We start from the raw sequence: 47691 nt of genomic DNA, 5'->3' as shown, positions 1-47691 counted from the left end.
CCCGAGCCATCCCACCATACGATCTTGATACGGTCTGCTCGTTTCGCCCGGAAGACATAAAGAGCTCCGTTGAACGGTTATGTGGCGCGCCACATAACCCTTCTTATGTGTCGGGCGAGATTATGTGGCGGATCCGTTCCTGCGCCGGCCGAGGCCCGTCTAATCTGGAATTCTCCGCCACATAATACTTAGATGCTGTTCAGCAGTTGCAGCACGGCGTCATTTGGTCGGAAGCGGACGCCAAGATCGCCGGCGACTCCAGCCTTCTCGAGACCTTTACGCATCATCTCGACATCGGCGGCGGCATAGCGATGGGTTGTAGCGACCTGTGCGTGCCCGAGCCAGGCCTGGATCGTCAGAAGGTCAACGCCCGACTGGAGGAGCTTCATGGCCAGTGAGTGTCGGAAGATGTGAGGCGATATAGGCTTTTGGGCCAAGGCCGGCCTGATGGTCACGGCCTGGGCCACAGCTCGCCGCACGATGTGGGTTGCTCCGAAGCGCGTCAAGCGCTCGTTGCGGGCGCCGACGAATATAGGTCGCGGCTCGTGGTTTGCGAGTGCGTGTTCGGCCAACAAGGCTGTCAGTGCTCTCGCCAGATCCTGAGGAATGGGGATGACGCGGTCTCTGCGCCCTTTGCCGCGCAGCAGTACTTGCGGGTGCGGCCGTTCCAACTGAAGGTCGTTTGCGTTTACGCCGGTAGCTTCGGAGACACGCGCGCCGGTCCGTGCCAGGAACAGTAGAAACGTACGGTCACGCCGACCGCGGGGCGTCCTTGGATTGGGGGCCTCAATGAGGGCGTCCACTTCGGCCTTGATGAGGTGATGCGTCACCTCGATGTGCGCCCGTTTTATGGGAATCGTCAGCACGCGTTGGGCGACACCGAAGGACGCCGGATCGGCGGCTGCGACATGGTGGAAGAACGATCGGATCGCCGCTAGGCGGGCGTTGCGCGTGGCGATGGTGTTGTTCCGCTTCTCCTCGAGTTCGTCGAGAAAGGCGAGTATGAGGTCTCGATCGAGCTCCTCGAGCATCAACGCCGCCGGCTTCTTCCGCAACCGTGTGGCGGCAAAGAGGATGAGCATGCGCAAGGCGTCGCGATAGCTGGCTATGGTCGCGGGAGTGGCGTTGCGTTGTCTAGTCAAGCGCCGGCGAAAATAGGACTCCAAGAGCGGCGCCAGGAGTAAGTGTTCACTCATGCTGCGCCTCCATCGCGGAAGGCGCGCTCCGCCGCCATGGCAAGAAGATCTACCGAGCCAGTGAGGTAGTAGGCTGTGTCACTGTAGTTGGTGTGGCCGAGATAGGTGGCGAGCACCGGGAGTAGCGCTTGGACGTTGGCGCGTTGTTGATGCCAAAGGCTCATGCGGGTCACGGCAAACCGGTGCCTAAGATCGTGCGGCCGCAACGGCTTGCCGTCATCAAGGCCGGCGAGCTTGCGGACCTGAGCAAATCCGCTTTGCAAGCCAGTCGCCGAGAGTCGGTTGCCACGAGAGCTGAGGAAGAAGGCCTGGTCCTTGGGATTGGGAAAGGCGGCATCGCGCTCACAGGCATAGCGGCGAAGCGCTGTTTGGGTTGTCGTGTGAACTGGAACGAGACGGTCCTTGCGGAACTTCGTCTTCCGAATGAAGGCCCATCTTTTCCGCGTCTAGTAGCGGTGCTAGCTCGCGCTCGAGGTCTCGGCCAGCAATCGAGTAATAGGCCTGAAGCGTGCTGAAGCGCTCCAACTGTAGACGGGAAGAAACACCCAACGCTGTTGCAATTCGCCAAGCCTGCCAGTTAGACACGCCGATGTAACGAACCTTGCCCTGCCGAACCAAGTCGTCGAGCGCCCGCAAGGTTTCCTCGACCGGAGTTAAGGTATCGGTCGCGTGGATCTGATACAGATCGATATGGTCTGTCTGAAGACGTTTCAAACTCGCCTCGACAGCATCCAGAATATGTCCCCGCGAGGCCCCGACGTCGTTTGGACCTCGTCCTATTCGGCTGTAGACTTTCGTTGCCAGTACAATCTCATTTCTCGCTATACCGAGATTTTTAAATGACTGGCCGAGCGTGCGTTCGCTCGCACCGGCAGAATAGACGTCGGCGGTGTCGAAGAAGTTTATACCAGCATCCAAACTGGCTTTAACCAATGAATCAGCCCCTGGCTGGCCCACGTCACCGATATGCTCGTAGATGCCCGAGCCGTCGCTGAACGTCATAGTCCCGAGGCAAAGCTGCGAAACCAGAAGTCCGGTGTTACCAAGTGTCTTATACTTCATCTAAGTCGCTCCTACATATGCAAACCATCGCACGATCCGAATAATTCGGTTCGCCGTCGCTTGCTGATGATAAATTGGTGCTTATCGCCCCTCACAGGGCGGCGGACTCGGCAAAATAAAGGGCCTGCTGATGCAGCCCCGAACTAATCGTCCGGCGGGCCAAAAATCTGGTTGATGTGCAAGGAGTCGGTAAACTCTTGGCCTTTGGCAACCTTCCCGTCTCGGAAATGAATTAGAAAATGATAGATGTTGCGATAGTGGCGGCCATCATTCATTGGCATATCGCCGGTTGCGACGACGGCAAGACGATCACCCTCGCCTGTGAATTCATGATATGTCAGCTTTAGTGGCCCACTAGCGTCGTCAAGAAGTCGGGGAAGCTTTAGGAGGTAGTCCTCCTTTTCATGTGTGCCCGAAAACTTGTTACCAGGCATGATCCACCATGTCATGTCGTCGGTGCTAAGGTTGGACAACGTCTCGATATCGCAGCGCCCAAGCGCATCCAGGAATGCGATCGCAATTTCCTTTTTTTGCTCTTTGCTCATGGAACTGTTCCTCAAAAGGCGACGATTTATTTTGCGGCTAGACTGATGTTTTCCGATCAACAAAAAAACAGAAAAAAACGGCAAACCGCTTTTCATTTTTGGAAAATAACGGGATCGATTTGCCGGTTGGTCCTCCAAGCTTTCTACGGGCCTCGTCGTTGTAAGCTTGGTTGGTTTCAACAAATAGTGACGGACTAACGCCTACATCACGCGTATCTGCCGGAAACATTTTCCAGTAATTTCCTCGATTGCGTCCTCCGGCCGAAGCATCACCTCAACACATCAGGCAAAATTTTATTAAATTAGTTTTCAAAGTAATACGTTATTCGGCAAGCAAGACAAACCGACCTGCAACGAAGGAGGCGAGGCCAAATCTGCAGTTGCAAATCTGTCTGGGGATTGCAGGAATGGTGGTGTTTCATAATCTACTCCTTTGCAAGATTGCCAGTCGAAGAATAACGCTGAAATACCATCGGCATGCTTGCCGTTCCGCGCCTATTTGTCTTTGCTGTGAGGACGGCAGCGCGTCATTTTCTGGTCATCTGTTTGCCGTCGGCTCCTTCGCGAAGAGTTCCGCACCGTTCCACAACACGTAAACAGTGAAGTGGGGAGAGGCCCCGCTAAACTAGTTCGGAGGCAATGTTTCGTTGCGGGGCTTTTTACAGTCGCCGATGTCGTTGGCCTTCGAGTGGGCGCCGTTTTACGAATGAGCGTTAGTGGGTACTAAAGCTTGCACGGCTTTTGGTCCCGTCACCAATCACCACGATGAATGCATCAATGCGCATTCAGCGGATGTAGAATTTTTTTTAGTTATGTTTCATCTCGAAAGCTGTATCAACGAAGTTGTCGCTGAACTTCGGGAGCTTGATGGAGAGTATTGTTGAATAAAACATGGTTCATCAGCGGCGCCTCTTCAGGCTTAGGGTTCGAGATGGCGGAACAACTGCTAGGCAATGGACACAGGGTCATCGCGACAACACGACGATACAATTCGCTTACCGGCCTGCAGCGGAAGTATGGCTCGAAGCTCGATATCGTTCTTTTGGATTTGCTGGAACCCCAGAGTATAACTCCGGCCGTGAGGGGCGCCTTTAGACGACATGGCAAGGTGGACATCCTTGTCAGCAACGCCGAATACGCTCTATCTAGCCCTGCGGAAAACCTAACCGATGTGCAGATCGAGCAACAGATTGCAACCAACCTGACCGGCTCGGTCCACCTTATTCGTGCAGCGCTGCAGCCGTTCCGCCACCAAGGAGGTGGGCGCATCGTGCAAGTTTCCTCTGCACGCGGACACGGTTTCCGTTCCGGCTTCAGCCTTTACCATGCTACGAAGCGGGGAATAGAGGCTTTCGTTGAATCAGTGTCCGAGGAGGTCGCTCCATTTGCAATCGATTTCATAATTGCTGAGCTCGGCGACTTGAACACGCGCATTAATGCCAATCCGGTGCGGCAAGAACCACGCGATGCTTATCAAGACACATTTTCTCTTAACTCTGCCGAGTACGCTTGCCCTGAAAGTTCGATTGATAGTGACGTAATAAAAACTGCTTCTGCGATCATCTCGGCCGCACAAAGCTCAAGACCGCCGTTGCGGTTGACACTGGCAAGCTCTACCGATCAGGCCATGCCCGCAAGGCTTCCCTCGCTTGTGTGAACTGTAATTAAAAAACAGAGATGGGCACATCGCCTCATATGATTGAAGACAGAGTCCTTGGGGCCTCCTGATGGGCGATAGCGTCGCCCTATCAAATTTTGGTTTTGATTGCGAAATTCTGGCAGCAACGGCAGAACGCCGATCTTGCCCGGCACCGTGGGGTTATCCGATATGTGCCAACCCGCCTGGTCCCTGGAAAGGATGGCGTGCGCGTTTTGAGCGAGATGGTGGGCGATCTCGACCAGATGCCGTGTTACCGCGGAGCACCACACAGCATGCGAAGCGTTTGACGGCTGCTTAAGACATGGTGCTCATGCCAAGACTACTGCACCAGATCGACGGCCTCCATTGCACCAGGCCACCGAGATAGGGAACGGAACCTTTCTCGACCGCGCGGGCGAGCGCCCTGTGTTGTTTGTCGTTCTGCAGAAGCTCACGTCGCTTTTCCTTCCGGGTCTTTTTCCGGATCGTGCTGATTGGAAGGCGAGAGCAATCGCGGAGGATCTGCAAGCCGATCCCACCAAGTGATGCGGCATGCCTTGGAGAGTCGCCTTCTCAGACCTCCCGTAGCCACAGCAAACGAAGGGACCAATCCCCATGGTCATGACGAGATGGAGAGCCGGTAACATGGCTTAATCTCGTTCCGCCATGTTTAAATCATGTTACTCTGAAACGGAGCCCATGAGCCAATTTCATCGGCGCGTGGCATTAGAAGCTGTTTGCTTTGGTCCAGCCCCGCATTCAGTGAGTTTTCGAGATTGCTGCCCCCAAGATGCCGGGTTCGTGGGAGGAGAGATCTCCGTCCCTCAGCTACATCTTGGCCCCTCCAACGGGATTACAATCGGAACCGCTCAAATTCGTGCAAGGCAGCAGACATTTCCGCTTGTCCTTAATACTGATTGAAAAAAGCGTCTTCAAGCTCGTTGCTATGTTAAAGTAACCTCTCTATCGACGGAGGAAGGAGCGACTGGAGTAGATTTTGGCCGTCTAAGCATTAGAAACTCTTGCACGAAGTGATCAAAAACCGCCCTTATCCGTGGGACTTTTGCGAGGCTTTCGTGCGTAACGACCCACACCGTGATATTGTGCACGTCGAGGTCGGGTAGCAACCTGACGAGAGCCGGATCGGCATCACCGAACGAGGTCTGCAAGACACCAATGCCAACGCCCTTTCTTACCGCCGCAGCCTGCGCTGGATGACTATCGGTCTTAACTACAAAATTGCTCAAGCTGGAACTCAGGCCTAGCGACGCCGCGATTGCCCAGTCATTTCTGTTGCGATCAGGCCCGACAAGGTCGTGATGAAGAAGGTCCTGAAGATTGTCGGGGGTTCCTCGTCGCCTTACGTAATCGGAGGATGCGAAAAGACCTAACGGTATGGAGGCCACCTTGCGCGCGACCAGAACATTCTGAATCGGTGTGACTGTTCTGATCGCCAGGTCAACTTCTTTGGTCAGCAAGTCTGCGGTGAAATCGCTCAGCACCACCTCAATTCTGATTTGTGGATATTCTGCCCTCATTCGGGCCAGCATTTGGGGGATCAATTCGATCCCCATGATCTCCGGAACGCTTATGCGCACCAGCCCTGATACAGAATCGCCCGCGGCAGCTTCCCTGAGGAAACAACGCGAAGCGTCCTCCATCTCCTTCACAGGACCACCCAACCTATTGGCCATCTCCGTGGCAATCAAGCCATTGGTCGATCTGATGAACAACACTGTTCCGAGCGCACGCTCCAGTGCCTCGATACGCGATCTGACCGTCGGATGAGAAACCGCCAGCCGCCGCGCCGCCCCTGAAAAACTTCCCGCCTCAAGCACTGCTAAAAAATATCTTTGGTCGTCCCAAGAAATTTTATTGTCCATTCGTAATCCTTGGCCCGCTGGAGTGCATAACTCGTACTGGTTGTCTTCTCAGAGTTTATGACCTTCTCGACAAGCAGAATCCGAAGCATTCACAATCTATTGTGATATGGCAAGCCGCAAAGCAGTCGCTCGGGAAGGGATACCCGGGAGATTAAGATCGGTCTTGCAGGAATAATTGTTTCTACAGGGACAGGATCGGAGGCGATCGAACGGCATTACGGGACCCAGTTGTGATGAAATTGATGCGTGTGAGGTGTTTCGGTTGATCCGCTTTAATTTGTGCGGTTCCTTTCAGATCTAGAGGTGACTACGCTGGTTTTTTGCCTTGTATCGCATAGATCATTCAATACCGGTCTTTCCAGCCAGCGCTGGTTGTAGGCAGTGCTCTAGTTAATCGGAGTTGGTCAAACATCGAGCAAATTTTGCACGACTTTCAAAAATGGGGTTCACTGTTCTGTCAGCAATTTATCGGTGAGTACCGGCACTACCCAGTCCATAAATGCACGTGCTCGGCTGGAAACGTGGCGATTATGAGGGTGCAGAATATAAACAGGCGATGGCACGGGTCGGTAATCTTGCAGAACCTCGACAATAGAGCCCGCGGACAACTCATCAGCCAAGCGGTATTTCGGAACTTGAATAAGCCCCAGTCCCATAATCCCTAGGACAACCATGCTCTCTGCAGCATTGACTGTGACGTTGATTGGTGCGTTTATTATTTTAACACCCGAACTGCACGAGAATTCGAGGGGGATGATCGCTCTTGTCTTCGTTGACATGAATGCGATCATTTGGTGCCCCTCAAGGTCTTCTGGGCTCGACGGCACTCCTCTTTTTTCAAGGTACGCGGGACTGGCAAACGTTCCTTCCGTAAGCGTGCCCAATCTACGACAAATGAGGCCATTTTCCTCGGGCTGCCCAACGCGGATGACGCAATCGATACCTTCTGTTACAAGATCAACAAACCGATCGCTTTCGCCGACGTGGAGCTGGATACCCGGATAAAGATTTAAAAAGACAGGAATCTCCGGTAGTAAAAAATGCCGCGCAAATGTTCCGTGAACGTTGATACGTAACGGACCGCCAGGTACCGAAGCTGTTACAGCTTGGTCAGCCGCATCCATGTCGGCAAGAATTGTTCGACATCGTGCATAATATTCCTCCCCCTCCGCCGTGGGAAAAACCTGTCGCGTTGTTCTTGCCAGCAGACGAATTCCCAGATGACGTTCGAGCCGCTGCACAATCTCGGACGCTCTCGACCTTGGTATTGCCAGATCTTGTGCCGCCAGCGCAAAGCTACGCCTTTCCACCACGCGAACAAACGTTCTTATCGCGTCCAATTTGTCCATTGGTCGTGTTCTCCAGATTGTGAATTACGATTTTGACGGACAGACCGCGGCCGTCGCTCGAGGTTATAAGTAGTACGAATAGTACGGATAGCAACTCTTTACCCAGGCAACGCGACCAACGCTGAAGCTGCGCATTCTAGGCCGTTACATGTCATTGTGGGTCAGTCCTACGCAGAAACAGTATTCCTTAAGGTCAGATAGTGATCAACCGAACAGGGGCGGACAACCTTGCTCGGCGATAGATTGGGCTGTGATGAAACAGACGCGAACTTACCGCACTGGTTAATTTATCCGAACTAGCCCGACCGAGAATAAAGATGCCCTGAAAGGTAGACGGGATGCTGGAGAAAATTCTAACGTCGCTGAGACGAAATCGGAACCAAAATAGTATCTACTTAAAGGGTAGAGGGCGCCCCCACATCGAAGGGCGGGTCACCGGAGAAGGAAGACTAACGTTAGGCGAGACGTGGAAGGGTCTGTTGGCCGAACCGACGGAGCTTATCATAAAGCGTGACGGCCACCTTGATATTCAGGGCGATTTTACTGTACATTCCGGGTGCACAGTTGGCATCCAAAAAGACGCGAAACTGACGTTGGGCAGTGGCTTCATCAACCGCAAGGGTTGGATCTCGTGTGGCTGCGAGATAACGATCGGGCATCAGGTATTCATTTCCGATCAAGCCATAATTCGCGACTGGGATGGCCACACGATCGTTGGTCGGCCTAACAAGGCGCCAATCAGAATCGGTGATCGTGTCTGGATAGGTATGCGCGCGATAATTCTGAAGGGAGTAACAATTGGAGATGGCGCTGTAATCGCTGCAGGCGCTGTAGTGACGAAGGATGTTCCTCCAAATTCGGTGGTCGCCGGCAACCCTGCTGCGATAATAAAAGACAATGTGACTTGGCTTCCTTAAGAGCTTTGTCTGAGATTGGCGTCGCCCTCTCATGTCCTGGAGCGCGTACGCCGCTGGGGTAGATTTCTCTGCGCCTGAAAATCGCTAGAGCCGATTGCAGGACGCGAAAAAGCATATTTGTAATCATATCGAGGTGAAGTCTTGCTTTTTGACGGCAGAATTATCGCTGGTATTACCGTATTTGTCGCTGTGGCAAGAACAGGCAGTTTCATACGGGCCGCCGAGCAACTGGGTCTCTCGCGTTCCGGAATTGGCAAAGCCATTGGAAGACTTGAAGAACGGACCGGTATGCGGTTGTTCGATCGCAACGGCAGAGCGATCAAACTGACCGACCAAGGGCGGACGTTTCTCGAAGAGACGTCGCCTATGCTAGAGGCACTGGGTAGGATTGCCACGCCCTCAACGCCCGAAAACCTTAAGGGACGGCTTCGAATTTCGACCGATGGTGCCCTGGGCCCATACCTGCTCGTGCCACTGCTGCCCCAATTTCTCTCAATGCATCCACAGGTAAAGGTTGACCTGATTGTCCGCGATCACGTCGATAACCTTCTTTCAGAGGGAATTGATGCCGCAATCAGGTTTGGGCAGCCGAATTCCAACGGACTCGACAAAAAACTGCTATTTCGCAGCCGCGTTTTGACGTGCGCGAGCACTAACTATCTCAATGTCATGGGAGCTCCGACCAGCCCCAGGGACATGCTCAACAACCATCGCTGCATCCGTATGAGTGATGCCGCCACGGGCAAACCATACTCTTGGAACATGGTAAATTCGGCAGGTGAGGAAGAAATCATCTCTCCCGAGTGTGGGCTCACCCTTAATGATGCACCTTCGTTGGTCGCAGCTGCAACAAATGACTATGGAATAGTTCGTCTGCTTGATCTGGTGGCTGAAGAGCAACTGCGAACCGGCGCTCTGGTTGAAGTATTGCCAGAGTGGAATAACTATTACTGGCCTGCTTTTGTTTACACTGCTGCCGATAATTTCAAATCGCCGACGATTGAGGCCCTTAAAAGCTTCGTTGTTGGTCATTTGACCAAGTCCGCGGCGTTTGCGCCAGCTCAGTTTTCTCAGCCAGAGCTCGAAAGCTAAGCCGCCGCTACACGACAATTTCCGATGTAGTCTGGCCAACCGCGTTCATCCCAATCCAGTCCCAATTGGTGCTGGGACGTGCCCGTCCCGCAGTCTTTGGTGTTTTCACATCGAGGGGCCATATCGTCGCTCTACATGTCCTCTCGCGTGTGTGTGGCTGTCAGGGCGTAGAAACGGTGCTGCATTTTGCCACCTGTCGCGGATACTGTGTCCGCGATGCCCGAAATACCTCATCAAATCATCAATTGCCCGGGTCGATGTAACCGTGGATTAAGGTCAGATCAGCACTGCTGACGGATAGTTGACTCACACTGAGACCGGAGCACAAAGAATAGAACTTGCTACCCTATGTCTGTCGCTAGCGAACTGCACGCGTCGTTCGCCGTAGTGACCCAGAGTGTCTAGAACGCAGCAAATCTCTCCTTTTAGTCTCTCTTAAGAGGACAACTCGGAACGGAGGAGAATGAAAAACGCGTGTTAATTTTGCGCCTATGTTCAACAGAAGGCGCGTCGATGACCCTTAAAAGTCTAGTGAGGCGATCAAGTTTTCGTACCAGGTCACATCTGCGTAGGCAAAGATCACAAGAGCTCGCCCGTCCAATCAACGAATATTCATCGCTCGCTCCGGCGACCCTATTCTGTCAGACCGACAGTCTGGAGGAAAAGTCGCATCTCCTTAACCCCGGCGACTGGTCAAGACATCAGGCCGTGGAGCCCTTTCACATTGACGCCGAGCGCGCCATGTCGCGCACATTAAATCGGGCACTGGCATCCGAGAGCAGTCTGCCTTTTCCCGACATAGAGCATTTTCCCCAAAGCCTGGCCAAGGTCAGGATTGTCTTACATCGCTCAGGCATTGCGTTGATTGAGGTTCAGCATCTGGAATTAAGATCTTCAGTCGCACTCCTCCTCGCGCAAATCGTCTCTGAGGCACTCGGCGTTTTCGTTCCCAACATCAAGGTTGTCACTAAGGAAACTGGTCGTCAGCAGCCCTGTAGGAGCACGTTGGATGAAGTGGGTGAATACGCCCGTCGTGCAACTTTGCTTGCTTGTGAGGATATCACGTCGAAGCTATTGTCCCTGGCGGGGCGCAGAATAAACGCTAATCCCAACGAGCCCCTTGAGGTTCTCTCTCAGTCGAATATTGATGTCGTCGAAGGCGTGGGAGTTTGGCTTGCAGGCCCGGAAGCAAACAGCAATATGGAGCCTTTTCTGTAACCTTTGTGAAAGCGGAGTGAATTTCCCCAGACGGAGGTGCCATGGGGGGCGTTACGACTGCTTTGGAACAGAGATGCTCTCTCTTGGTTGAGCGGCTGCAGCGATATTTGACGCCTTTCGCGGGTCCGCGCCGATGGCAGGCGCGTTACCAGGTGAACGCCCATATATCAGCCTGCATTTAGTGCTCGACCGTGTCAAAGAGCATTCGGGTATCAAGCGCGGCCCCTGCCAGTCTATCAGTTCACCTTGTGCTTGCGCGGGAGGAAACGTCAGCCAAAACTGATATAGAAAGGGTGTTGAAATCACGACAGGGGCCAAACATACCAATCGGTGCCCTGATGCGCGAAATAGCCCCCTGGCTGTGTCCAGCCCCGACGAGTTTTTCCACTCTGCGGCTGTGTGTACGACTGCTGCCTAGGGCACCAATATAGAACGCCGGTGAACTCAGCGCAGCTTGTAAAATTTGCTCCTCACCGTCGAGATCGTGATGCATCAGCACAACCGCGGTCCATTCATCAAGAGTGGCTTGTTCAAACTGTAAACAATTGCTGCGTCCAGATAAAACAATAACTTCGTACCCGACTGATAGCGCAAGGCGACGAAGAGCTTCCGTCTCTCCATGCTGGCCGGATATGATCAAGCGCGTTGGTGGATGGTAAGATGTGATAAAGCTTTGGTCCTTCCACCCGGACCGAGGAACAGGTTCTACGATCTTTAGTTCCTCGCTTTCGGGCAAATATGCCGACGCGACGGCTTGTCTCTCTGTTAGTTTGTGCAAGATCGTGGGAAGGATTCTTCCATTTCGCAAAACGTGGATAGCTACGGTAATACTACCCCCGCATGGGAGCCTCAGGTCAAAAAAACCAGACCCCTCTCCGATTTTTATAATCCTGTCCCGGCCTTCTGCCATTGCGGCAAGGGCCTCTGCTGCTACGGCAGCTTCGATGCACCCTCCTGACAGATAGCCGCAAAATCGCCCATCTTGCGCGATCGCCATCTGAGCTGCAAGGGCCCGCGCCGCGCCTCCGTTTATCTCTATAAGAGAGGCGATCGCGCAACCTCCATTGTTAAAGGCAGCCACCGCAAACGAAAGGATTTCACGAGGGTCATCCAATGCATGTGCCCGGCTAGGGGTAGAAGCGGTTCTTGAAACACTTTCCAGCAAAAGCAGCTCGTCCCTGTTCGCAATCGGTTTGGCGGTATTGGAAATGCGAGCGCAGCGGCATTGTTAGGCTGCACTCGTGCAGAAAGAAAACGATAAACCGGATGCTGCAAAAGGTCCAAAGGTTTGGCTTGTAGATATTCTTACAGGCGAGTGACGCCAAACTGGAGACCCTCTTTTTCTGCGGCAACGCCATAGCAACTGAAAGAAACAATATAGCAATTGGTAAGTGCATTTTTTAAGTGAATTGTGTTGTACCCTGCAGTTAAGCGAATTAATCAAATTAAAAGCGTGACGCGTAGATCAAAATTTCGATCTCCTGACGAGCCTGCACTTGGCGAAAATGCGAGGCTTGTCGCCGCGATTTTAATTATTTGGACCAGCATGAATTGAGGTCGTTTTGCTGGCGGCCGCCCCGTAACTTCCTAAGTCGGACAATCGTTTTTTTATTTCAAGGACGAGGATATTACTCCCATCTCGTTTGAGGATAGTGTCAATAAAACACGTCTTATTCGAAAGGCGAAATCGTCAACATCTCGAAAGCAAAAAAATTAACGAGATCGCAGATCCGAGCGACCGCTCCTTTAAACCCAAAACCAGCACTGAAATAATCTTACAGCTCCTAGAGTCAGGCTGACGTTCTAATACCGATCCGGTCGAGTAGACTGGTGCGGCGAGTATGCACAAGATGGCACCGCATCCCTTGGTAGCCCTATCCGCCCCGATCCCGGTATTTGAGAGGGTAGGGCACTTTGTCGAGCTGACGGGGCATGGCTTCCCTTCAGGTGAGCGCTGCACGGGAGTTATCGACCAAGCAGAATGTTTTGCCATACAGATTACGGTGCTTTGAACAGGAGATTAAAGTGAGTGATACTGATGATCAGGACTTTCAGTTCACCAGACGACAATTCCATCAAGCTGCAGCGACGGGCGCAATCGCAACGTGGATGACGTTCGCACATCTACCTGGCGCTGCTTCGGCGCAAACCTCTCCATCACCAACCAGCAATGTAACATTAACCGTCAACGGCGACATCCATCATCTCCAAATTGATGCGAGGACAACTCTCCTTGACGCACTGCGAGAACATCTTTCTCTCACTGGCACAAAGAAGGGATGTGACCACGGGCAATGTGGCGCCTGCACCGCCATTGTAGATGGACGCCGCATCAATACCTGCCTCACACTCGCAGTTATGCACAGCGAGAGTGACATCGTTACTATTGAGGGTCTCGCATCCTCGGAAGGCTTGCATCCCATGCAGGCCGCTTTTGTTGAACACGACGCGTTTCAGTGTGGCTATTGCACGTCGGGGCAAATCCTGTCGGCAGTCGGCGTACTCCAAGAACTGAAAGACGACTATCCGAGCGCCGTTACACCCGACTTAACATCGGTGCCGCAAAGCAGCGCCTTAGAAGTCCGAGAACGCATGAGCGGAAATATCTGTCGATGCGCTGCCTACCCCAACATCGTCGCGGCCATCCTTGAAGTGGAGGGGCGACGCGCATGAGGGAGTTTACCTACCACAGACCTGCGACGATTGCGGATGCAATTGCTTTGCTGAACGCCGAGCCTCATGCAAAGCTCGTCGGCGGGGGCACAAATCTTCTCGATTTAATGAAGCTTGAAATTGAAACGCCATCTCATTTGATAGATGTCAACCACATTGGTTTGAACAGCGTAGAGCCAACTGCAAATGGAAGCCTTTCAATCGGAGCCACGGTCCGCAACGCCGATCTGGCCGCTCATCGTGTAATACGAGCCGACTACGGCGTCTTAGCTCGAGCACTTTTATCGGGCGCGTCAGGCCAGTTGCGTAACCGTGCAACGACAGCCGGAAACCTGATGCAGCGTACGCGATGTCCTTATTTTTACGGATCCGGTCGGGCGTGCAATAAGCGAGATCCTGGTTCAGGTTGTGATGCGATTGAGGGTTTGTCGGTCAATCACGCCATCCTGGGGACAAGTTCGTCATGCATTGCAACTCACCCCTCGGATATGGCTGTCGCTTTAAGAGCGCTCGACGCGACGATCGTAGTCGCTGGCAGTCAAGGCGTTCGCAGAATTGCGATTTCTGACTTTCACAAGCTCCCTGAGGACAAACCGCAGGCCGAAACGGCTTTGGAGAAAGGAGAGATAATATCTCATGTAGAACTGCCTCCTCCTGTCACAGGCATTCACATCTATCGCAAGGTAAGAGAACGGGCGAGCTACGCTTTCGCGACCGTTTCGGTTGCGTTGGTTGCTCAGGTAGACGGTGAGCGGGTTAAAATCGAAAGGCTTGCTTTTGGAGGGTTGGCTGCCAAGCCGTGGCGGATCGAGGCTGCCGAAAGGCGTCTATTCGATTTGCCGGAGAACGTAGCCCGAGATGCGGCTTCGATCATCCTTGAGGGTGCCACGCCCACCAAGCACAATCACTACAAGCTCGAATTGGCGCAACGCGCGCTGCAAGCTGCATTGATCGACGCTCGGGAGCAGAAACAATGAGCCGTTTGGATACGACAAGCACAAATACGCGCATCGTTGGGCAACCTGTCAGTCGGCTCGATGGGCCACAGAAAGTGACGGGTGCGGCAACCTACGCCTACGAACATTCCACACAGGGGAAGGCATTGGTGGGCGTCTTCTCTACCTCAACGATCGGATTTGGAGAAATCGTAAAAATAGATACATCTCGTGCCATGGCTCTGCCGGGCGTTCGTATGATAATTACGCATGAAAACGCCATCGGGCAGGGGAAGTTGGATCCGTCCAATCCCAACTTCACCACGCGCTCCAGGCCTATTCTTACAGGCACGAAAATTAATCACCACGGCCAGCCCATCGCTTTGGCCGTTGCAGAGACTTTCGAGCAGGCGCAGGCTGCGGCCAATGCGATTACCGTTGAATACCGTGTCGATGCAGGGACCTTCAGTTTTTCAGAAGGCAATGAAGTCACCGAAGAGGAAATGGCTGCCGCGGGCTTTGAGGGAACGACCACCGTGGGGGATTTCGAGACAGGATTTTCCAAATCTGATGTCACAATAGATGCAACCTTCGAGACGCCAATGCAGCTTTCACAGCCGATGGAGCCGCACGCAACGCTTGCATGGTGGGAGGGCAAAACCCTCAATCTCGTCACAAGTCACCAGACGCTGTCAAATATTCAGGCCTCTCTCGAGACCTCACTTGGTTTGAAGAAGGACAATATTGTCATTTCGGCCCCTTTTGTAGGCGGTGGGTTTGGTTCAAAGCTTGCAGTTCATGCGGACCTCATGGGAGCCGCGGTGGCTTCGAAAATGACCGCTAGCCCCGTGAAGGTAGTTTTGACGCGGCGGCAAATGTTTGGTCTGACCGGCGTTCGTCCATGGCAACGGCAGCGTGTCCGTTTAGGTGCGCGCCCCGACGGTCATCTCGTCGCGATCGGCCATGAAGCTCTGATTTACTCAAATCGAAATGATCCTTTCGTGGAGCAAACCGCGACCGTCACCCGCTCCCTTTATGGAGCGCCGAACCGATTAACACGTCATCTCGCAACACATTTGGATTTGCCTAATGGAGAAGCGGTTCGCGCGCCGGGTGAAATGACGGGCTTGCTGGCAGTTGAGGTCGCAATGGATGAGTTGGCTGAACGACTTGACATTGATCCGGTCGAACTGCGGCTTCGAAATGACACGGAGAAAGATCCCGAGACGGGTGTGCCTCTGACTGGACGCCGTCTCAGCCAGTGTCTGCAGGTGGGTGCAGACCGCTTTGGTTGGTCGGAACGCGCAGCAAAGCCACGCGCGAAACGGGAAGGCCAGTGGCTAATCGGAATGGGAGTAGCATCCGCTATCAGATTTCACTTCCAGGGACCCGCTGAGGTTGAAGTGGAAATCAAGCAATCAGGTCGTATCGAGGTTCGATCCGATCTTACAGATATCGGGACAGGTAGCTATACCATCCTCGCGCAGATTGCAGCCGAACTACTTGGTCTGGAAGTAGGCGATATTGACGTATCTCTTGCACATTCCAGCCTTCCCCCAGGCGGTGGATCTGGTGGTTCGTGGGGTGCGCCAAACACGGCTGTGGCTCTGCACCAAGCGTGTTTGCGACTAGTAGAGCAAACCGGAATTTCTCCGGGGCCGGATTTTGTAAAACGCGCCTTGGCAGCTAATCCCAAGGGGGCCGTGGCCAAGGGCGAGATCCAGTCCGCGGCAAATACACCAGACTGGGACAAAAAGTCGAGGCACACTTACGGCGCTCATTTCGTGGAAGTCGGTATCCACGAGCTAACCGGTGAGATCAGGTTGCGCAGGATGCTTGGCGTATTTTCTGCGGGGCGAATACTCAACCCTAAAACGGCCAGGTCACAGCTGCTAGGCGGGATGATATGGGGTGTCTCGGCTGCTATACGTGAGGTCGCAGAAGTAGATCATCGCTACGGAAACATCGTGAATGGCGACTTAGCCGAATACCTCGTACCCGTCCATGCCGACATTCCAGATGTGGATGTTGTTCTCATTGGTGAGCCGGATCTTGATGCCAATCCTGTGGGCGTCAAGGGTGTTGGGGAGTTGGGAAACTGCGGTTCGTCTGCCGCACTTGCCAACGCGATTTATAATGCGTGCGGGATTCGGCTTCGGAAGTTTCCAATCAGTCTCTCCACCCTTGTGCCGGCGTTGGCAGCGTCTTGATGGGCGGCATGACGAGCGACTGTACATCAGAGTTTTGGTTGTCCGACGTCTGAACACGGATTTAACAGCGCGCTCGGCTGACCATTGTCTGCAGTCGACGTTTCGCGGCTCGCGGTTAGGAAAGATGGCTCAAGCTATGCAAAGTGCTGAACGACGTTTTGATCCGGAGAGTTTGCGATCGGCATCATCGCAGCCTTGCACTCTTGTTCGTTCAAGCCGGGCCCTGGATTGGACCGATCTGCTTTTGGATATTCAACGGGGATCGGGAGACTCTGGCAGATTCGAAACGCACAGAACCGGGGACGTGAGCCTTGTTGTCAAGATGAGTGGCAACTCGTTTGTGAGTGTCCTGAAGGATGGGCGTTGGGAGCGCGCATATTATGAATCCGGCAGTGCAGGATTGACGTCTCAACATCAGTCCCATCGTCTCCGGTTTCAGGTCCAGCGAGGCGATTTGTTCGCTGAGACGGCTCATCTTTATCTTTCCAGCACTCTACTAGAAGAGGTAGCGGAAGACTATCGACGCATCGGAGCAGGGGAATTTGCCAGAGAAATGAACGCTCTGGTATTTTCGGACGCGACAGTCTTTCAAACCGTCCTTGCACTGAACAGAGGGCTTGCAGCTGGTGTACCTAACCTGTACGCGGAGCAAGCAGCAAGCTTTTTGGTTACCCATCTGCTCTCCCGTCATGCGGGTTGGTGGGACGCCGCATCAGACGGTCGGGCAAGCAACCAACTCAAAGACCGACGGCTAAAAAGAGCTATCGAGTTCATGTCCGCGTCTTTGGCATCAAGTTTGACCCTTCAGGAGATTGCGGCGGAGGCCGGCATGAGCAAGCATCACTTCTTGCGGGAGTTTTCTTCGGTCGTGGGCCTGACGCCGTTCAGGTATCTGCAGAAAGTAAGACTTGAACTGGCTTCGAGATTGCTGCGAACGTCGGATCTTCCGGTAGGGGAGGTCGGTGTCCAGTGTGGGTATCCCAGGGCTAGCCAGTTTTCCACGGTGTTTACCAGATATTACGGCCTGAACCCGGCAACATATCGCGCTGCCGAGCAACTCGATAAGCAAGCCCCCAAGGGATATGCGGAAGGAGGCCGTGATCGATTGAGATAATTTCCATTCGTTGCGAAGTTCTTTCGATACGTTGCTAAAGGTACTTTCAGAAGCTGGCTAGGCTGTTGATCCGCGTTGCCCTGTCGGTGCTTAACCGACATTGTCCAAAACTCGCCAGCCATGCATGTCTAGCCACGTTGGCGGGTTTTAAAATGCGGCCGGCAAGTCACAGTCTTTAACGGTTGGTGACGGGGAGGGTCTTTTGCTTTCGGAACAAAACAGATCAAGGTCAAGCGTAGGGACAGCAAATGTCAGAGAGCGAATTTGATGGAATATCAGAGAGACCTGAGTACGGCCTGACTCGCCGCGAAGTAATGATGGCAAGTATGGGGCTCGGAGTGGCAGAAATCGCACTGGGAGCTTCGCCCGTGCAGGCTCAAGCCGAGCTAGGTGCAATCCCAGAAGCGACTTTTTCCCAGCTTGTTCCGGTCTCGTTGAAAATAAACCGCAAGGACACGAAGGCGGTAATTGACCCGCGAACCTCCTTGCTTGATTTTCTTCGCGAGCAGCAACACTTGTTCGGGACAAAAAAGGGATGCGATCACGGTCAATGTGGCGCCTGCACCGTCCATCTCGACGGGGCTCGTGTAGCGTCCTGTCTGACGCCGGTTGCTCAATGTGACGGACGTTTTGTCGAAACGGTCGAAGGACTTGCAACTGAAGGTGAATTGCATGTCATGCAACGGGCTTTCATAGATTTTGATGCAATGCAATGCGGATATTGCACACCAGGACAAATAATGGCCGCTATAGCCTGTGTGCGCGAAGGTCATGCGAACTCCAAACACGAGATTCGCGAGTTCATGAGTGGCAACCTCTGTCGGTGCGGCGCCTATGAAAATATTGTCGACGCAATTGAATTTGCCAGCACGAAGATGGGGGGCTAAACATGCATCCTTTCTCATATTTTCGGGCCCGAAACTTGCCCGATGTCCATGCGGCTTTGAGGCAAGAGGGAACCCGCGTTCTGGCGGGAGGTACGACACTATACGATCTGATGAAGCTCGACATCGAAAAGCCCGAACGCGTGGTCGATATTAGCCATCTAGTGCCGGAGCCCGTGCGGATCGAAAACGATGTTTTGATCGTGGACTCGCTTATGAAGATGAGTGAAGCAGCTGACAGCAGGATTTTGAGTTTACACGCCCCAGCTGTCCGGGAAGCTCTTCTTATGGCAGCTTCACAGCAACTCCGTAACATGGCCAGCTTAGGCGGCAACATTCTTCAACGAACTCGGTGCAGCTATTTTCGGCACAGCGCATATCCCTGCAACAAAAAAGTGCCGGGATCCGGTTGTGCCGCTCTGGAAGGACTTAATAGAAATCACGCTTTGTTTGGAGGGTCGGAAAGCTGCATCGCCGTTTATCCGGGAGATTTCGCGGTTGCATTGATGGCCTTTGACGCGAGGATCGAGGTTGTCGGAAACGGAGGCGCCAGACAAGTCCTGCTTTCTGATGTCCACCGCGAACCAGGCGACGCCCCTCACCTGGAAACCAACCTGCAGCCTGACGAACTTATCAAGTCCGTCCATATACCTCTTTCAGAAAGCGCCCGCGCCTCCACTTACCTTAAAATTCGCGATCGTGAATCATACGCCTTTGCAGTTGTATCGGCAGCCGTGGGCGTGGAACTGGAGGGTAATCTCGTGAAAGATGTTCGGATTGCGCTTGGGGGCGTCGCGACAAGGCCTTGGAGGGCAATCATGGCGGAACAATCACTTATTGGCCGCAGTCTCGACGGAGACACGGCTCTTGCGGCCGGTCGAACAGCATTCGCCGGTGCGGCCACGACGGCTCACAACGCATTTAAGACTGAGCTAGGAGCAAGGGTTGTAGCTGACGCGCTCGTTGCGGCAAAAACAAGGGTGTAGGACATGGACGAACAGTTTCCGAATATTGCCCGAGTTGATGCTGTTGCTAAGGTCACCGGCGCACCCATTTACACGGCTGACAGAACCGCTGAGTTACTCCGTCATGCTGTGTTCTTAACGAGCAGCATCGCCAAGGGCAAGGTTTCCAATATCGACGTTTCAGCCGCACGCGCGTCGGAAGGCGTACGGCTGGTTATTACGTTCGAGGACAAAGTCGGCCTGAAAACGCCCGGTTTTCTACTCGGGGGAGGGTATGCCTTTCAGAGCCTAATTCCATTGCAGGACAATTCAGTCCACCATTATGGTCAACCCATCGCCTTGATAGTGGCCGATACTCTGGAGCAGGCTGTTCACGCCCGCGCTCTTATAACCGTGAACTATCTGAAAGAAAACTTCGCATCGACGATAGACAGTAAAACGGCAACGGTGATTGCTCAGTCAGAATCACCGCTTCCCCAAGAACTCTTTGCCGATACTGTTTTTGGTGATGCCGAAGCTGCACTAGCGACTGCAGCTGAAGTGCTTGATCTTAGCTATTACAGTCCCCCGCAGCACCAGAACCCTATGGAACTGGTTGCCACAGTAGCGATGTGGCAAGGCGAAGACCTTACCATCTATGAAGGGACGCAAAATTCCGGCGCGATCAAGTTCGGCGTCGCCCAGAGCCTGGGCATTTCGCCCGATCGTGTTACAGTGGTCTCGCCTCACGCGGGTGGAGGGTTTGGGCAGAAAAACTCCATGCAAATTCAGACCGCATTGGTGTCCTGGGCAGCCCGAGAACTTCAGACACCGATCAAAATGGTGGTTCCGAGAGAACAGCTTTTCGCTAATGCGAGTTTTCGCCCCGAATCGCGGCACCGGGTCAGGATTGGTGCCGACGAAAAAGGTACTATTACCTCGGTGCTCTATGACGTTGATGCTCAAAGCTCGCGTCATGACATTTTCCCGTTGGACTACACGAGCGCAGCGGCGCGTCTTTATGGCATACCCAACTTCAAGGGGTTCCAGCGTATTTTCCAGACTGATGTGCAGACTCCGGGTTACATGCGAGCACCCTATGAGCATTTTGCGTCCTTTGTCATGGACACGGCAGTGGATGAGATGGCGGAACGGTTCGGACGTGACCCGGTCGAATATCGAATGTCGATGAATATCGACACGGACCCGATTTCGGCACTGCCTTTGTCTTCCAGATTCCTCAACGAATGTCTTTCGCTAGGATCGCAACGTTTCGATTGGAGATCCAGAAATCCTAAGCCTCAATCTATGCGTGCCGAAAATGGTGATCTTGTAGGCCTGGGCGTCGGCTGTGGTTGTTATAAGGCCGCTACTGCCGCCTCCGTCGCGACTTTGAGTCTAAAGAGAGACGGTACGGTGTCAGTTTCCGTCGGTGTGCACGAAATGGGTCAAGGTATCCGTACCGCGCTTGCAAACGCCGTCGCACGGAAGCTGAATATCGGAATTGACAGGATCGAAGCAGTTATCGGTGATACACGTGGCGCACCGCAGCACCTGACTGCGGGATCTTGGGGAACGGCCACCGCAGTCCCGGCTGTAGAGGCTGCCGCTGAAAAGCTACTTGACGATTTGGGACCTGATCCGTTGTCAGCGCTCATCGAAACCGGTTCAGACAGCTATGATGTCCGGGTTGAAAGACTTGCTCCGGGTCAGCCACAAAAGCTTGCTCAAGCCATTTACACCGGCAGGCCCGCACCATGGGGCCCGATTTACGGTGAGTTCGTGACGTACAGTTACATAGCGCACTTTGTCGAGGTCCGCGTTGAGCCCTCTACTATGCGTATACGAGTTCCCCGCGTTGTCAGCGTGGCCGACTGCGGCCAGGTGGTAAGTCCTCGCACGGCTGAAAGTCAAGTGAAGGGCGGCGTGGTGTGGGGGATCGGTGCAGCACTGCGCGAGGCGAGTGAGGTCGACGCGAGATTTGGCGGGTTTCTCAATGCTGATATCGCTGAATATTTGGTGCCGGTGAACGCGGACATCGGTCAAACCCATGTAGAGTTTGTCAATCGACCCGACCCGAAATTGAACGATGCCGGAATAAAGGGGCTGGGCGAAGTTGTCATGACTGGTGTTGCAGCTGCAATCACCAATGCCGTCTGGCATGCCACTGGTCGCCGTCTGCGCAAATTGCCCATAAGGATCGAAGACTTGCTTTAGTTTGAAAGGTGACTTTACGTCGACCGGCGCCGAATGCTGATCTAGCGCAGCGTCGGGCTGGTTTCTCTGCTTGAGCACTGGCTTCAAGCATCATTTTAAGTCCCTTTTCGGTCCTTTCTTTCACACGAAACAATACTGCGTGAGGCAAAAAAGAGAAATCACGCGGTCCTTCTAGGTCAGAGGCGTCCCGGCGCCTCTGGGCCAATCACCCTTGACGATTGAACAACAGCGTTGGAGGGGGCCGAAAAATGTAATCAGGAGAATTCATGACCACCGGTGCTAAACGCCTGTTGGATGTACTGTCGAACGCAGGCATACGTTTTATTTTTGGGAATCCCGGAACGACCGAAATGCCGATCATGCACGCTCTTCGTCATTTCCCGGAAATTCAATATGTTCTGGGGCTGCAGGAGACTGCGGTTGTGGCGATGGCGGATGGTTACGCAAAAGCATCTGGCAGGGCATCTTTCGTCAATCTGCATACTGCAGGCGGCCTCGGTCACGCAATGGGCGCCTTGCTTCATTCTCGAATAGCCAAAACCCCGATGCTGGTTACGGTGGGGCAGCAAGACACCAGACATAGTCACACCGATCCGCTCTTATACGGTGATGCGGTCACAATGGCGGCTTCGACAGTGAAATGGGCCCGTGAAGTTCAACACCCCCACCAAGTTGTGCCTATGGTTCGAAGGGCCCTGGAGGCGGCAGAGACGCCACCATTAGGGCCGACATTTCTTTCGCTGCCAATCAATGTGCTGACTGCGGAGACAACACTTGAAAGCGCTGAAAAATCCAAAATCGACCGAAACTTCTTAGCCTCAGGACTGGGAGAACTTGCTTCAGCTCTTGCTGAGGTGCCACCCGACAAACTTGCAGTCATCGTGAGTGATGAGGTTGCTGCCAGCGACGCTGGGTCTGCCTTCGTCGAGGTTGCAGACATTCTCGGCGCAAGGGTCTACGGACCGTCCTGGCCAAGCGAAGTGTCTTTTCCTGTCTCGCATCCTCTGTGGAATGGACACCTTCCCACCACCGCAGAGGGGATCAGAGCTACTCTGTCCGGTGTGCATGCCGTTTTCATCGTGGGCGACAACCCGTTCATATCCTACCTTTATAGCGAAGGGCCGGCCCTTCCCCATGAGTGCCGTCTTTATCAACTTACTGGCGATGGCAACGAAGCGGGACGAACATATGCCACTCAACTTGCGTGTATCGGCAGCCTGAAACCGTCCCTGGCATCGTTAAAAGAGTTACTGTTGACATCGCCGAAACGCAACGACGTAGCCAAACTCCGACACGTCGCGCTCATCGAGCAAAAGCTGCGCCACAACGCGCTGGAGGAAACGGTTCAAGAACAGTTCAGCGACGTTCCAATTCCCCCTTTCGTGGCTGCAGCAGAAGTTGCGGCATCGCTTTCGCATAACGTCATAGTGGTTGATGAGGCCCCAGCAACGATGGTTCATATGCGGTCATTTCTTGAGCGGGTGTCGATTAACCGCTACTTCTTTATGCGAAGCGCGATCCTGGGCTGGGGTCTGCCTGCAGCGGTAGGTGTCGCTCTAGCTTCGCCGTCAACACCGGTCGTTGCTCTCATAGGAGACGGCTCTGCCCTATACGCGCCCCAGGCACTTTGGACTGCGGCACGCTTCAAACTCCCGGTAACATTCGTGATAATGAACAACTCGGAGTATAACATTTTGAAACGATACTCGGTATCTCAGGGATATGAAGTCGGGGGGAACTCGACCATTCCAGGAATGGAGCTCGAAAATCCCTTTATAGATTACCAGGCGCTGGCCATGGCTTTTGGCGTGCCTTCACGTCGCGTGACCCACGCCGACGAAGTCCAGCCGGCGATAAAAACAGCTATGCAATCCGGACTGCCAAACCTCATCGAAATTGTTATTCGTGCTTCCTAAGTGCCTCGCACAAAAAACCAAGGACCATACAATGACCCTGAATGGAAACGAACCTTCCCGGTCTCGCGATATCATTGTCGTAGGCGCTGGCATAGCCGGATTGGCGCTAACAAGGCAGCTTGTTTCTAGAAATTTCGATGTCGTTACGCTGGAGCGTCGAAACGAAATTGTTGATGCCGGCCTCGCGATCAATCTGCCAGGGAATGCAATCGCTGCCCTGAACGAGTTGGGACTGCAAGAGCAGGTGGCAGCTGCAGGAACGCCGGTCTTAAAGAGACAATATCGCACTGACACCGATCGTCTTCTCTTCGAAATTGATGAAGAACGATTTTGGGGACGTGAAAACCTGCCCCGCTGCCTGAGGAGATCAGAGCTTGCAACCATTTTGCTTGAGGGAATCCCTCACGATACGATCAAGCGCAGAGCCGATGTGGCGTCTATTTTTTCTGGAGATGATCATGTCGAGGTGAAAACCTCCGACGGTGAACTTCTCAGGGCGAGGTATCTGATTGGAGCCGACGGCGTGTTTTCAACGGTCCGAGAGATGACGCTGTCGGCGAGGACAACGTCTCGCTCGCTACTGGCACAGTCAAGTTGGCGGTTTATCGCTAAAAACCCGGGCGTGGACTGCTGGACTATCTGGATGGGTCGACAAGCGATGGTGCTACTTATACCTGTTGGGCGTGATGACGTGTATTGTTGGGCAACGGTTACTGACGATCGGGAAGAGCCAATAAGCATCAACTCGCTTGTGCAGCGAACAGAAAAATTTCCTTTGGCGCCGAGGCGCGTGCTTGAGGAAGCCTTGTCTGATCCTGCCCGCATCCACCTTTCTCCGATTGATGAGATTGATCTGCCTCGTTGGGGCCGAGGGCGCACGGTATTGATTGGAGATGCTGCCCACGCTACGGCGCCGGTCTGGGCACAAGGCGCCGCCTTGGCGTTGGAAGACAGCCTTGTGCTGTCGGACCTTTTGGTGAAGAACGAGGATGGAAGTGACCTGGCTGAGCACTTCACCCAACTCAGGCGCTCGCGTGTTCGTCATGTTAAGGAGATGACTGATCGAACGGCAAAGGTCTCTCATCTGCCCGTGGCATTGCGCAACCTGCTCTTTCCTCTCCTTGGGCCGTTAAGCTACAAAAATACCTATGGTCCGCTAAAGAGGTCTTTTCGATGAGCAGTCAATTTATTCATCGAAGCCGGCAGCCGGAATACTATTCGAGGACTGATGGACCGGTGCCGGGTTTGCCATCCCACTTGCCAGACAATGACATACAGGAAGTGTGAGAGGGTCCAGCTGCCATCAATCGCCGTTGTTTCTGGCGACGTGCGATGGCAAGCACTGCCAAGTCAGGCGGCATCAACGAAATTCACGAGCGAGCATTTATTTTGTGGCTGCCCGCAAAAGGGCACTTCAGTAAGAGCTCAGGCTAGCCCGAGATTGACAGCTGCCTTTCTTGTTGCGCTGCGCCGTCGCTCCAACATTTCGGCTGACCTTTGTCTCACAGCTGCGGAAAGCTCAGGCGACGCTGTCGCAAGCGAACCCGCAGTAAAGGGTGGCTTCGGATCATACTCCAGCGAAAGCTGGATCATTTCTGCGACCTCGTCGCCATGAAGGCCTGCCACAACAGTAAGAGCGAAGTCGATGCCTGATGTAACGCCGGCTCCGGTCACACGGTTTCGATCCCAAACGACGCGTTCTTGTCTTGGCTCAGCGCCCAATTGCGAAAGCTGATCCAACGATGTCCAGTGACACGTTGCTTGATAGCCGCGCAGTAGGCCGGCAGCGCCCAGCACAAGAGAACCTGTGCATACAGAGGTCACCAGCCGCGCATCTTCGGCGACATGGCGCAGAAAACCCAAAGTGTCTTCGTCCTCCATCAAGTCAATTTGCCCCGGTCCCCCTGGTACACATATAACGTCCAGTCTAGGGCAGGTCTCGAATGTTACATTCGGCAGCAGCGATAAATTCGCATCGGAAGTAACGGGCTGCAAATCCTTTGATATCAGATAAACGTGTGTGTCTGGTGCACGTGCAAAGACCTCAAACGGCCCTGTCAGGTCCAGTTGAGTTAACTGCGGGAACAGCAAAAAGCCTATTGCATTCGATACCATCACAGCCTGCAGATTTGGAGTAGGGTTGAAGTTTTGAAAATGCCAGGGGCAGGCGCAGCGCCTAATGCAGCATCGGCGCCTGCCGGAACCGAGAATTACTCCGCCGCTTTTTTTATAATGTCAGCAACTGCTTGCGGATGAGATGCCATAACGACGTGGGAGGCACCAGAAATTACGACGGTTTTCTTTGACTTCGCACGATCAGCCATAAATTTCATACTTTCCGGGGGGATGTTTTTGTCGCCACCACCGTAAATGAACCACGATGGAATCGTCTTCCAAGCAGTGGTTTCAGCGGTCTCATCAAGCGCTCCCTTCGCCACCGGGCGTTGGGTCGCAGCCATGAGCGCAGCCGTATCTGCGGGTACGTCGTGCGCAAACTGCTGGTGGAATTTCTCCTGATCGATGTATAGGTCTGGACCGCCGTTAGGAATGTTGACCGGTTGCGCAAGCGCGCTCGCCAAGGTACTTCCAGGGAACTTACCCGACAGCGACACTGCGGATTCGCTGCTGTCAGGTGCGAACGCCGAGACATAGACGAGCGACTTCACATTTTGTTTGCCCAGTGCAGCAGCAGAAATAACAGATCCGCCATAAGAATGACCGACGAGCACAACGGGTGCCTGGATGCTGCTAACAATCGATGCTACATATTCTGCGTCTGACTTCACACTCCGAAGAGGATTTGCGACTGCTACGGTTCGGTAACCGTCCTTTTCCAACAGGCGTATGACGCCGTTCCAGCTTGATCCGTCAGCAAACGCACCGTGGACGAGGACGATTGTGGGCTTGTCAGCACTGGCAGCGAATACAGGGGTTGCAAACGCCATTGCTGCGATGAGACTTCCGAAGACAAAGCTATACATCTATTTATCCTTACTGTTGTTTTAGGTTGATGGCGAAGGGTAGATATATTAGTCGCTCGACGCCGACCCGAGCCTGCGTCGCCGGGAAAAATGCACCATAAACATCATAGCCTTAGCGGCTTCGAATGATCTTCGTGATATTTAAAGGTGCCCGCACTCGAACAGGATACCGATAGACCGCTACTGCCTTGAAGCCTCGGTGATCAGAACGTTCAATGCCTTGCGCGCGAGGGGTAATTTGAAGAGGTTATCACGAGTTGGACTTGCTCCCTCAAATGCGGCATCTATTATTCGGTCCGCCGCTTTCGAGCTGTCCATGTTTCCGGCTTCTGCAGCTTCAACACGCCACGGTTTAGGAGCCATTCCGCCAAACGCGACCCTTATTGTTCGAAGCGCGGGACCATCGAAATCAGCGACCAGCGCAATCGATACGTTTGCAAACGCATAGGATGCCCTGTCTCTTAATTTCAAATAGCGCTGCGCTCCATCGACTGGTGGAGGAAGCGTAACGGCCGTGATGAGTTCACCCGGAGTTAGGGATGTTTCGATGTGCGGTGTCTGTCCGGGCAGGGCATGAAGTTGCGAGATGGGAATGCGTCTTCTGGTGCCGTTCGTCTGTATCGTCTCCACAATGGCGTCCAAAGCCCGGAGCGCAACGGCCATATCGGAGGGATGGGTCGCAATGCAGGAGGCACTACCTCCGATGACGGCTAGATTACGGGAAAGCCCGTCGATCGCGGCACAACCGGAGCCCGGATTCCTCTTGTTGCAGGAGAGGTCACCTGAATAGAAATAGGGGCACCTCGTTCGCTGAAGCAAATTGCCGCCAACGGTCGCCTTGTTCCGAAGTTGACCAGACGCTCCAGATACCAAGGCGCGCGCAAGCACGGGATAGTCGCGAAGCACGCGTTCGTGACCTGCCACATCGGTGTTACGCACCATCGCTCCGATGCGAATACCCCCGTCATCAAGCTCTTCAATTGCGTCAAGTCCGATGCGGTTGACGTCGATTAAATGGGCGGGCAGTTCGATATGCAGCTTCATGAGGTCAACGAGATTTGTTCCTCCTGCCAGATACCTCGCGCCCGGGGTCCGTGAGAACGCCGCAACCGCCTCCGCAGGGGTTGATACTCGCTCGTAAGTGAAACGCTTCATGGTTTCGTCTCCATAACTTCGCGAATTGCTGCGACAATGTTGGGATAGGCTGCGCAGCGACAGAGATTTCCGCTCATGCGTTCGCGAATTTCGGCATCGGTTTTTTCGATTGCGTGAAGGTCCTCGCTGACATGACTTGGTACGTTGCGATCGATTTCGTCCAACATACCTACGGCAGAGCAAATCTGGCCAGGCGTGCAGTAGCCGCACTGTAGTCCATCGTGTTTCACAAAGGCGGCCTGCATCGGGTGCAACGATCCAAGTGTGCCCAAACCCTCGATCGTCGTGATGTCGTCTCCTTCATGCGTCACAGCAAGGGACAAGCAACTATTGATCCTGCGGCCCATGATAAGGACAGTGCACGCGCCGCACTGCCCCTGATCGCAACCTTTCTTGGTGCCGGTAAGGTGAAGATTGTTTCGCAACGCGTCCAGCAAAGTTACCCGGGGATCGATCTCAATCGTGTGTCTTTCTCCGTTCACAACGAAGCTCACCGCCACCAGATCTTCTTGCGCCTCGCAAAGAGTGTCCATGTTGCCCTCACTTGCTTGGGCGAACTATCGAAGAAGCGTCTTCGCCGACGACAGTGGCCCACTCCCGGATTCGCCAGCTGCGGACCAGTCCATTATTGATATAAGGATCGTTCTCGACGAACTTCTTTACGACCTCATCACTATCGCCTTTAAAGAGAATAACTCCGGTATCCAGCGGGTCGGTGAGGGCGCCAGCCAACAAGAGCTCTCCCCGGTCTGATGCCGCCCAGGCTTTTGTGAGATGCTCGTCTCTAAACTCCGGCCTTCTCTTTTCATAGGTTTCTGAAAACTCCAAAAACAGGATGTAATGTTTCATGGCATTCATTCCTTTTGACTGAGACTATCGAATTGAATTGGAAGGGATCTGGGCCGTTCGCCGCATGCATCGTAGATTGCGTTCGCAACCGCTGCAGCGACGCCGACTATGCCGATTTCGCCGGCGCTCTTGGCACCAAGTATTCCAAGATTTGCGTCGGGCGTGCCGACGAAGTGTACATCGATGTCGGGAACGTCCGCATTCACAGGGACCAGATACTCGCCCAGATCGGTATTGATGTAGCGCGCATAGCGATGATCAATATGTGTGCCTTCCCACAGCGCTTGACCTAGCCCCATGGTCACGGCACCTAATATTTGCGACCGTGCCGTCACAGGGCTTAGAACCCTGCCCACGTCTACAGCGCTGACGAACCGACGAACACGGATGGTCTCATAGGCGGGATCTATGGCAACCTCGCAAAAGTGGGCCACATTGCTTTCCACGCTATATTGTGGATTTCCCTCCGGGGCCCACTCACCGAGACCTTCAACCTGATCTAGCTCGGTCCGCAACAGAAGGTCGATCGCCTGGACTTTCGTTGATTGATTGTCTGCATTCACGTGATTACGCAGTTTTGACTCAAGATCGCGGCAGGCTCGCAAAATGGCCTCGCCAACACTTGCGACAATACGTGAGCCGCCGGCCTGGGGAGCGAACGGCAAATCCGTACTACCAAAAACAAGCTCTACATTGGACGCCGGAATACCGAGCAACTCACCGACAATGCGCGGCATAACCGTTGGATTACCCGTCCCGATCTCCGAGATTCCAGCTGAAACGATTGCTCGTCCCGATCGATGAAGCGAGATTTTTGCGGTGGATTTCGACGCATATCGAGGATAGCTGCCCGACGCCATGCCGTGACCGATCAATAGTCTGCCTTCTGTGCCACCGCGACGACGGCCTCCACTTCGCCAGCCAAATCGCTCTGCGCCGACGCGGTAGCATTCTTTTAGCGAAGTGCTCGACCATGGCCTTCCGGAATCGGGATCGTGTTCGGCAAAATTGCGCAAACGAAGCTCAATCGGATCCATTTCGAGTTTGCAGGCCAGCTCGTCCATTGCACTTTCCAGAGCGAACGAACCGGTACTTTTCCCCGGCGCGCGCATCGAGGTTCCCGCGGGGAAATTGAGATGGGCAAGGCGGGTTTTGACGGACACATTCTCACACGCATATCGGGTACGCGTTCTGCCGATGCAGCCTTCTACGTATTCGTCAACTATGCCGGTCTGGACGATAGCCTCGTGCTTGATAGCGTGTAAGATACCCCTTTGATCAGCACCTAAAGAAACGTGCTGGATAAGTTCCGGGCGGTGACCGGTTCCTGTAAACATCTGGGGTCTGGTCAGGACTATTTTGACAGGCCGATTTACCAGGCGCGCTGCCAAAGCGGCAATATAGCCATGTGGCCAGACCTGCAACTTGCACCCGAATGCGCCACCCACGAATTGCGAGATGACCTGAACATCCTTCTTTTCCATCGCGAAAGCGGATGCAAGTGCCGCTGCAATGATGTGCGGGCCCTGGTTGGTGTCTTGTATGAGAAGTTTTTTGTTGTCCTGCCAGAACGCAATCGTTGCAGCAGCTTCGATGGGGTTGTGGTGGGCCGCCATCGACTTGTATGTAGCCGTGACTTGCACTGGTGCCGATGCAAAGGCCGAGGTTGCGTCTCCTCGCTCAGAACTGGCCGGCTCTCCACCGGGAATTTCACCGGTCACAGGCTCTTGAGCAATCAACTCGTTGTCAGAAAGACCGACTGACGCTGTGGCGGTTTCATAGTCGATCAGCAACGCATGGGCCGCCGCAGTCGCGTTTTCTAGCGTGTCGGCGACCACTGCGGCAACCGGCTGTCCAGAGTATCGGATACGGGTATCGGCAAATGTCAAACTTGCGCCATGATCGGGCCTGCGAAGGATTTCTTCTGGGGAAACTGGCCATTCAGGCAGGGGCAGCCCTCGCAGTTCGGAGCAATTCTCGTGGGAAACGACACCCAGGAAACCTGGAGATCGTCTTGCCGCTTCCGCATTTATTGAGGCGACTCGTCCGCAAGCGATCGGACTTGTGACGAGGACGGCATGAGCGAGGTTATCCCAAGCATGGTCAGCTGTGTATCTGGCGTTGCCCGTCACTTTTAGCGGCGCATCGGCGCGATGGTCTCCTTTTGCGTTTGGATAGGCAGTCGCAACGGTACTCGTTGACTGCAGCGAATTTTCCAGGAGTAGGCTCTGTGTCATATCGTGCTTCATGTGCGCGCTGACCCTTTGAGTAGATAGGAAAGGTTTTCGTCCGACTTGCGGCTCACTTTGATCATCGTAAAAGTGCGTCCGTTGTTTTCGAAGCTGAAAATGCGCTGCTGGCAGGCCCGTTCCGCGCAAATTTGTCGTCGCAATGGCGACATTACGTGTCGATGTTCGCTTAGGCCGACGACGCCCTCGACCGTCGCAGCAAACCACGCATCGGTCCAAGGGCCGAGTTTCCCCGGTTTTACGACGCCATGTCGCGCCAACATTCATTGCATAACAGATGGTCGCCGATCCGAGGCGGCAGGTATCGAAACAGGCATCGCCGCGCTTGAACAGTAAAATCCGTCTCCACATTTGCAAAAGCGAAACGCCCCCACGAACCCGACTGTGTTTCGTTGAGACCAATCTGTGTCGAGGCCCAACTCGAAGGCAAAAAATAGCCCGGCAGTAATTGCTCTTGCTGCGGCGACCAAAAACCAGATTGCGAAAGGCTGCCGCCTCGCTTTTCTCACTCGGTTTTTCGGCGCTCCTTCACTCGAGCAGCAAGGCGAGCATTCCACACTCCGAGAGTTTCCCTGAGGAACTTGCTTTGCTCTCCTGATGCCTCTGGGAATGTCCACTGTTCGATGGACTCTGCATTTCGCAGCATTGTGCCGTTTCTGATGGAAGCTAACTCCCAAACGTGGACCGCACCCCCTGAACCGTTCCAGATCAACCGATGCGGCGGCTCCACAACGACCAGTCGCGACACTATCTTCTGACCTTGGGGTTCCCAATATAGCGTCGTGCCCGGAGCCAAAGGTCCGTCTAATCGAGCACTGACGAACTCTGGCAGCCACTCGGTCCACTTTGGGACATCTGTGAGTATTGCCCAAACCGCCTTCGGTTCCGCGTCGATCCACAATTCTGTATCCGCGACGATGGCTGCGTGGTCGTTGATGGTGGTCCGTACACTGTCAGTTGCACTCGCAATCTCACCAGAAGACAGCACCAGTGAAATAGCTAGGATCGCTCGATCGAAAAACATGACGTTCCGCTTCCTGTTTTTGCTACCGTCGGAAAGATTGCAGGAGGTACGCCCGTGTGTGAATAATCAATGAGCTGACATCGGCTGTACGCTTTTCTTAGAGCGGACATTCCTGGAACGATTGTTCCCGTGCAAAAGGTCAAAGGTCCTTCAAGCCGGCGTGACCCTGTGCTGCCATGTCGCCGAGGCGGGCAGGGGGGAACTCAACAACTTACCGATCCGAATGAGTGCCACAAGACTTGGCCTTTGCGAAACCTGGCGGCTTAGCATTGGATGGCCAGTTCCGTGCAGTGATAGAGAGTATCGCGCGCCTGCGATTTTCCCTCAGGTGTCGATTATCCGACGATCCTGTTCAGTGCCAACGGATAGCTGTCTCCAGTCCAAGTCCTCCTGCAATTCGAGATATTGTGTCGGCCCAATTTCATCACGATCAAGCAATTCGGCAAGGCGTTGGCGCTGTGCGGCGAGGGCGATCATAGCCACGTGGCGCCGGCGTGCCGACAGCGAGCTATCGGAACGGGAGGTATTGACCTTCAAATGGTCGGAAAATAACGCGCGCAGTGCATCAGCCTCTGGGCCCGGTACCCCTTCGATGCTATGAAAAGCCGCCTCTGCGAGCGAGCGACGCGCCGCATCGGTCTCTCTGCTTACATCTTTGCCTCTGTCGAGCTTCAGAAGCTTGATAATCGGGGCCAAAGTCACACCCTGGATAACAAGGGTTGCCAATACGACTGCAAATGCGGTCAACACAATCAAATCACGTTCCGGAAAATCTTCAGGCAATGCGAATGCCGTTGCTAACGTCACGAGACCGCGCATCCCGGACCAACCTACCAAGAAGCTTTCACCTGCGGTGTACTGAGCGGAGATCTTACCTCGATTATAAAGAAACTTGGCGAGGGCATGGAGCAGGAACGCTATGGCAATGCGGGTTATAATTACAACGAATATGACTGAGACGGCAAAGTACGCGGCGCGTTGGAACTGGGATGCCTGCATTGCGCTCAAGATACTACGTGCCTGAATGCCCATCAGGAGAAATGCGACAACGTTGAGAACAAATACAACCGTCGTCCAGACGGCAAATGAATGCACCCGCATCCGCGGCGAACTATCCGTACGTTCGAGTGTCGCGATTGTTAACGCGCTTGTCACCGTTGCCAATACAGCGGAGAGATGCAGATGTTCTGCGACCAGCCACGCGAGGAATGCGTACACAAACTGAAGGAGTGTGCCTCGCACGGTATTTTCGGTCAGTGGTCTTAGCTTTGCGATCACGAAGCCAAATCCCACACCAAACAGCACCCCCGCGGGCGCAGCCATAGCAAGCTCGACTGCCACGCCGCGCGTTATTCCGCCAAGCTCCTGGAGAGTCAAAGCGGCGCCAAAAAGCAGCAGAGCGGTCGCGTCGTTGAATAGACTTTCTCCTGTCAGCAGTGTGTCGACGCGCCGTGAAACGGGAAGATTTGAAAGGACCGCCGAAGACGCCGCCGCGTCAGGCGGCGCGACGATGGCGCCGAGGGTAAATGCGACGGCAATGGGAAGCCCAGCTACGGCGACGCCAACAAACATTACAACGCACGCCGTCACCACGACAGCAATGATGGCGTAAAACACCAGAGGAAGCATAATGCGCTTCGCCGCCCTTGCAGGGAAGTCATAGGCCGCATCAACAAGGACTGGTGCGATGAACAGAGCCAGCGCTGTGGGAGGGTCAATCGGTATCGTAGGAGCCCCTGGCAGCATTGCAACTGCCACTCCCGCAGCTGCGAGAATACCGGGATATGGCAAGTTCATCCGGCGGGTTAATTGAAGCAAAAACATCGCGAGCGCCAGCAAGGCGATAATGGTCTCAAAAAATGTCATGTCGGGGCATCTTGCTCTTGCGGGAAAATTCTCATTCGGAATAAGGGGTGCCGCTGATGTCAAGGTTTGCGCAGCGCATGCGATTGTATGCCAATACTCCAAACGCGCAATGGAGGTATCTTTACGCGCGATGGAGGTATCTTTTTGGCAGATTGGCGGTCTCAATCTCGGCTATCTGGAGCAACCTTCGTTGTTAAGGCTTTAAGTATCGGCACGCCGTAACACGCATGGCTGGTAGTGGGTTAAAGCGACATTGGGATCGCTTGGGGCGCGTCCGGATCGGGATCCCGAACGTCGAATAGAGTTAAATCATACGTAAGTGTGAGTATCCTCAGCCCAAGCCGATCGATACTGTGGTCTCACTTGCTGCGCAACAAGGCTGGTCAACGATCAATCGAAAGGCGTTCACATGGACCGCTTAGCTGCAAAGAACCGTCGCATCTCCCCGCTTGCAACACCGACAGCCCTGGGCGCGGACGCGACGAAGGAAATTTCGGGCGCCCTTACAAAGCTTCTGGCAGACGTATTTGCCCTTTTCTTGAAGACGAAGAACTTCCATTGGCACATGAGCGGACCACATTTTCGCGACTATCACCTGATGCTGGATGAACAGGGTGAGCAGATTTTTTCCATGACCGACGAAATCGCCGAGCGTGCTCGTAAAATTGGTGGGACGACGATCCGTTCGATCGGGCATATTTCCAGGGAGATGCGCCTGCTCGACAATGACGCGGATTTCGTGGCGCCGAATGACATGCTGGCAGAACTTCGCGATGACAACGTCACCCTGATATCATTATTGAAAGAAACGCATGCTCTGTGCGGCGCGTACGGCGACATTGCCACTGCCAGCCTGCTTGAAAATTGGTTGAACGAGACTGAACGACGTGCCTGGTTCTTGTTCGAATGCACGCGCAGAAGCGACTGAACGGCATTCGCAAGGGGGAACTCCTTTATTCCAAAGCCCAAAAAGCCTTAAATCAATCGCCAACGGACAGCACCAAAGCCGATGCGAAGATTACAACTCGCGTTTGGCCCTCAAACATGGCCACGAGGACACGCGCGCACGGATGGTTCCTCCCACTAGACATGTGGATCCAGATAAAACGGCAAGTACGCCAACCATCGCTGACGCCCCACCTAGCTCCGCTTAGTATTCAAGTATCGATAGTGATATGGTTAGGCCTTGACCAACTTAAGGAGACCGCCGTATGATCGTGCAGAACGTCGGAAAGCGGGACAAACCATCGTCTGCTCGACGAGAGAGACAAACCTGGAGCACCCGTCATGACCGTTACCGTTAAGGTCGCCGAGGCGAAAACCCATCTGTCTGACCTGCTGGCGAAAGTCGAAGCTGGTGAAGAGGTGATTATTTCTCGCGGCAATACGCCCGTCGCCCGCCTCTCCCGCATCCGCCGCGACAACGATGTCGATGCGCTGATCGCCGAAATCAAGGCCCAGCGCGCCGGCCGCGCCGTCACCACGCAGGACGAAATCCGCGAATGGCGCGATGAAGGCCGGCGTTACTGATGGCCTTCGTCCTCGATGCCTCTATCGCCGCCGCTTGGTTTCTTCCCGATGAACAACACGATGCCGCCGACCAGCTGATGTCGGAGATCCGCTCGACGGTCGGTCTTGTGCCAGCACTGTTCTGGTTTGAAACCCGTAATCTGTTTCTAGTGGCCGTGCGGCGCGGCCGACTGCGCCCGGGCGAACCACTTCTGCTGATGACACAGCTGCGAGGGTTACCGCTCGAGGACGCCGGATCCGGGGGAGATGGTCTCGTGCTGGAGCTGGCGGCCCGCTACACGTTGACCGCATATGATGCGAGTTATGTTGCGCTGGCCAGAACCCAGGGATTACCTCTGGCAACCGGCGACCGAAAGATGGCGGCCGCCGCCCGCGGTGAAGGTGTCACCATTGTTGGGCCGCTCGAAAATGAACACTGAGCTTCCGCTTTCAGACAATGATATCCTAAAGCGCGCCGAAGAACTCGACGCGCTCGATGCCATTCTACCATTCGATCGGCGCGATCAGCTCGCCGAGCTTTTGACCGACGACGATGTGGCGACGCTCAAGCATCTCGCCAGCGAGGGCATGGGCGACAACACCATGCGCGCTCTGGCGTCCGATCTCGCCTATCTCGAAGCTTAGTGCTCTGTCGCGACCGGCAGTCCCCTTCCTTGGCCGGCGCCTGAAAGCCTGCTCCTGAAATTCGTCGCGCACCATTTGTGGAATCCGGTCGAGCGGGAAACCAATCCCGACCATGGCATGCCTGAAGACGTGGCGACTGCGCTGCGCGCCAAGGCGCTGCTGAGAAGTGCGGGCCCGCATGCGCCAGCCACCGTTCGCCGCCGATTGACGACCTGGTCGATCCTCACCCGTTGGCGTGGCTTGACCGGCTCGTTTTCGGCCCCCTCCCTGAAAAGTGCGCTCCGCCTGGCAGTCCGGGCCAGCAATCGTCCCCGGCAGAGGAAAAGCAGGAAGGCCGTGACTGGCGACGTCCTCGCAAAGCTGCTGGCAGCCTGCGCCGGTGACAGGCTGGTCGATCTGCGCGACCGCGCGCTGCTCCTCATGGCCTTCGCGTCAGGCGGACGACGTCGTTCCGAGGTGGCGGGACTACGCGTCGAGGATTTGACGGATGAAGAGGCGGTTCGTGCCAGTCCGGCCAACCTTCACTCCCCTCTCCTCCCCTGCCTGACGATCCGCCTCGGTCGCACCAAGACTACCTCGGCAGAAGACGATGAATACGTCGTACTGATCGGCCGGCCGGTAGCCGAACTCAAACATTGGCTGCGTGTGGCAAATATCGAAACGGGACCGGTTTTCCGTGGTATCGACCAATGGGGCAATGTCGATCGGCGGGCGATGACACCGCAATCCGTCAATCTGATCGTGAAGACCCGCATCAAACAGGCTGGCCTCGATCCGGCGCAGTTTTCTGCGCACGGGCTGCGCTCCGGATATCTCACCGAAGCAGCGAACCGCGGCATTCCCCTGCCCGAAGCCATGCAGCAATCCATGCACAAGTCGGTGACCCAAGCCACGGGTTACTACAATTACACCGAGCGAAAGCTTGGGATGGCGGCACGTTTGGTGCTGTGATCGGCAACGCCAAGAGTTCTCGGAGGCAAACGAGCGCCTTGGCGCGGGTTCTTGCTGACGCAGATACGCAATATCCCTGTTCCGAGCGAGGGCTTTCACGTCAGTAGAAAAGGGGATCGTGTTGATTCCCGCAAAACAACGGCAGAGGATCGATAGTGATCACCGTGCTGGTCTTAGTATGCCGACGCATTGCATTGGCGCGGTCAGACGTAGTCTGGAGAAAACCGTCATCGTTCAGATTCTGAAGCCGCGAGCGCGAAATCTTCAACTCTGACGCAAGCAAACGATCAAGGCGTGTAGTGGTCGGAATATTTGCCCTCCAATGATCGCACGGATTCCTTCAACGGAGTTCCGCCTCGCCGGATCTGTCGTGTCATCCGCATACCACTAACTCGCTTGCCCGCTCCAGCCTTTACCCTGCTGCAGGTAAAAGGCTTCATCGCGCTCGTTCATGGGAATGAGATGCGCGCCCTCGGCCCTCGCTCGCACCCTAGAGCTCAATGTTTCGTCGTGTTCGTGCTGACCGGAGGCATAAATGCCATCGAACCACACTCGCTTACGATAAACCCGTGCATCTTCGTACCATCCAATGACGCAGCGCGGATCCATCCGTCCACGGTTGCAGTCCAGACCACATCGACACCGTCGATGTAGTTGGCTGAGGTCGACGTTCCCAATCGCTCAATTTTGACATCGCGATCGACGTCGTCCTTTATCGTTTCAAAGTGCCCATACAAATAGCCATCGTCCGCTTCTAGGAAGTTCAATTCCTCCCCGGCTCTTCCCTCCGAGACGACGTAGCCGCCTCCACCTTTGGGAGGATCATGGCATCACGGCCGGCATAGTTCTTCATCCATGCAATGTTGCAAAAAAAGGGGCATTATTTCTTCCGGGTCCGATAACCAGCTGTATCAGTTTCACCTTTTCACCAGCGCGAGAAAGTTGCAAATCGCGTCCGCGACTCGCTGCGGCAAACCTCCATCCAACAGGCTCACACTTGAGCGACCGAGAATTACAGACGCGACGACGATCAGACGATCGTTCCAAAAGCGAACTAATTCGGTTAGCGCAGGCACGCCAATGGACCACTTCAAGCACAAGCGGTCGGCCAAATTCCAAGGCTATTCCTTATTGAGGTAAAGCAGCGACAACTTCTCCTCAACTGCTTCAGTGTGTGTGGGGCGCATTCGAGAGAACATCGATCGGCGGTCTTGCCTCGAAGACAACGCCGTCGCTCTCTGGCTCGCTTTCAACGGAGTCATCTTCGCCCTGCTTACCAATTGCGCCATCGCCCCGTACCGCTCGGCGGTGTGAACAGCATTATGGCATTCTCCGGAGCCCGACCGGTGATCAGGCGGTGCCTCCGGAGCACGTGACCGTTGATCTACTCGACGCCGATCCGCTTTTCCTTTGCTTCCCACACAGACCAACGTGCCGTCAGAACCGGCGTTCAACGCCAGTAACTCATTGGATCAGAAAAGAAAATAACGAAAAAAAACGGCTGACAAGTGACCTCTCCACGGAAGGATAAGGGCCAATACTCCTGCGCCTGCCCGCCGCCGCGTCTTACCAACATCACGCAGTCCTTCGATTTCCCTGGTCGCTTGTCTTCATGAGAGCCATCAGCATTGGCCCAAGCGAAAATTCCCCGCGCTCAGAGCGCCTGGTGAGATCCCGCAGATACCCCCCCGGCAGACGATATGAAATTCGACCGCTCGAGAATGCAGGCCATCGCCACCGCGGCATTTTCTGGCCCCATGGCGTTGCACGCCTCCTCGTAGGCAGAGGGGCTGACGCCGAGCATGGAGCGCACAACAACGGCTGCCTTCATGAGCTCGCGCCAGTGCTCGATGCGCCCGCCGGGCCCATAATCAGTGATCTGGGGGCAGGCACGGAGCACCATTCCGAGCGGGAACGCCTTGATCGGCTCGCGTTTCGTCTTTTGTGGTTCATTTGGCTCATCCCTTGTCAGAGAGTTGTCCGCCAAGTTTTCGCCCTGCTCTTTTCCAGAGCTAGGTTCAAGTTCATTTGTGGATTCGGTATTTGAATTCTGTATGTGCCAGTCATTCTGGATGGCATTGCCGTGCATTTCCTTGGTTTTAAGCTGCATTTCCAGGATGTTGAGCGCTTCTTCCCGCAGGAGCTCCATTTCATCGAGCGCCGTCTCGACCTGGGACCGGTTCGGTTGGCGCGGGAGGCGGGCAAGGATGCTGACATACTCGGACTCCACCTGGTCCCAATTGCCTGTCGCGCCCTCTTCCACGGCTGCCGAGATCAATTTGCGCACATCGCGACGGCAGATCGTCAGCGCCTCCCGTGCGCGGCGGAAACGAGTGCGCTCGGCGGCGACGTCTTGCGCCAACAAGGCGAGCTCCGTGGCACGAGCGAGCAGCGGCGTCAGGTCAAACCCATAAGCCTGCTCGATCTCGCCATCCCGGTTGCGGTGCGCGTAGCGTTTACCGTTCGGGCTGTCGCGACGCAGGATAAGGCCGGCATCGACAAGTGCGGCGATTTGCCGGCGCAGCGTCGTCTCGGTGATCCCGTGGGCTCGAACGGACAGCTGCGCGTTGGATGGGAAAACGACAAGCCCGCAACTTATATCGAGCTCTCCGTGCGGGTAAAACGTCAGGAGCGCGTCGAGAACAGCCAAAGCTCGGTCCTGAAGTCCAAGGCGTTCGCGCGCCTCGCAGACATCGCGAAACACTTTCCATTTTTCAATCCGCACGCCCGGATCTGGATCCGCAATCGCCATCTGGCCCTTGACCAAGGCAAGCGATATCGGCCGCCGCCCAAAGGGCGTCGTCACATGTCCCGTCTGCATTTTTCTCTCACCTTTCTTCAGGCAAAAGAAATCCGCTCACCAAACTGGCGCCAAGACTCTTGACTGTGATTCCGGGAAATGCGATTCTCGATCCTGCTAGAGATGACGAGAGAGGCTTCCACGGTTCGCCGTTCGGGGGCCTTTTTCTTTTGCGGTTTAGTCTCCGTTGGTTTCGTTCTTCAACCCCTTGTACTCCTCGTACAAGCGGTCCATGCGAGAAGACAGCCATTCGCTGAAGGGCTTGGCTTCGACATTCGTGATCTCGATGGCAACCTTCTTTGCTTTGGCGGTCATCGCGAGATTCAGAGAGCCATCCGACGATATCCAGCCTTTTGCTGCGGTATCGGCTTTGGGCTTTTTTGCAGCCGATTTGGCCTTGTATCGCTTCAGATAGTCGTGAAGCGCATCGAACCGCTCGGCCTCGGCGAGCTTGTGAAAGTCAGCCGACGCTGCATGTTCAGCAGCAACCTTCGAGAGGGCAGGGGCCAGTATCAGTTGCCGGAGGCTGAGCCATCGGTCACGGCCAATTTTCTTCGATGCACCTAGGGCCTGAATAACGGACGCTGGCACCGCTTCGACGACGGCGAGCATCTTCGACAGCATCGCCTCGTCGATGGCGAGCGATGACCGAACCGTTTCCTTGGTCATTCCAGACGTGATCATGTTCTGAGCGAAATAGGCGCGTTCAATGAACGACAGGTTCGAGCGGGCCGCGTTTTCCTGACCCTGCACGATCGCCGAAGTGATATCGTCGAGTTTCTTGACAATCGCTTTGACTGGAACTCCAAGCTCACGAGCGACCCTAAGACGACGGTGACCGAACACCACCATATAACGCTTGGCATCGGTCGAGCTTGGGCGAACTAGAATAGGCGTCGTTTGACCCGACTCCTTGATCGCCTGGAGTAGTTCCTGAAACTCCTCTCCATCATCTGAAAGGCGATCAGATACGAAAGACACATCGACCAATCGTGGATCGAGGTCCACGATCACCTCGCCTTCCATGAGCTTCTTGGTATTTTCTGCCATGTCCTCGATAGAGCGGACAACCGTCTTGGCCGCCCCGGTCATGCCATATCCAGGCTTGGTTGGCGTCTGGCTCGCCGTTATCGCTGCCATATCAAGTTTCGCGAACGGATTTTCACGGGACATGGATACCCTCCAAAACAGATATCAACGCCCGCAACTCCTTGTTCGGGCTATGCAAAACAGCAAAAAAAACGGCTGACAATTGGCTCATTTTCGCCCCCAGACGCCGTGGATGAGCTCCACGATTTCCGCGTTTGCAGCATTGAGACTTTCTATCGCTCGGTCGTAAGTCGCCCGGACGAACTCGCCTCTTTCGACCTCGTACAATGTCTGCTTCTTTATCGACGCATCAGAGATGGCCGTGGATTTCACAACATGGTTCCTCAGCATCTGCTGCGCGAACATCGACTGCATGAACCCGACCATCTGGGTTTGCGGAATATCAGTCGGCTCAAAACGGGTGATGAGATATCGGAACCACTGCACACGCATCTCGGCCCCGGCCTCTGCCACCGGTCCCATGATGCCGCCGAGCATCATGAGAAACTGGCTCATCGACATGATGTCCAACATCTGAGGATGAATGGTGATGAGGATCCCGGTTGATGCCATAAGCGCAGTGATAGTCAGATAGCCCAATTGAGGCGGACAATCGATGACGACTACATCGTATCTGTCGTCGACCTCCTTTAGAGCGCTGGCGATCCGCATATAGAAGAGCCGCCCATCCTCTCCTCTCTTCGAGGAAATTGCCAGCGGCACATCGTATTCGTACTCCTGCAAAACCAGGTTCGCTGGCACGACATCAAGCCCTGGGATATTGGTCGGCTGGATGACTTCGGCGATTGGCTTGCGTTCGTCGTCAAATCGAAGTGCCTCATAAAAAGAGGCGGTATCATCAAGCTCTGGCTGAATCCCGAAAAGAGAGGTGAGGGACGCCTGCGGATCAAGGTCGACCGCGAGCACGCGATGGCCTGTGAGGGCGAGATACTGCGCAAGATGTGCGGCTGTGGTCGTCTTGCCGCTTCCGCCCTTGAAGTTGACGACCGAGACAACCTGCAGCGGTTCGCCTTCCCGGCGTCTTGGCACGTAGTACCGCTTGTCGGACTTTTTGTTCGCCTCGAGATAGTCCCGGAGCTCGAGCATCTGATAGGCCGTGTAGTAGCGTCGTCCGCTGACCGATTCGATTTCCGGCCCTTTCCCGTCAGAATGGAGCTGCCTGAGATGGGTCTGCGTAACCCCTATGAAGTCCGCGACTTCCGCGAGCTGGAACTTGCGCAACCCCTTGCGAGCGTCAGGTGGATACTGCTGGCTGCGCAACATATGCAATGCGCTGGAGATCTTCGACCCTTACTGGGCGATCTCAATATCAAATCTGTTTTGCAGCTCATTGCTCATTTTGCGAACTATTTCCCGGAGGTTTTCACTTTCGAAAAAATGGCTCTAAGGCTATCATTTACGAAACTATCATCCGATTCCCAGCCTGCTGCAAGACATTTAAGGTTAACAACAAGTTAACATGCTTGGCGCAAACCGACCCGGCACGTCGATTCCGCAATATCTTTCCGCCAGTTAGGCAGATTCCATTGAAGGCGTATAGTCGGTGGAAACTGCAGATCTGCAGTTGCAGGTCCTGACCGTATTGCTCTCCGTCGATGCCTCATGGGCTCATGGCTCCCTCCTGCGAGAGAATCACCCTCTGCAGATCTGCAGATAGCCAACCGCGGATCGAGGTGATCTTCATCCCGCCTGACGAAGTTCAAGCGGAGATAAGAATGCAGGTTCTTGCAATCTCGCCCGACCGATGTGTCGAGCATCAAAATCTTCTGAAGCAGATGCATCAGCGGCGCGCCAACGTCTTTGCCGGGCGGCTCGAATGGGACGTCACCATCACGGATGGTGGCGAGAGGGATCAGTGCGACGATCTGAACCCGACCTACATCCTCGCCACCTTCGGCGGAAATAACGTCGTCGGCTGCGCGCGCCTCCTTCCTGCGGCCGGCCCAACCATGCTGGAACGGACCTTCCCGCAGCTGCTCGCCGATGGTTCGCTCCATGCGACCAGTGCGATGATCGAGAGCTCCCGCTTCTGCGTCGATACGACCTTGCCCGCCGGCGGGGGAGGGAACCAGCTCCACCATGCAACACTGACCCTGTTCGCCGGAATCATCGAATGGTCGATGGCGAACGGCTACGACAAGATCGTTACCGCCACCGACCTGCGCTTTGAGCGCATCCTGAACCGGGCGGGATGGCCGATGACGCGACTGGGTGAACCCGTGGCAATTGGCAACACCATCGCGATTGCCGGCACACTCCCAGCGGACGAGAAGAGCTTCGAACGGGTTCGCCCACCGCACTATCGGTCCGCTGTGACTTGTGCTGATGCCTATTCCGAGAGGAGCGCAGCGTGAACCAGCTCCGTTCCCATCCAAGGCTTGTCCGCAAACTGCAGGACGCGCTTGGCGACAAGCTGTGCGTCGCGCTCGACGATGCCTCGGTCGTCGAGATCATGCTCAACCCTGACGGCCGACTGTTCATCGAGCGTCTGGGTCACGGTGTCGCGGAGGCCGGGGTCATGGCGCCAGCGGCGGCGGAAGTCGTCATCGGCAGCGTCGCACACGCGCTACAGTCGGAGGCAGACGACGAGCGCCCGATCATCTCGGGCGAACTTCCGATCGGTGGCCATCGATTTGAAGGACTGCTTCCACCAATCGTCACAGGGCCTGCCTTCACGATCCGTCGCCGCGCCTCGCGTCTCATCCCACTCGACGACTATGTAACCACGAATGCGATGACCGGGGCCCAGGCATTGGCCATTCGCAGCGCGATTGATGCCCGCATGAATATCGTGATTTCCGGGGGCACCGGCTCCGGCAAGACGACGCTCGCCAACGCGATCATTGCCGAGATCGTTGCGACCTCACCCGACGATCGCATGGTGATCCTGGAGGATACCGCCGAAATCCGTTGCACGGCCGAAAACACAGTCAGCCTTCATACCAGCGACACCATAGATATGGCGCGGTTGCTGAAAAGCACCATGCGATTGCGACCCGATCGCATCATTGTCGGCGAGGTCCGCGACGGTGCGGCTCTCACGCTGCTGAAAGCCTGGAACACCGGCCATCCCGGCGGCGTCACCACGATCCACTCCAACAACGCGATGTCGGCGCTGCGGCGGCTGGAGCAGCTGACAGCAGAGGCAAGCCAGCAGCCAATGCAGGAGGTGATCGGCGAGGCGGTCGATCTCGTCGTCTCGGTCGAGAGAACGGGTAAGGGAAGGCGGGTCCGCGAGGTGATCCACATCGAGGGATACCGCAACAATCTCTACCAGACAGAACACTATGCCCAAATCGACGAGGACAGCCATGACCCGTAAGACCTATCTCATTCTCGCAGTGACTATATTTGCTACCGTCTCCTTCAGATTTTCGGGACCTGCATTGGCGTCCTCGGGCGGAGGCGGCCTTCCGTGGGAATCGCCGCTGCAGCAGATCCAGCAGTCGATCACCGGTCCTGTCGCCGGGTTCATAGCGCTTGCCGCGGTCGCGATCGCCGGAGCCATGCTGATCTTTGGTGGAGAGCTCAACGATTTTGCCCGTCGCCTTTGCTATGTCGCTCTGGTCGGCGGCGTTCTTCTCGGCGCTACCCAGATCGTCGCTCTCTTCGGTGCAACCGGAGCGTCGATCGGCGGGGACCGTGCCGAAGCAGGAGTAGCTCCGGCCGTCTCCGGCCCAGTGGGCATGGTGTCCACAGCAATGGAGGGGGCTCGTGGCTGACGCCGGTTCCAATCTCATCCGATCGCGGGTGCATCGGGCGCTGTCGCGTCCCAACCTGTTGATGGGCGCCGATCGCGAGCTTGCCCTGGTGACGGCGCTCGCCGCCGTCATCCTGATCTTCGTTGTGCTCACCTGGTATGCAGCGCTTTTCGGCGTTGCGGTCTGGCTGGTCGCGTTAGGTGCCCTTCGCATGATGGCCAAGGCCGATCCGCTGATGCGAAGGATCTATATCAGGCATATCTCCTACAAGACCTTCTACCGCGCGACGTCGTCGCCGTGGCGCCGGTATTGAGGGGTACGGCATGGTTTCCCTCAAATCCTTCCGCCACACGGGGCCGTCGTTTGCCGATCTCGTTCCCTATGCCGGACTGGTCGACAACGGCGTCATTCTCCTGAAGGACGGCTCGCTGATGGCCGGCTGGTATTTTGCCGGGCCTGACAGCGAAAGTTCGACCCACGCCGAGCGCAACGAAGTGTCACGACAGATCAATGCCATCCTGTCGCGCCTCGGTTCCGGCTGGATGATCCAGGTCGAGGCTATCAGGGTGCCGACGGGCGATTATCCGAATGAGGAGGCCAGTCATTTCCCTGATCCGGTTACCCGCGCCATCGATGCGGAGCGCCGGGCCCATTTCCAGAAAGAGCGGGGACATTACGAGAGCCGTCACGCCCTGATCCTGACCTGGCGCCCACCGGAGCCGCGGCGGTCCGGGCTAACGCGCTACGTCTACTCGGACGCCAGCAGCCGATCCGCCACATATGCCGACACGGCGCTAACAAGCTTTCTGACATCTATCCGTGAGATCGAGCAATATCTCGCCAATGTCGTGTCGATCCGGCGGATGATGACACGCGAAACGCTGGAACGCGGCGGCTATCGCGTAGCCAGATACGATGAGCTTTTCCAGTTCATTCGCTTCTGCATCACTGGCGAGAATCACCCGCTGCGTCTGCCAGAGATCCCCATGTACCTCGACTGGCTCGTGACGGCCGAACTCCAGCACGGTCTGACACCACTCGTCGAGAACCGGTTTCTTGGCGTGGTGGCAATCGATGCCCTGCCTGCGGAAAGCTGGCCGGGAATCCTAAACAGCCTTGACCTGATGCCGCTCACTTATCGCTGGTCGTCCCGCTTCATCTTCCTCGACGCCGAGGATGCACGCGCCAGGCTGGAGCGTACGCGCAAGAAATGGCAGCAGAGGGTCAGGCCGTTCTTCGACCAGTTGTTTCAGACGCAGTCGCGGTCACTCGACCAGAATGCGATGCTCATGGTGGCAGAGACCGAGGACGCAATTGCCGAAGCCTCGTCGCAGCTCGTGGCCTATGGCTACTATACGCCTGTGATCGTTCTCTTCGATGAGGACCAACAAAGCCTGCAGGAGAAATGTGAGGGAGTCCGCCGCCTGCTCCAGGCCGAAGGTTTTGGCGCACGCATCGAGACGATCAACGCGACCGATGCGTTTCTCGGCAGCCTGCCGGGCGTGTCCTACGCCAATATCCGCGAGCCACTGATCAATACGCGCAATCTCGCCGACCTCATCCCGCTGAACTCGATCTGGTCGGGAAGCCCGATAGCACCTTGCCCGTTCTATCCGGCCGGATCGCCTCCGCTGATGCAGGTCGCCAGCGGGTCGACACCCTTCCGGCTGAACCTGCATGTCGACGATGTCGGCCACACGCTGATCTTCGGTCCAACCGGCTCCGGAAAATCAACGCTCCTAGCGCTGATCGCCGCGCAATTTAGACGCTACGCCGATGCGCAGATCTTTGCCTTCGACAAGGGCGGCTCGATGCTGCCGCTGACGCTGGGGATCAACGGCGATCATTACCAGATCGGTGGCGACGCCCCGGAGGAAGCGGAGGGAAGGGCACTCTCCTTCTGCCCGCTGGCGGACCTCTCGTCAGATGCCGATCGCGCCTGGGCGTCCGAGTGGATCGAGATGCTGGTCGCCCTGCAGGGCGTGACGATCACTCCCGATTATCGCAACGCTATCTCTCGACAGATCGGGTTGATGGCCGACTCGCGCGGCCGCTCGCTCTCCGACTTTGTTTCGGGCGTACAGCTGCGCGAAATCAAGGACGCCCTGCATCACTACACCGTCGACGGCCCGATGGGACAGCTTCTCGATGCCGAAGAAGACGGTCTGGCGCTCGGTGCCTTCCAGTGCTTCGAGATCGAGGAACTGATGAACATGGGCGAGCGCAATCTTGTGCCTGTTCTGACCTATCTCTTCCGACGCATCGAAAAACGCCTCAGCGGTGCGCCCAGCCTCATCATCCTCGACGAGGCCTGGCTGATGCTCGGCCACCCGGTGTTCCGGGACAAGATCCGGGAATGGCTGAAGGTGCTGCGCAAGGCCAACTGTGCCGTGGTGCTCGCCACGCAGTCAATCTCTGATGCCGAGCGGTCCGGGATTATCGACGTGCTGAAGGAATCCTGCCCGACCAAGATCTTCCTGCCGAACGGTGCTGCACGGGAGCCGGGCACGCGCGAATTCTACGAGCGCATCGGCTTCAACGAGCGGCAGATCGAGATCGTCGCGACCGCGATCCCCAAGCGAGACTATTACGTCGTGTCGCCAGAGGGCCGCCGCCTGTTCGACATGGCGCTCGGCCCCGTCGCGCTCGCCTTTGTCGGAGCGTCCGGAAAGGAAGACCTGAAGCGCATCCGCGCCCTTCATCTCGAACATGGGGCCAGCTGGCCTCTCCATTGGCTCCAGCAAAGGGGGATCGCCCATGCCGACACGCTCTTCCCAACCCAATAGGACATTGCACACCGCGCTTGGTGCGGTCCTCATGCTCTCGTCCGCTCTCCCGCTTCCGGCGCAAGCCGGCGGTGTCACAGGACAGGCGACCGAATGGACCCAGCTTGCCAACAATGCCGAATTGATCTCGCTCGTCGGCAAGTCGGCTGAGCAGGTGAACAACCAGATCACCCAGATCTCGCAACTGGCTGAACAGATCCAGAACCAGCTCAACATCTACAGGAACATGCTGCAGAACACCGCGCAGCTTCCAAACCACATATGGGGCCAG

At 55.3% G+C, this 47691-nt stretch carries 38 protein-coding genes and 5 pseudogenes (1 of these 43 running past the window's edge); 23 read left to right on the top strand and 20 right to left on the bottom strand.

From position 1 onward, the window contains the following. The 5 genes and pseudogenes from tnpB to FS804_RS21790 form a co-directional block, all read right to left on the bottom strand. A pseudogene (tnpB, locus tag FS804_RS25470) lies at positions 1 to 68 on the bottom strand (IS66 family insertion sequence element accessory protein TnpB); the annotation flags it as partial. Positions 69 to 188: 120 nt separating this feature from the next. Beyond that, positions 189 to 1196 carry a tyrosine-type recombinase/integrase gene (locus FS804_RS21805; protein ID WP_144578903.1) on the bottom strand — a complete coding sequence of 336 codons (1008 nt, stop codon included), beginning with the start codon at positions 1194 to 1196 and terminating at the stop codon, positions 189 to 191. Beyond that, a complete protein-coding gene (locus tag FS804_RS21800) occupies positions 1193 to 1621 on the bottom strand; it encodes a tyrosine-type recombinase/integrase (RefSeq protein WP_246665929.1) in 429 nt (142 codons plus the stop codon). Before FS804_RS21800 ends, FS804_RS21805 begins: the two co-directional genes overlap by 4 nt. Position 1622: 1 nt before the next feature. After that, positions 1623 to 2258: pseudogene (locus FS804_RS21795) on the bottom strand (aldo/keto reductase); the annotation flags it as partial. A 143-nt stretch (positions 2259 to 2401) separates the two neighbouring features. Further along, a complete protein-coding gene (locus tag FS804_RS21790) occupies positions 2402 to 2803 on the bottom strand; it encodes a nuclear transport factor 2 family protein (protein ID WP_045535590.1) in 402 nt (133 codons plus the stop codon). 880 nt (positions 2804 to 3683) lie between these two features. On the opposite strand from FS804_RS21790, the gene FS804_RS21785 reads away from it, so the two are divergent. After that, on the top strand, positions 3684 to 4460 hold the full coding sequence (locus FS804_RS21785; RefSeq protein WP_144578902.1) for an SDR family NAD(P)-dependent oxidoreductase: 777 nt from the start codon (positions 3684 to 3686) through the stop codon (positions 4458 to 4460). Positions 4461 to 5386: 926 nt separating this feature from the next. Here FS804_RS21785 and FS804_RS21780 read toward each other — a convergent pair. Both FS804_RS21780 and FS804_RS21775 read right to left on the bottom strand, forming a co-directional pair. Next, complete coding sequence (locus FS804_RS21780; RefSeq protein ID WP_045535420.1) at positions 5387 to 6325, bottom strand: LysR family transcriptional regulator; 939 nt, start codon at positions 6323 to 6325, stop codon at positions 5387 to 5389. A gap of 446 nt (positions 6326 to 6771) precedes the next feature. After that, positions 6772 to 7674: a LysR family transcriptional regulator gene (locus FS804_RS21775; RefSeq protein ID WP_144578901.1), complete on the bottom strand. Its 903-nt coding sequence runs from the start codon at positions 7672 to 7674 to the stop codon at positions 6772 to 6774. Between the two features lie 743 nt (positions 7675 to 8417). On the opposite strand from FS804_RS21775, the pseudogene FS804_RS25250 reads away from it, so the two are divergent. The 3 genes and pseudogenes from FS804_RS25250 to FS804_RS21760 form a co-directional block, all read left to right on the top strand. Further along, positions 8418 to 8591: pseudogene (locus tag FS804_RS25250) on the top strand (DapH/DapD/GlmU-related protein); the annotation flags it as partial. Positions 8592 to 8732: 141 nt separating this feature from the next. Continuing rightward, positions 8733 to 9683 (top strand): LysR family transcriptional regulator, encoded by a 951-nt coding sequence (locus FS804_RS21765; RefSeq protein WP_082074528.1) that lies wholly within the window; start codon positions 8733 to 8735, stop codon positions 9681 to 9683. A 741-nt stretch (positions 9684 to 10424) separates the two neighbouring features. Further along, positions 10425 to 10901: a molybdopterin-dependent oxidoreductase gene (locus FS804_RS21760; protein WP_186376953.1), complete on the top strand. Its 477-nt coding sequence runs from the start codon at positions 10425 to 10427 to the stop codon at positions 10899 to 10901. Positions 10902 to 11142: 241 nt separating this feature from the next. On the opposite strand, the gene FS804_RS21755 is transcribed toward FS804_RS21760, so the two are convergent. Then, positions 11143 to 12063, bottom strand: coding sequence for an XdhC family protein (locus tag FS804_RS21755; protein WP_144578913.1), 921 nt, complete (start codon positions 12061 to 12063; stop codon positions 11143 to 11145). Positions 12064 to 13010: 947 nt separating this feature from the next. On the opposite strand from FS804_RS21755, the gene FS804_RS21750 reads away from it, so the two are divergent. The 9 genes from FS804_RS21750 to FS804_RS21710 all read left to right on the top strand — a co-directional run bounded on the left by FS804_RS21750 (position 13011) and on the right by FS804_RS21710 (position 24971). After that, a complete protein-coding gene (locus tag FS804_RS21750; RefSeq protein ID WP_144578912.1) occupies positions 13011 to 13574 on the top strand; it encodes a 2Fe-2S iron-sulfur cluster-binding protein in 564 nt (187 codons plus the stop codon). After that, on the top strand, positions 13571 to 14551 hold the full coding sequence (locus FS804_RS21745) for a xanthine dehydrogenase family protein subunit M (protein ID WP_144578898.1): 981 nt from the start codon (positions 13571 to 13573) through the stop codon (positions 14549 to 14551). The genes FS804_RS21750 and FS804_RS21745 overlap by 4 nt, the downstream gene beginning before the upstream one ends. Continuing rightward, complete coding sequence (locus tag FS804_RS21740) at positions 14548 to 16719, top strand: xanthine dehydrogenase family protein molybdopterin-binding subunit (protein ID WP_052686869.1); 2172 nt, start codon at positions 14548 to 14550, stop codon at positions 16717 to 16719. Before FS804_RS21745 ends, FS804_RS21740 begins: the two co-directional genes overlap by 4 nt. 304 nt (positions 16720 to 17023) lie before the next feature. After that, the gene (locus FS804_RS21735) at positions 17024 to 17833 is read left to right on the top strand and encodes an AraC family transcriptional regulator (protein WP_186376952.1); all 810 of its coding nucleotides are present in this window, start codon (positions 17024 to 17026) and stop codon (positions 17831 to 17833) included. A gap of 248 nt (positions 17834 to 18081) precedes the next feature. Continuing rightward, a complete protein-coding gene (locus FS804_RS21730; RefSeq protein WP_371417899.1) occupies positions 18082 to 18720 on the top strand; it encodes a (2Fe-2S)-binding protein in 639 nt (212 codons plus the stop codon). 2 nt (positions 18721 to 18722) lie between these two features. Then, a complete protein-coding gene (locus FS804_RS21725; RefSeq protein WP_144578896.1) occupies positions 18723 to 19703 on the top strand; it encodes a xanthine dehydrogenase family protein subunit M in 981 nt (326 codons plus the stop codon). A 3-nt stretch (positions 19704 to 19706) separates the two neighbouring features. Continuing rightward, on the top strand, positions 19707 to 21878 hold the full coding sequence (locus FS804_RS21720) for a xanthine dehydrogenase family protein molybdopterin-binding subunit (RefSeq protein ID WP_144578895.1): 2172 nt from the start codon (positions 19707 to 19709) through the stop codon (positions 21876 to 21878). 266 nt (positions 21879 to 22144) lie between these two features. Then, the gene (locus tag FS804_RS21715) at positions 22145 to 23794 is read left to right on the top strand and encodes a thiamine pyrophosphate-dependent enzyme (protein ID WP_144578894.1); all 1650 of its coding nucleotides are present in this window, start codon (positions 22145 to 22147) and stop codon (positions 23792 to 23794) included. Positions 23795 to 23825: 31 nt separating this feature from the next. Further along, positions 23826 to 24971 carry an FAD-dependent monooxygenase gene (locus FS804_RS21710; protein WP_144578893.1) on the top strand — a complete coding sequence of 382 codons (1146 nt, stop codon included), beginning with the start codon at positions 23826 to 23828 and terminating at the stop codon, positions 24969 to 24971. Positions 24972 to 25219: 248 nt separating this feature from the next. Here FS804_RS21710 and FS804_RS21705 read toward each other — a convergent pair whose 3' ends face one another. The 8 genes from FS804_RS21705 to FS804_RS21670 form a co-directional block, all read right to left on the bottom strand. Further along, positions 25220 to 25909, bottom strand: coding sequence for a DJ-1/PfpI family protein (locus FS804_RS21705; protein WP_144578892.1), 690 nt, complete (start codon positions 25907 to 25909; stop codon positions 25220 to 25222). A gap of 95 nt (positions 25910 to 26004) precedes the next feature. Continuing rightward, complete coding sequence (locus FS804_RS21700) at positions 26005 to 26775, bottom strand: alpha/beta fold hydrolase (protein ID WP_045535539.1); 771 nt, start codon at positions 26773 to 26775, stop codon at positions 26005 to 26007. 180 nt (positions 26776 to 26955) lie between these two features. Continuing rightward, the gene (locus FS804_RS21695) at positions 26956 to 27930 is read right to left on the bottom strand and encodes a xanthine dehydrogenase family protein subunit M (RefSeq protein ID WP_144578891.1); all 975 of its coding nucleotides are present in this window, start codon (positions 27928 to 27930) and stop codon (positions 26956 to 26958) included. Then, entirely contained in the window at positions 27927 to 28463 is a 537-nt protein-coding gene (locus FS804_RS21690) for a 2Fe-2S iron-sulfur cluster-binding protein (RefSeq protein ID WP_077224686.1), read from the bottom strand. Before FS804_RS21690 ends, FS804_RS21695 begins: the two co-directional genes overlap by 4 nt. Positions 28464 to 28470: 7 nt before the next feature. Further along, positions 28471 to 28779: a YciI-like protein gene (locus FS804_RS21685; protein ID WP_045535549.1), complete on the bottom strand. Its 309-nt coding sequence runs from the start codon at positions 28777 to 28779 to the stop codon at positions 28471 to 28473. Between the two features lie 5 nt (positions 28780 to 28784). Beyond that, positions 28785 to 31028 carry a xanthine dehydrogenase family protein molybdopterin-binding subunit gene (locus FS804_RS21680; protein WP_186376951.1) on the bottom strand — a complete coding sequence of 748 codons (2244 nt, stop codon included), beginning with the start codon at positions 31026 to 31028 and terminating at the stop codon, positions 28785 to 28787. Between the two features lie 505 nt (positions 31029 to 31533). Continuing rightward, complete coding sequence (locus FS804_RS21675) at positions 31534 to 32052, bottom strand: SRPBCC family protein (protein WP_144578889.1); 519 nt, start codon at positions 32050 to 32052, stop codon at positions 31534 to 31536. A 324-nt stretch (positions 32053 to 32376) separates the two neighbouring features. Then, positions 32377 to 33918, bottom strand: a complete 1542-nt coding sequence (locus FS804_RS21670; protein ID WP_144578888.1) for a sodium:proton antiporter — start codon at positions 33916 to 33918, stop codon at positions 32377 to 32379. A 409-nt stretch (positions 33919 to 34327) separates the two neighbouring features. Here FS804_RS21670 and FS804_RS21665 point away from each other — a divergent pair, with 409 nt between their 5' ends. The 4 genes and pseudogenes from FS804_RS21665 (at position 34328) to FS804_RS21650 (ending at position 37023) form a co-directional block, all read left to right on the top strand. Then, a complete protein-coding gene (locus FS804_RS21665) occupies positions 34328 to 34846 on the top strand; it encodes a Dps family protein (RefSeq protein ID WP_144578887.1) in 519 nt (172 codons plus the stop codon). A 359-nt stretch (positions 34847 to 35205) separates the two neighbouring features. Beyond that, on the top strand, positions 35206 to 35448 hold the full coding sequence (locus FS804_RS21660; RefSeq protein WP_113081768.1) for a type II toxin-antitoxin system Phd/YefM family antitoxin: 243 nt from the start codon (positions 35206 to 35208) through the stop codon (positions 35446 to 35448). Continuing rightward, entirely contained in the window at positions 35448 to 35867 is a 420-nt protein-coding gene (locus FS804_RS21655) for a type II toxin-antitoxin system VapC family toxin (RefSeq protein ID WP_144578886.1), read from the top strand. The genes FS804_RS21660 and FS804_RS21655 overlap by 1 nt, the downstream gene beginning before the upstream one ends. After that, positions 35857 to 37023 (top strand): annotated as a pseudogene (locus tag FS804_RS21650) (site-specific integrase). Before FS804_RS21655 ends, FS804_RS21650 begins: the two are co-directional and overlap by 11 nt. A gap of 497 nt (positions 37024 to 37520) precedes the next feature. Here the strand turns inward: FS804_RS21650 and FS804_RS21640 are convergent. The 4 genes and pseudogenes from FS804_RS21640 to repA all read right to left on the bottom strand — a co-directional run bounded on the left by FS804_RS21640 (position 37521) and on the right by repA (position 42214). Continuing rightward, a complete protein-coding gene (locus FS804_RS21640) occupies positions 37521 to 37790 on the bottom strand; it encodes a hypothetical protein (protein WP_144578885.1) in 270 nt (89 codons plus the stop codon). An 808-nt stretch (positions 37791 to 38598) separates the two neighbouring features. Next, a pseudogene (gene repC, locus FS804_RS21635) lies at positions 38599 to 39844 on the bottom strand (plasmid replication protein RepC). 156 nt (positions 39845 to 40000) lie between these two features. Continuing rightward, entirely contained in the window at positions 40001 to 40996 is a 996-nt protein-coding gene (gene repB, locus FS804_RS21630) for a plasmid partitioning protein RepB (protein WP_144578884.1), read from the bottom strand. 84 nt (positions 40997 to 41080) lie between these two features. Further along, complete coding sequence (gene repA / locus FS804_RS21625) at positions 41081 to 42214, bottom strand: plasmid partitioning protein RepA (protein ID WP_246665928.1); 1134 nt, start codon at positions 42212 to 42214, stop codon at positions 41081 to 41083. A gap of 434 nt (positions 42215 to 42648) precedes the next feature. On the opposite strand from repA, the gene FS804_RS21620 reads away from it, so the two are divergent. The 6 genes in view from FS804_RS21620 to trbJ are tightly spaced (at most 10 nt apart) and all read left to right on the top strand, a layout consistent with a single transcriptional unit that may run on beyond the window. Further along, complete coding sequence (locus FS804_RS21620) at positions 42649 to 43287, top strand: acyl-homoserine-lactone synthase (protein WP_144578883.1); 639 nt, start codon at positions 42649 to 42651, stop codon at positions 43285 to 43287. After that, positions 43284 to 44255: a P-type conjugative transfer ATPase TrbB gene (trbB, locus tag FS804_RS21615; RefSeq protein ID WP_144578882.1), complete on the top strand. Its 972-nt coding sequence runs from the start codon at positions 43284 to 43286 to the stop codon at positions 44253 to 44255. The genes FS804_RS21620 and trbB overlap by 4 nt, the downstream gene beginning before the upstream one ends. Further along, positions 44245 to 44655 carry a conjugal transfer pilin TrbC gene (gene trbC / locus FS804_RS21610; protein WP_144578881.1) on the top strand — a complete coding sequence of 137 codons (411 nt, stop codon included), beginning with the start codon at positions 44245 to 44247 and terminating at the stop codon, positions 44653 to 44655. The genes trbB and trbC overlap by 11 nt, the downstream gene beginning before the upstream one ends. Next, complete coding sequence (locus FS804_RS21605; RefSeq protein WP_144578880.1) at positions 44648 to 44947, top strand: conjugal transfer protein TrbD; 300 nt, start codon at positions 44648 to 44650, stop codon at positions 44945 to 44947. Before trbC ends, FS804_RS21605 begins: the two co-directional genes overlap by 8 nt. A 10-nt stretch (positions 44948 to 44957) precedes the next feature. Further along, positions 44958 to 47420, top strand: coding sequence for a conjugal transfer protein TrbE (locus FS804_RS21600; RefSeq protein ID WP_144578879.1), 2463 nt, complete (start codon positions 44958 to 44960; stop codon positions 47418 to 47420). Next, positions 47392 to 47691: the 5' portion of a P-type conjugative transfer protein TrbJ gene (trbJ, locus tag FS804_RS21595; protein WP_144578878.1), read on the top strand. It continues 510 nt past the right edge of the window; the window shows 300 of its 810 coding nt (coding positions 1-300); its start codon is at positions 47392 to 47394; its stop codon lies off the right edge, out of view. Before FS804_RS21600 ends, trbJ begins: the two co-directional genes overlap by 29 nt.

The sequence above is a fragment of the Agrobacterium sp. DE0009 genome, from assembly GCF_007680755.1.
Lineage (GTDB): Bacteria > Pseudomonadota > Alphaproteobacteria > Rhizobiales > Rhizobiaceae > Agrobacterium > Agrobacterium tumefaciens_B.
This window is presented reverse-complemented; position numbering and strand designations above follow the sequence as displayed.

Coding starts and splice junctions, on each gene's coding strand:
- FS804_RS21805 (WP_144578903.1), bottom strand. CDS start 1,196: ATGAGTGAACACTTACTCCTGGCGCCGCTCTTGGAGTCCTATTTTCGC.
- FS804_RS21790 (WP_045535590.1), bottom strand. CDS start 2,803: ATGAGCAAAGAGCAAAAAAAGGAAATTGCGATCGCATTCCTGGATGCG.
- FS804_RS21780 (WP_045535420.1), bottom strand. CDS start 6,325: ATGGACAATAAAATTTCTTGGGACGACCAAAGATATTTTTTAGCAGTG.
- FS804_RS21775 (WP_144578901.1), bottom strand. CDS start 7,674: ATGGACAAATTGGACGCGATAAGAACGTTTGTTCGCGTGGTGGAAAGG.
- FS804_RS21760 (WP_186376953.1), top strand. CDS start 10,425: ATGTCGCGCACATTAAATCGGGCACTGGCATCCGAGAGCAGTCTGCCT.
- FS804_RS21750 (WP_144578912.1), top strand. CDS start 13,011: ATGACGTTCGCACATCTACCTGGCGCTGCTTCGGCGCAAACCTCTCCA.
- FS804_RS21745 (WP_144578898.1), top strand. CDS start 13,571: ATGAGGGAGTTTACCTACCACAGACCTGCGACGATTGCGGATGCAATT.
- FS804_RS21740 (WP_052686869.1), top strand. CDS start 14,548: ATGAGCCGTTTGGATACGACAAGCACAAATACGCGCATCGTTGGGCAA.
- FS804_RS21730 (WP_371417899.1), top strand. CDS start 18,082: ATGTCAGAGAGCGAATTTGATGGAATATCAGAGAGACCTGAGTACGGC.
- FS804_RS21725 (WP_144578896.1), top strand. CDS start 18,723: ATGCATCCTTTCTCATATTTTCGGGCCCGAAACTTGCCCGATGTCCAT.
- FS804_RS21720 (WP_144578895.1), top strand. CDS start 19,707: ATGGACGAACAGTTTCCGAATATTGCCCGAGTTGATGCTGTTGCTAAG.
- FS804_RS21715 (WP_144578894.1), top strand. CDS start 22,145: ATGACCACCGGTGCTAAACGCCTGTTGGATGTACTGTCGAACGCAGGC.
- FS804_RS21710 (WP_144578893.1), top strand. CDS start 23,826: ATGACCCTGAATGGAAACGAACCTTCCCGGTCTCGCGATATCATTGTC.
- FS804_RS21705 (WP_144578892.1), bottom strand. CDS start 25,909: ATGGTATCGAATGCAATAGGCTTTTTGCTGTTCCCGCAGTTAACTCAA.
- FS804_RS21700 (WP_045535539.1), bottom strand. CDS start 26,775: ATGTATAGCTTTGTCTTCGGAAGTCTCATCGCAGCAATGGCGTTTGCA.
- FS804_RS21695 (WP_144578891.1), bottom strand. CDS start 27,930: ATGAAGCGTTTCACTTACGAGCGAGTATCAACCCCTGCGGAGGCGGTT.
- FS804_RS21690 (WP_077224686.1), bottom strand. CDS start 28,463: ATGGACACTCTTTGCGAGGCGCAAGAAGATCTGGTGGCGGTGAGCTTC.
- FS804_RS21685 (WP_045535549.1), bottom strand. CDS start 28,779: ATGAAACATTACATCCTGTTTTTGGAGTTTTCAGAAACCTATGAAAAG.
- FS804_RS21680 (WP_186376951.1), bottom strand. CDS start 31,028: ATGAAGCACGATATGACACAGAGCCTACTCCTGGAAAATTCGCTGCAG.
- FS804_RS21675 (WP_144578889.1), bottom strand. CDS start 32,052: ATGTTTTTCGATCGAGCGATCCTAGCTATTTCACTGGTGCTGTCTTCT.
- FS804_RS21670 (WP_144578888.1), bottom strand. CDS start 33,918: ATGACATTTTTTGAGACCATTATCGCCTTGCTGGCGCTCGCGATGTTT.
- FS804_RS21665 (WP_144578887.1), top strand. CDS start 34,328: ATGGACCGCTTAGCTGCAAAGAACCGTCGCATCTCCCCGCTTGCAACA.
- FS804_RS21660 (WP_113081768.1), top strand. CDS start 35,206: ATGACCGTTACCGTTAAGGTCGCCGAGGCGAAAACCCATCTGTCTGAC.
- FS804_RS21655 (WP_144578886.1), top strand. CDS start 35,448: ATGGCCTTCGTCCTCGATGCCTCTATCGCCGCCGCTTGGTTTCTTCCC.
- repB (WP_144578884.1), bottom strand. CDS start 40,996: ATGTCCCGTGAAAATCCGTTCGCGAAACTTGATATGGCAGCGATAACG.
- FS804_RS21620 (WP_144578883.1), top strand. CDS start 42,649: ATGCAGGTTCTTGCAATCTCGCCCGACCGATGTGTCGAGCATCAAAAT.
- trbC (WP_144578881.1), top strand. CDS start 44,245: ATGACCCGTAAGACCTATCTCATTCTCGCAGTGACTATATTTGCTACC.
- FS804_RS21600 (WP_144578879.1), top strand. CDS start 44,958: ATGGTTTCCCTCAAATCCTTCCGCCACACGGGGCCGTCGTTTGCCGAT.